The organism is Streptomyces tuirus (assembly GCF_014701095.1).
Taxonomy (GTDB): Bacteria; Actinomycetota; Actinomycetes; order Streptomycetales; family Streptomycetaceae; genus Streptomyces; species Streptomyces tuirus.
The window spans coordinates 4,961,628-5,017,806 of record NZ_AP023439.1; the positions used below are offsets into that span (position 1 = coordinate 4,961,628).

The 56,179-nt window shown below is 72.4% G+C and carries 53 protein-coding genes and 1 pseudogene (2 of these 54 only partly in view); 32 read left to right on the top strand and 22 right to left on the bottom strand.

Annotated elements, in window-relative coordinates; translation table 11 throughout:
- Together IGS69_RS22945 and IGS69_RS22950 are read left to right on the top strand one after the other, a co-directional pair.
- Positions 1-912: the 3' portion of an ABC transporter ATP-binding protein gene (locus IGS69_RS22945; protein WP_190902420.1), read on the top strand. The gene continues 147 nt to the left of window position 1, outside the view; 912 of the gene's 1,059 nt are visible here — the last part of the coding sequence; the start codon falls outside the window, past its left edge; it ends in the stop codon at positions 910-912.
- A complete protein-coding gene (locus IGS69_RS22950; RefSeq protein WP_190902421.1) occupies positions 905-2,053 on the top strand; it encodes an ABC transporter ATP-binding protein in 1,149 nt (382 codons plus the stop codon). The genes IGS69_RS22945 and IGS69_RS22950 overlap by 8 nt, the downstream gene beginning before the upstream one ends.
- A 174-nt stretch (positions 2,054-2,227) precedes the next feature.
- Here the strand turns inward: IGS69_RS22950 and IGS69_RS22955 are convergent, their stop codons facing one another.
- On the bottom strand, positions 2,228-4,354 hold the full coding sequence (locus IGS69_RS22955) for a S9 family peptidase (protein ID WP_190902422.1): 2,127 nt from the start codon (positions 4,352-4,354) through the stop codon (positions 2,228-2,230).
- Between the two features lie 177 nt (positions 4,355-4,531).
- Here IGS69_RS22955 and IGS69_RS22960 point away from each other — a divergent pair, with 177 nt between their 5' ends.
- The 4 genes from IGS69_RS22960 to IGS69_RS22975 all read left to right on the top strand — a co-directional run bounded on the left by IGS69_RS22960 (position 4,532) and on the right by IGS69_RS22975 (position 8,770).
- A complete protein-coding gene (locus tag IGS69_RS22960; protein ID WP_030842840.1) occupies positions 4,532-4,726 on the top strand; it encodes a hypothetical protein in 195 nt (64 codons plus the stop codon).
- 28 nt (positions 4,727-4,754) lie between these two features.
- Positions 4,755-5,657 (top strand): N-acetyl-1-D-myo-inositol-2-amino-2-deoxy-alpha-D-glucopyranoside deacetylase, encoded by a 903-nt coding sequence (gene mshB, locus IGS69_RS22965; protein ID WP_190902423.1) that lies wholly within the window; start codon positions 4,755-4,757, stop codon positions 5,655-5,657.
- Positions 5,654-6,064, top strand: coding sequence for a DUF6113 family protein (locus tag IGS69_RS22970; RefSeq protein WP_190902424.1), 411 nt, complete (start codon positions 5,654-5,656; stop codon positions 6,062-6,064). The genes mshB and IGS69_RS22970 overlap by 4 nt, the downstream gene beginning before the upstream one ends.
- 156 nt (positions 6,065-6,220) lie before the next feature.
- Positions 6,221-8,770, top strand: a complete 2,550-nt coding sequence (locus tag IGS69_RS22975; protein WP_190902425.1) for a hypothetical protein — start codon at positions 6,221-6,223, stop codon at positions 8,768-8,770.
- 121 nt (positions 8,771-8,891) lie between these two features.
- Here IGS69_RS22975 and IGS69_RS22980 read toward each other — a convergent pair whose 3' ends face one another.
- Together IGS69_RS22980 and IGS69_RS22985 are read right to left on the bottom strand one after the other, a co-directional pair.
- Positions 8,892-9,743, bottom strand: a complete 852-nt coding sequence (locus IGS69_RS22980) for a transglutaminase family protein (RefSeq protein ID WP_190902426.1) — start codon at positions 9,741-9,743, stop codon at positions 8,892-8,894.
- A 17-nt stretch (positions 9,744-9,760) separates the two neighbouring features.
- Entirely contained in the window at positions 9,761-10,789 is a 1,029-nt protein-coding gene (locus IGS69_RS22985) for a GNAT family N-acetyltransferase (protein ID WP_190902427.1), read from the bottom strand.
- A 140-nt stretch (positions 10,790-10,929) separates the two neighbouring features.
- On the opposite strand from IGS69_RS22985, the gene fdxA reads away from it, so the two are divergent.
- Entirely contained in the window at positions 10,930-11,250 is a 321-nt protein-coding gene (gene fdxA, locus IGS69_RS22990; RefSeq protein WP_030669097.1) for a ferredoxin, read from the top strand.
- A 121-nt stretch (positions 11,251-11,371) separates the two neighbouring features.
- Entirely contained in the window at positions 11,372-12,463 is a 1,092-nt protein-coding gene (locus IGS69_RS22995) for a bifunctional succinyldiaminopimelate transaminase/glutamate-prephenate aminotransferase (RefSeq protein ID WP_190902428.1), read from the top strand.
- 70 nt (positions 12,464-12,533) lie between these two features.
- Here the strand turns inward: IGS69_RS22995 and IGS69_RS23000 are convergent, their stop codons facing one another.
- Both IGS69_RS23000 and IGS69_RS23005 read right to left on the bottom strand, forming a co-directional pair.
- Positions 12,534-12,980 carry an ATP-binding protein gene (locus IGS69_RS23000; RefSeq protein WP_190902429.1) on the bottom strand — a complete coding sequence of 149 codons (447 nt, stop codon included), beginning with the start codon at positions 12,978-12,980 and terminating at the stop codon, positions 12,534-12,536.
- A gap of 533 nt (positions 12,981-13,513) precedes the next feature.
- Positions 13,514-14,497, bottom strand: a complete 984-nt coding sequence (locus IGS69_RS23005; protein WP_190902430.1) for a heavy metal transporter — start codon at positions 14,495-14,497, stop codon at positions 13,514-13,516.
- Positions 14,498-14,582: 85 nt separating this feature from the next.
- Here IGS69_RS23005 and dapE point away from each other — a divergent pair, with 85 nt between their 5' ends.
- Positions 14,583-15,662 (top strand): succinyl-diaminopimelate desuccinylase, encoded by a 1,080-nt coding sequence (dapE, locus tag IGS69_RS23010; protein WP_190902431.1) that lies wholly within the window; start codon positions 14,583-14,585, stop codon positions 15,660-15,662.
- Between the two features lie 119 nt (positions 15,663-15,781).
- Entirely contained in the window at positions 15,782-16,540 is a 759-nt protein-coding gene (locus IGS69_RS23015; RefSeq protein ID WP_190902432.1) for an LOG family protein, read from the top strand.
- Between the two features lie 97 nt (positions 16,541-16,637).
- Here the strand turns inward: IGS69_RS23015 and folP are convergent, their stop codons facing one another.
- On the bottom strand, positions 16,638-17,498 hold the full coding sequence (gene folP / locus IGS69_RS23020) for a dihydropteroate synthase (RefSeq protein WP_190902433.1): 861 nt from the start codon (positions 17,496-17,498) through the stop codon (positions 16,638-16,640).
- Between the two features lie 144 nt (positions 17,499-17,642).
- Here folP and IGS69_RS23025 point away from each other — a divergent pair, with 144 nt between their 5' ends.
- Positions 17,643-18,023 carry a DivIVA domain-containing protein gene (locus tag IGS69_RS23025; protein WP_232543620.1) on the top strand — a complete coding sequence of 127 codons (381 nt, stop codon included), beginning with the start codon at positions 17,643-17,645 and terminating at the stop codon, positions 18,021-18,023.
- Complete coding sequence (locus IGS69_RS23030) at positions 18,020-18,682, top strand: DNA-3-methyladenine glycosylase I (RefSeq protein WP_269783180.1); 663 nt, start codon at positions 18,020-18,022, stop codon at positions 18,680-18,682. Before IGS69_RS23025 ends, IGS69_RS23030 begins: the two co-directional genes overlap by 4 nt.
- A 19-nt stretch (positions 18,683-18,701) precedes the next feature.
- Here the strand turns inward: IGS69_RS23030 and chcB are convergent, their stop codons facing one another.
- Positions 18,702-19,505, bottom strand: coding sequence for a 2-cyclohexenylcarbonyl CoA isomerase (chcB, locus tag IGS69_RS23035; protein ID WP_190902434.1), 804 nt, complete (start codon positions 19,503-19,505; stop codon positions 18,702-18,704).
- A 67-nt stretch (positions 19,506-19,572) separates the two neighbouring features.
- Here chcB and IGS69_RS23040 point away from each other — a divergent pair, with 67 nt between their 5' ends.
- Positions 19,573-19,737, top strand: a complete 165-nt coding sequence (locus IGS69_RS23040; protein WP_190902435.1) for a hypothetical protein — start codon at positions 19,573-19,575, stop codon at positions 19,735-19,737.
- A 153-nt stretch (positions 19,738-19,890) separates the two neighbouring features.
- Complete coding sequence (locus IGS69_RS23045) at positions 19,891-20,058, top strand: DUF3117 domain-containing protein (protein WP_003966491.1); 168 nt, start codon at positions 19,891-19,893, stop codon at positions 20,056-20,058.
- Between the two features lie 118 nt (positions 20,059-20,176).
- On the opposite strand, the gene IGS69_RS23050 is transcribed toward IGS69_RS23045, so the two are convergent.
- Positions 20,177-20,875, bottom strand: a complete 699-nt coding sequence (locus IGS69_RS23050) for an O-methyltransferase (RefSeq protein ID WP_269783204.1) — start codon at positions 20,873-20,875, stop codon at positions 20,177-20,179.
- Positions 20,876-21,037: 162 nt separating this feature from the next.
- Between IGS69_RS23050 and sigE the strand changes: the two genes are divergently transcribed.
- From sigE to IGS69_RS23075, 5 genes are all read left to right on the top strand, one after another.
- Positions 21,038-21,811, top strand: coding sequence for an RNA polymerase sigma factor SigE (sigE, locus tag IGS69_RS23055; protein ID WP_190902436.1), 774 nt, complete (start codon positions 21,038-21,040; stop codon positions 21,809-21,811).
- On the top strand, positions 21,808-22,845 hold the full coding sequence (locus IGS69_RS23060) for an anti-sigma factor family protein (RefSeq protein WP_190902437.1): 1,038 nt from the start codon (positions 21,808-21,810) through the stop codon (positions 22,843-22,845). Before sigE ends, IGS69_RS23060 begins: the two co-directional genes overlap by 4 nt.
- Positions 22,846-22,979: 134 nt before the next feature.
- Entirely contained in the window at positions 22,980-24,893 is a 1,914-nt protein-coding gene (locus IGS69_RS23065) for a S1C family serine protease (protein WP_190902438.1), read from the top strand.
- A 140-nt stretch (positions 24,894-25,033) separates the two neighbouring features.
- Entirely contained in the window at positions 25,034-25,474 is a 441-nt protein-coding gene (locus tag IGS69_RS23070; protein ID WP_190902439.1) for a sec-independent translocase, read from the top strand.
- Between the two features lie 227 nt (positions 25,475-25,701).
- The gene (locus IGS69_RS23075; RefSeq protein ID WP_190902440.1) at positions 25,702-26,373 is read left to right on the top strand and encodes a hypothetical protein; all 672 of its coding nucleotides are present in this window, start codon (positions 25,702-25,704) and stop codon (positions 26,371-26,373) included.
- A 135-nt stretch (positions 26,374-26,508) separates the two neighbouring features.
- On the opposite strand, the gene IGS69_RS23080 is transcribed toward IGS69_RS23075, so the two are convergent.
- Genes IGS69_RS23080 through IGS69_RS23090 form a run of 3 tightly spaced genes read right to left on the bottom strand, consistent with a single transcriptional unit; the run spans position 26,509 to position 29,558 of the window.
- The gene (locus IGS69_RS23080) at positions 26,509-27,642 is read right to left on the bottom strand and encodes an Mrp/NBP35 family ATP-binding protein (protein WP_142159862.1); all 1,134 of its coding nucleotides are present in this window, start codon (positions 27,640-27,642) and stop codon (positions 26,509-26,511) included.
- Positions 27,643-27,685: 43 nt separating this feature from the next.
- A complete protein-coding gene (locus IGS69_RS23085) occupies positions 27,686-28,285 on the bottom strand; it encodes a DUF1003 domain-containing protein (RefSeq protein ID WP_190902441.1) in 600 nt (199 codons plus the stop codon).
- Positions 28,275-29,558: a magnesium transporter MgtE N-terminal domain-containing protein gene (locus IGS69_RS23090; protein ID WP_190902442.1), complete on the bottom strand. Its 1,284-nt coding sequence runs from the start codon at positions 29,556-29,558 to the stop codon at positions 28,275-28,277. Before IGS69_RS23090 ends, IGS69_RS23085 begins: the two co-directional genes overlap by 11 nt.
- A gap of 225 nt (positions 29,559-29,783) precedes the next feature.
- Between IGS69_RS23090 and IGS69_RS23095 the strand changes: the two genes are divergently transcribed.
- On the top strand, positions 29,784-30,539 hold the full coding sequence (locus IGS69_RS23095; RefSeq protein ID WP_385863487.1) for a hypothetical protein: 756 nt from the start codon (positions 29,784-29,786) through the stop codon (positions 30,537-30,539).
- A gap of 4 nt (positions 30,540-30,543) precedes the next feature.
- Here the strand turns inward: IGS69_RS23095 and IGS69_RS23100 are convergent, their stop codons facing one another.
- Both IGS69_RS23100 and IGS69_RS23105 read right to left on the bottom strand, forming a co-directional pair.
- Positions 30,544-31,053 (bottom strand): hypothetical protein, encoded by a 510-nt coding sequence (locus tag IGS69_RS23100; RefSeq protein ID WP_190902443.1) that lies wholly within the window; start codon positions 31,051-31,053, stop codon positions 30,544-30,546.
- A gap of 23 nt (positions 31,054-31,076) precedes the next feature.
- A complete protein-coding gene (locus IGS69_RS23105; RefSeq protein WP_190902444.1) occupies positions 31,077-32,195 on the bottom strand; it encodes a magnesium and cobalt transport protein CorA in 1,119 nt (372 codons plus the stop codon).
- A gap of 455 nt (positions 32,196-32,650) precedes the next feature.
- Here IGS69_RS23105 and IGS69_RS23110 point away from each other — a divergent pair, with 455 nt between their 5' ends.
- Positions 32,651-33,235: a suppressor of fused domain protein gene (locus IGS69_RS23110; protein WP_190902445.1), complete on the top strand. Its 585-nt coding sequence runs from the start codon at positions 32,651-32,653 to the stop codon at positions 33,233-33,235.
- A gap of 30 nt (positions 33,236-33,265) precedes the next feature.
- Here IGS69_RS23110 and IGS69_RS23115 read toward each other — a convergent pair whose 3' ends face one another.
- Entirely contained in the window at positions 33,266-34,489 is a 1,224-nt protein-coding gene (locus IGS69_RS23115; RefSeq protein WP_190902446.1) for an MFS transporter, read from the bottom strand.
- A gap of 159 nt (positions 34,490-34,648) precedes the next feature.
- Here IGS69_RS23115 and IGS69_RS23120 point away from each other — a divergent pair, with 159 nt between their 5' ends.
- The 3 genes from IGS69_RS23120 (at position 34,649) to IGS69_RS23130 (ending at position 37,091) form a co-directional block, all read left to right on the top strand.
- Positions 34,649-35,290 carry a DUF6758 family protein gene (locus IGS69_RS23120; RefSeq protein ID WP_190902447.1) on the top strand — a complete coding sequence of 214 codons (642 nt, stop codon included), beginning with the start codon at positions 34,649-34,651 and terminating at the stop codon, positions 35,288-35,290.
- Between the two features lie 192 nt (positions 35,291-35,482).
- Positions 35,483-36,343 carry a PHP domain-containing protein gene (locus tag IGS69_RS23125; protein ID WP_190902448.1) on the top strand — a complete coding sequence of 287 codons (861 nt, stop codon included), beginning with the start codon at positions 35,483-35,485 and terminating at the stop codon, positions 36,341-36,343.
- Positions 36,344-36,485: 142 nt separating this feature from the next.
- A complete protein-coding gene (locus tag IGS69_RS23130; protein WP_086562955.1) occupies positions 36,486-37,091 on the top strand; it encodes a MarC family protein in 606 nt (201 codons plus the stop codon).
- Positions 37,092-37,100: 9 nt separating this feature from the next.
- Here the strand turns inward: IGS69_RS23130 and IGS69_RS23135 are convergent, their stop codons facing one another.
- Positions 37,101-39,218, bottom strand: a complete 2,118-nt coding sequence (locus IGS69_RS23135) for a trypsin-like serine peptidase (protein WP_190902449.1) — start codon at positions 39,216-39,218, stop codon at positions 37,101-37,103.
- A 152-nt stretch (positions 39,219-39,370) separates the two neighbouring features.
- Positions 39,371-39,523 carry a hypothetical protein gene (locus IGS69_RS23140; protein ID WP_190902450.1) on the bottom strand — a complete coding sequence of 51 codons (153 nt, stop codon included), beginning with the start codon at positions 39,521-39,523 and terminating at the stop codon, positions 39,371-39,373.
- Positions 39,524-39,747: 224 nt separating this feature from the next.
- Between IGS69_RS23140 and IGS69_RS23145 the strand changes: the two genes are divergently transcribed.
- Positions 39,748-40,641, top strand: coding sequence for an NYN domain-containing protein (locus IGS69_RS23145; protein WP_190902451.1), 894 nt, complete (start codon positions 39,748-39,750; stop codon positions 40,639-40,641).
- A gap of 127 nt (positions 40,642-40,768) precedes the next feature.
- On the opposite strand, the gene IGS69_RS23150 is transcribed toward IGS69_RS23145, so the two are convergent.
- Together IGS69_RS23150 and IGS69_RS23155 are read right to left on the bottom strand one after the other, a co-directional pair.
- Entirely contained in the window at positions 40,769-41,653 is an 885-nt protein-coding gene (locus IGS69_RS23150) for an alpha/beta fold hydrolase (protein ID WP_190902452.1), read from the bottom strand.
- Positions 41,654-42,006: 353 nt separating this feature from the next.
- A complete protein-coding gene (locus IGS69_RS23155) occupies positions 42,007-44,694 on the bottom strand; it encodes a DEAD/DEAH box helicase (RefSeq protein ID WP_190904609.1) in 2,688 nt (895 codons plus the stop codon).
- A 475-nt stretch (positions 44,695-45,169) separates the two neighbouring features.
- On the opposite strand from IGS69_RS23155, the gene IGS69_RS23160 reads away from it, so the two are divergent.
- A complete protein-coding gene (locus IGS69_RS23160; protein WP_190902453.1) occupies positions 45,170-45,919 on the top strand; it encodes a ferritin-like fold-containing protein in 750 nt (249 codons plus the stop codon).
- A gap of 54 nt (positions 45,920-45,973) precedes the next feature.
- On the opposite strand, the gene IGS69_RS23165 is transcribed toward IGS69_RS23160, so the two are convergent.
- The 4 genes from IGS69_RS23165 to IGS69_RS23180 form a co-directional block, all read right to left on the bottom strand.
- Entirely contained in the window at positions 45,974-46,243 is a 270-nt protein-coding gene (locus IGS69_RS23165; RefSeq protein WP_185014108.1) for a hypothetical protein, read from the bottom strand.
- Between the two features lie 317 nt (positions 46,244-46,560).
- Positions 46,561-46,788, bottom strand: a complete 228-nt coding sequence (locus IGS69_RS23170; protein WP_030854792.1) for a DUF3107 domain-containing protein — start codon at positions 46,786-46,788, stop codon at positions 46,561-46,563.
- A gap of 153 nt (positions 46,789-46,941) precedes the next feature.
- Positions 46,942-47,589, bottom strand: a complete 648-nt coding sequence (locus tag IGS69_RS23175; RefSeq protein WP_190902454.1) for a TetR/AcrR family transcriptional regulator — start codon at positions 47,587-47,589, stop codon at positions 46,942-46,944.
- A gap of 207 nt (positions 47,590-47,796) precedes the next feature.
- Positions 47,797-48,021: a hypothetical protein gene (locus tag IGS69_RS23180; protein WP_190902455.1), complete on the bottom strand. Its 225-nt coding sequence runs from the start codon at positions 48,019-48,021 to the stop codon at positions 47,797-47,799.
- A gap of 255 nt (positions 48,022-48,276) precedes the next feature.
- On the opposite strand from IGS69_RS23180, the gene IGS69_RS23185 reads away from it, so the two are divergent.
- The 6 genes and pseudogenes from IGS69_RS23185 to IGS69_RS23205 form a co-directional block, all read left to right on the top strand.
- A complete protein-coding gene (locus IGS69_RS23185) occupies positions 48,277-49,323 on the top strand; it encodes an alpha/beta fold hydrolase (protein WP_190902456.1) in 1,047 nt (348 codons plus the stop codon).
- Positions 49,324-49,331: 8 nt separating this feature from the next.
- Entirely contained in the window at positions 49,332-51,092 is a 1,761-nt protein-coding gene (locus IGS69_RS23190; protein WP_190902457.1) for a DUF3152 domain-containing protein, read from the top strand.
- Between the two features lie 68 nt (positions 51,093-51,160).
- Positions 51,161-51,253 (top strand): Ms4533A family Cys-rich leader peptide, encoded by a 93-nt coding sequence (locus IGS69_RS35075; RefSeq protein ID WP_332836563.1) that lies wholly within the window; start codon positions 51,161-51,163, stop codon positions 51,251-51,253.
- 246 nt (positions 51,254-51,499) lie between these two features.
- Positions 51,500-52,811 (top strand): annotated as a pseudogene (locus IGS69_RS23195) (dipeptide ABC transporter ATP-binding protein); the annotation flags it as partial.
- A 369-nt stretch (positions 52,812-53,180) separates the two neighbouring features.
- A complete protein-coding gene (locus IGS69_RS23200) occupies positions 53,181-54,902 on the top strand; it encodes a DUF3492 domain-containing protein (protein ID WP_190902458.1) in 1,722 nt (573 codons plus the stop codon).
- On the top strand, positions 54,899-56,179 hold the 5' portion of the coding sequence (locus tag IGS69_RS23205; RefSeq protein ID WP_190902459.1) for a hypothetical protein. 114 nt of this gene lie beyond the right edge of the window; the window shows 1,281 of its 1,395 coding nt (coding positions 1-1,281); its start codon is at positions 54,899-54,901; the stop codon falls past the right edge of the window. Before IGS69_RS23200 ends, IGS69_RS23205 begins: the two co-directional genes overlap by 4 nt.

A 56,179-nucleotide genomic window follows, 5' to 3' on the forward strand; every position in this document is an offset into this window, starting at 1 on the left:
GTGTCCGCGGGTGAGACGCTCGCCGTGCTCGGCGAATCCGGCTCCGGCAAGTCCGTCACCGCGCAGGCCATCATGGGCATCCTCGACATGCCGCCCGGCCGTATCCCCCAGGGTGAGATCCTCTTCCGCGGCCAGGACATGCTGAAGATGTCCGCCGAGGAGCGCCGCAAGATCCGCGGCCGGCGCATCGCCATGATCTTCCAGGACGCGCTGTCCTCACTGAACCCGGTACTGACCGTCGGCTACCAGCTCGCCGAGATGTTCCGCGTCCACCAGGGCATGTCCAAGAAGGACGCCAAGGTCAAGGCGATCGAGCTGATGGACCGGGTGAAGATCCCGGCCGCCGCGGCCCGGGTGAACGACTACCCGCACCAGTTCTCGGGCGGTATGCGCCAGCGCATCATGATCGCGATGGCGCTCGCCCTGGAGCCGGACCTGATCATCGCCGACGAGCCGACGACGGCCCTCGACGTGACGGTCCAGGCTCAGGTCATGGACCTGCTCGCGGACTTGCAGCGCGAGTACAACATGGGTCTGATCCTGATCACCCACGACCTCGGCGTGGTCGCCGACGTCGCGGACAAGATCGCCGTGATGTACGCGGGCCGCATCGTGGAGCGCGCTCCGGTCCGCGAGCTGTACAAGCGCCCCGCGCACCCGTACACCAAGGGTCTGCTGGACTCGATCCCGCGTCTGGACCAGAAGGGCCAGGAGCTGTACGCGATCAAGGGCCTGCCGCCCAACCTGACGCGTATCCCGTCCGGCTGCGCCTTCAACCCGCGCTGCCCCAAGGCCCAGGACGTCTGCCGTACGGACGTCCCGGCGCTGTTCCCCGTCACCGAGCGGGACGGCGGCGAGCTCGTCGGCCGCGGCAGCGCGTGCCACTTCTGGAAGGAGACGATCCATGGCTGAGCTCGGCAAGACCGACGAGCCCCAGGACGCCACGCCGAACGTCTCCGAGGTCGAGGTCGTCGACGCCTCCTCCGAGACGGAGGCGGTCGCCGCTATCGAGGCGCCGGTGCAGCGGGGCGAGCCGATCCTGCAGGTGCGCAACCTGGTGAAGCACTTCCCGCTCACCCAGGGCATCCTGTTCAAGAAGCAGGTCGGCGCGGTCAAGGCGGTCGACGGCATCTCCTTCGACCTCTACCAGGGCGAGACGCTCGGCATCGTGGGCGAGTCCGGCTGTGGCAAGTCCACGGTCGCCAAGCTGCTGATGCTGCTGGAGAAGCCGACCGCGGGCGAGATCTTCTACAAGGGCCAGGACATCACCAAGCTGTCCGGGCGTGCGCTGAAGGCGGTCCGCCGGAACATCCAGATGGTGTTCCAGGACCCGTACACCTCGCTCAACCCCCGTATGACGGTGGGCGACATCATCGGGGAGACCTTCGAGATCCACCCCGAGGTGGCACCGAAGGGCGACCGCCGCCGCAAGGTCCAGGAGCTCCTGGACGTCGTCGGCCTCAACCCCGAGTACATCAACCGCTATCCGCACCAGTTCTCGGGCGGTCAGCGCCAGCGCATCGGCATCGCCCGCGGCCTGGCCCTGAACCCCGAGATCATCATCTGCGACGAGCCGGTCTCCGCGCTGGACGTGTCCGTCCAGGCGCAGGTCATCAACCTGATGGAGAAGCTGCAGAACGAGTTCAACCTCTCGTATCTCTTCATCGCGCACGACCTGTCGATCGTCCGGCACATCTCGGACCGCGTGGGTGTGATGTACCTCGGCAAGATGGCCGAGATCGGGACGGACGAGCAGATCTACGACCACCCGACGCATCCGTACACCCAGGCGCTGCTCTCCGCGGTCCCGGTGCCGGATCCGGAGGCCCGTGAAGGCCGCGAGCGGATCATCCTGACCGGCGACGTCCCGTCCCCGGCCAACCCGCCCTCCGGCTGCCGCTTCCGTACCCGCTGCTGGAAGGCGGAGGACAGGTGCGCGGAGGAGGTGCCCCTGCTGGCGGTACCTGCGCGTTTCGAGGGCGTGGACACGCCGGCGGCGCACGAGTCGGCGTGCCACTTCGCCGAGGAGAAGGACGTCGTCCACGCGGTGTGAGCCGCCGTCGGACCGGCAGCAGGTACCGGTCGAACCCCCGCCAACTGCGTTAACACGCAGGCAACTTCGCCGACCCGGTTCCGATATACGGACGCGTCACGCTGGTGGGCGTACGGCCGTGCGGGTGCCGTAGCGGGCCGGAGCGCTGTGAGGCGTTCCGGCCCGTCGCCGTGTTCAGGCGGTGGTGATGCCCAGGGAGCGCTTCAGGAAGTCGACCTGGAGGAGGAGCAGGTTCTCGGCGACCTGTTCCTGCGGGGTCATGTGTGTGACACCGGACAGCGGCAGCACCTCGTGCGGGCGGCCGGCGGCCAGCAGTGCTGAGGACAGGCGCAGGGCGTGGGCGACCACCACGTTGTCGTCGGCGAGGCCGTGCACGATCATCAGGGGGCGGTGCGGCTCGGCGGGGGACGACAGCCCCTCGGCGGTGACCAGGGAGCTCTTCGCGTACGACTCCGGGTGCTCGGCCGGCGTGCCCAGGTAGCGCTCCGTGTAGTGGGTGTCGTACAGGCTCCAGTCGGTCACCGGCGCGCCCGCGATGCCCGCGTGGAAGACGTCGGGGCGGCGCAGCACCGCCAGGCCCGCCAGCCAGCCGCCGTAGGACCAGCCGCGGATCGCCACCCGGGACAGGTCCAGGGGGTGGCGCTGCGCGAGGTCCTCGAGCGCGTCCACCTGGTCGTCCAGCGACAGCGTGAAGTCGTGGTGGATCGCCTTCTCCCAGGCGGGGGAGCGGCCCGGGGTGCCGCGGCCGTCCGCGACCACGACCGCGAAGCCCTGGTCCGCGAACCACTGCGACGTGAGGTGTGCGTTGTGCGCGGCGACCACCCGCTGGCCGTGGGGACCCCCATAGGGGTCCATGAGCACCGGCAGGGGGGTGTCACCGTCGTAGTCCCGAGGCATAAGCACGGCGCACGGGACACGGCGTGCGCCCCCCTCCGTGAGCGTCACGCGGGGGGACATACCAGGATCTTCGGCGTACGAAGGGACAGTCGTGGTCGGTTTTCCGTCGCGCAGGATCCGCACCAGTGAACCTGGCCGGTTCAGTGTCGCCGAGACCAGAACCGTCACCTCCCCGGCCCGCACCGCGGCGTGCACGCCCGGCTCCTGCGACACCCGCTCCACGCCCAGTTCGTTCACCCGGTACACGTGCACCTGGCCCGTCTCCGCCTCCCCGGTGGCCTCCGCGCCCGCCGACGCCGAGACCAGCACGTCGTGCGCGGAGACGTCCAGCACGGCCCGGACGTGCAACTGCGCTCCGGTGAGCGGCCGGTCCCCGACCGCCAGCACCCGTGCACCGCCCTCGTCCGCGATCCGCACCAGCTGCCCCGAGGGGCTCCAGCACGGCACCCCGGGGAAAAGATCCAGCCATGTTGGATCTTCGTCGGCGTGCACCATCCGCGTCGCGCCGGTGTCCGGATCCACGGCCAGGATCAGCTGACTGCGCTGGTCGCGCGCCTGTACGAGCAGCAGCGGCGCGCCCGCCGCTGACCAGTGGACATGCGCCAGATACGGGTAGCGCGCCCGGTCCCAGGCGACCTCCGTGCGCGGCCCGTCCAGCCCGATCACGAACAGCCGCACCTCCGCGTTGTCCGTGCCCGCCGCCGGATACGGCACCCGCTGCGGCTTCCGCTCCGGATGCGCGGGGTCGGCGATCCACCACCGCTGCACCGGCGTGTCGTCCACCCGCGCCATGAGCAGCCGGTCCGACTCCGGAGCCCACCAGAACCCCCGGGACCGCCCCATCTCCTCGGCCGCGATGAACTCGGCCAGCCCGTATGAGACATTCTCCGACTCGGGCTCGGCGAGCGCCCGGTCACCCTCCCCCTCGGCGCCCACCACCCGCAGGGCCCCCTGCGCGACGTACGCGACGTGCCGTCCGTCGGGTGAGGGACGGGGGTCGATCACCGGCCCCGGCGTGGGCAGTTCACGCGCCGTCCCGGCCCGCAGTTCGGCCGCGAAAAGCCGCCCTGACAAGGCGAAAGAGGCCAGTTCGACCGCTGTGTCGGTGGCGTACCCGACGATGCCGGCCCCGCCCTCACGGCTGCGCTCGCGCCGGGCCCGCTCCTCGGGCGAGAGGTCCTCCGAGGTACCGCCCAGCAGGGTGCGCGGGTCGGCGGCCAGGCGCTCCCCGCCCTCCTCCGTGTCGAGGACCCAGAGCGAATTCGCCCGGTCCGTACCGGAAGCGGAGCGCAGGAACACGACACGCGAACCGTCGGGCGCCACGGTGAACGAACGGGGCGCGCCGAGGGTGAAGCGCTGGGTACGGGCGTGCCGTCGGGGGAAGGAGTGAGGCTCGGTCGTCATGCCCTGACCATATTGGCCATGCGCCCCCTTGTGCGGCCGTGCGCCGATCGATGCGCGCAGAGGGATAGTTATGATCAATGTCGCATAGTGGGTATGAACCTGCTGGCTGCTGTACGGATTTGATGCCCCCATAGTCCGACCCCCCGCGCCCTCGTGGATCTTTGGAGGTGAGCCGCCGTGGCACTCTCGATTTCGGCGGTGGTGCTGCTGGCGATCATCGTCTTCCTGCTCATCAAGAAGTCGGGGCTGAAGGCGGGGCATGCGATCGTCTGCATGCTGCTCGGCTTCTACCTCGCCTCCTCGACCGTCGCTCCCACGATCAACGAGCTGACGACGAACATCGCGGGCATGATCGGCAGCATCAAGTTCTGACCGGCGTGGGACCTCGTAGGCTGGTCCCATGACGGAACTGCCCTCCCCCAAGCTCTCCGAGCAGGGGGGACCCCCACCTCGCTCCGCGAGGCGTCTGCTGCTGGTGCACGCGCACCCGGACGACGAGTCGATCAACAACGGCGCGACCATGGCCAGGTACGCGGCCGAGGGTGCCCACGTCACCCTGGTCACCTGCACCCTCGGCGAGCGCGGCGAGGTCATCCCGCCCGAGCTCGCGCACCTGACGGGCGCCGCCCTGGGCCAGTACCGCCGCCGTGAGCTCACCGCCGCCATGGCCGAGCTCGGCGTGACGGACTTCCGCCTGCTCGGCGGCGCCGGCCGCTACAGCGACTCCGGGATGATGGGCCTGCCCGACAACGACGACCCCGGCTGCTTCTGGCAGGCCGACGTCGACGAGGCCGCCGCACACCTCGTCGAGGTGATCCGCGAGGTACGCCCCCAGGTCCTCGTCACCTACGACGACCACGGCGGCTACGGCCACCCCGACCACATCCAGGCCCACCGGGTCGCCATGCGCGCCGCGGAACTGTCCGCCGACGCCGGCGTCCCCATCCCCAAGGTCTACTGGAACCGGGTCCCCCGGCCCGTTGTGGAGGCGTCCTTCGCGCGCCTGAGGGAGGACCTGCCCGGCACGCCCTTCGCCAAGGCCGCCGACGTCGACGACGTCCCGGGTGTGGTGCCCGAGGAGCGGATCACCACCGTGGTCGACGGCACCGCCCACGCCGCCGCCAAGGCCGCCGCGATGCGCGCCCACGCCACCCAGATCACCGTGGCCGAGCCGTACTTCGCGCTGTCCAACGAACTCGCCCAGCCGATCCTCACCACCGAGTACTACGAGCTGGTGCGGGGCGAGCGGGGCTCCGCCGAACCGGAGACGGACCTCTTCGCCGGTCTCGGGGAGGCCTCATGAGCGACCGGACGCCGATGCTCGCCCAGCCGATGCGCCCGCCCACCGCCGGACGCGTCGGTGCCTGCCTCGGGTTCTTCGTGCTCGGCGTCCTGGTGGGCGTGGCCGGGGCCCTGGTGCAGCCCGGATGGTTCCCGGGCGGGCTGCTGCTCGCCCTGGCCGGTGAGGCCGGAGCCGTCCTGGGCGCCAGTCGTGTCCTGCGCGGCCGGGCCGGGGGCGTCTCGGTCGCGGCCGGCTGGATGCTCTCGGTCGTGCTGCTGACCGCCAGCCGCCCCGAGGGCGACTTCCTCTTCGCCGCGGGGAGCGGCTCCTATCTCTTCCTCCTCGGGGGCATCGCCGTGGCTGTGATCTGCGCCACCATCGCCCCGGGGCGGCAACCGGACGGCGGCCCCGTCCGACTTGCCAAGTGACGTACCACTTCGCCAGGACGTGGCCGTGGGGGTCCGGTGTGAGTTTCCACGGCGGTCACGGGATACGGGCGAGAAGTGGCCAGTATGGTGGTGCGCGCCGCCGAGCTGCCCGCGTGAGGTTGTGTCGGGCGGCGGAGCCAACCGGGAGAACCTGCCTTGAGCCGTGAAACTGACACTCCGTCCTCCGGGCCCAACGGGCGCGGTGGAGCCGCCTACCCGTCGGGTACGCCGCCGTACGGGACCCCGACGGTCTCCGACGCCGGTACGGACGCGGGCCGTTCCGCCACGCGGCCGGAGGAACGCAAGACCGAGACCACGCTGACGACCCGGATCCGGATCAACATCCCCGGGTCGCGGCCCATTCCGCCCGTGGTGGTGCGCAAGCCCGTCGCGGAGGCGGAGAGCCCGGCCCGCACCGACACGCACGGTGAGGCGTCGACGGCGCCGGACACCGCCCCCTCCACGGGCGCGGGCCCGGTCGAGCCTCCCGCCGAGCCCGTGCAGCAGGGCGACGACAAGCCGGCCAGCGACTGGTTCGCCCCCCGCAAGTCGGGCGGCGGCAAGGGCGGTCCGGGCGGCGGCTCCACCAACGGGGGCGGGCTGCCGGGCGGTTCGCGTCCGGCGCCGGGCGGCTCCGGAGCGGGCGCTCCCGCCGCCGGTGCGTCCGGAGGGGCGCGGCCGGGTGCCGGGCGGCCCGGAGGCGTGGTCGGCTCCATGGGCGCGCCGGGTGGCTCCCGCTCCGGCGGTACGAACGGTGCCGGGCTCCCGGGCGGCGCGACCGGCGGCCCCGTCGCGCCCGGGCACGGCGGTGGCACCGGCTCCTTCGACGTCACCGAGGCCCTGGCGGCGGGCCCGCTGGGCAACGGCTCGCGTTCCACCCCCGGCGGCGGCGAACCGCGCCGCGACGACCTGCCGTACTTCTCGGAGAACGGCCGCGACGGGCAGAGCGGGCAGAACGGACAGGCCGGTTACGGCGGTCAGCCCGGTGGCCCGAGCGCCGCGGACGGCTTCGGCACGCCCGGCGGCCCCGGCTCCCGCCCTGCCGGCCCGACGGGCGGACCGGTCACCGGTGACGGCCCGATGGTGCCGCCGGCCGGAGCGGGCTTCGACGAGCAGGTCGGTCCCGGGCGGACGAGCGGCTTCACCGCGCAGGGAGGCCCGGGCGCACCCGGCAGCTTCGACGCACCCGGCGGCCCTGGCGGCCCCGGCGGCTTCGGTATCGAGCCGGGCGGCCCGGCAGGCCCCGGCGCCTTCGACGCCCCTGGCGGGCGCAGCGGCCCTGACGGCTTCGGCGACCCGGCCCGGCCCGGTGCCCCCGAGGCCTTCAACGACCCCGGCGGCCCCGGCGCCTTCAACGCCCCCGGCCGGTCCGGAGGCCCCGGAGCCATAGGCGGCGGCCCCGGTGGCCCCGGCTCCCCCGCCGGTGGGGGCGTACCCGGCGCTCCTGGTGGCCCGGCGGGCCCGGGCGGCACTCCCGCTCCCGGCGCCGCGGGCACCGGCCCCGGCGGTGGCATGAGCGACGACACCGCCATCCTGACCCCGCAGAAGCCGGCCCCCGAACCACCGGACGGCCAGGGCTACGGCCCCCGGCACGACAACGTCTCGGGGCACACGGTCACCAGCGGCATCCCCGTCGTACCGTCCGGTGCCGCCTCGCCGTTCGGCCCGGGCGCGCCCGGTGACGGCCCGGTGCCCCACACGGCACCGAAGCTGCCCGAGCCGGTGTCGCCGCCCCCCGCGAGCTCCTCCAAGGCGCCGAAGAAGAAGGGCCGCAACAAGCTCGTGCTGCTGGCCGTCGGCGCGGTCGTCCTCGCCGGTGGCGTCTACGGCGCCGGGCTGCTGATGAACCGCACCGACGTGCCCAAGGGCACCACCGTGCTCGGCGTCGACATCGGCGGCACCACGCGCGACGGCGCGGTCAGGAAGCTCGACGAGGCCTTCGACAAGAACGCCGGCAAGGAGCTGAAGCTGTCCCTGGGCGGCAAGACCGTCGCCCTCGACCCGGACAACGCGGGCCTGCAGTTCGACATGGACGCCACGGCCGACGCGGCGGCCAAGAGCGACTACAACCCGGTCTCCGTGATCGCCTCGCTGTTCGGCAACCACCGTGTGGTCACTCCCGTCATGCCCATCGACGAGGAGAAGCTGCACGCCTCCCTGGAGACCGCCGCCGGAGGCTCCGGCGCGACGACCGACGGCACGATCGAGTTCAAGGGCGGCAAGGCCGTCCCCGTGTACGGCAAGGCCGGCAAGGGCGTCGACCTCGCCAAGTCGACGGCCGCGGTGGAGGAGGCATACCGCACCCAGGTGGAGACCGGCACGGCCGGCACGGTCAGCCTCCCGACCACCACCCGGCAGCCGACGGTCTCCAACGCCGAGGTCGACCGGATGCTCAAGGAGTTCGCGCAGCCGGCGATGTCCGACCTCGTCACCATCCGGACCGACGCGGCGCACAGCATCGACTTCGGCCCGGTGTCCCTGCCGAAGATCCTCAGCTTCAAGGCCGTCGACGGCAAGCTCGTGGACACCTACAACCTGAAGGCGCTCCAGGAGGCCTACGGCAAGACCTTCGAGGGCGTGCAGATCGAGGGTGCCGGCGGCAAGCGGGACGTCCTCCCGCAGGACGTCGTCACGGCGCTGCGCAAGGCCCTGCGCGGCAAGACGTCCGCGGAGCGCGTCGGAGTCATCGACACCAAGCCGAACTGACCTCCGGCCACCCGCCGTACGAGAGCCCCCGCCCGACGAGGACGGGGGCTCTCCCCGTCACCCCGCGGACATCACAACCGGCCTGCGGCACTCCGCCCGCCCGACACGGACCCCGCCCACGTCAGTTGAGCATCGCCCTGGCCGCAAAGGCCTCCCCCCGCACCCGCTCGGCAGCCCCCTCGTCCACCGCCGAGACAACCTCCGCATAGGCCTCCAACTCCGAGGCCCCGCCCAGGAACTCCCCCCGCCGCACCAGCAACTGCGCCCGCTCGTACCGCAGCCGAGCCGGATGCGAGGGCAGCAGCAGCGACAACTCCACCGCCCACAGCGAGACGTCCGACCGCTCGGGCCGGGCCGCCGCCCACGCCCGCACGTTGTTCAGGATCCGCAGCACCACATCCAGCGGATCCGCCGGCCGCAGCATCGACGGATCGATCCCCGACCCCGTCGCCCCGGCCACCAGCACCTCCGCGTCCGCCCCCGTCAGCACCCGCCCGCCGTCGAACGGATCCGCCAGCACCTGCCCCTCGTCGGGCCCGAACCCGACCACGAAGTGCCCCGGCAGGGCCACCCCGTACACCGGCGCTCCGGCCCGCCGGGCCACCTCCAGCCACACCACCGACAGCAGGATCGGGAGCCCCCTGCGCCGCACCAGCACCTCGTGCAGCAGCGAGGACTCCAGCCGCCGGTAGTCGGCGGGGGTGCCGTGGAACCCCATCCGCTCACCGAGCAGCTCCCGCAGGGCCAGCGCCCACGCCCGCGGCCCGCCGGGCCGGTACGGCAGCAGCCCGGCCAGCCGGTCCAGCTCGACCTGCGCGGCGTCCAGGCCGGCCTCGTCCAGCTCCCCGTCCGCCACCGCGCCCACCAGCAGGCACAGCGTCGACAGATCGGGCCGCTCGGACCGGGCCTCTTCGGCGAACCGCCGCCGCAGCTCGGCGGAGCGCTCGGGGGAGGGGGGAAACGGGGGACGCATGACTGGCTCGTGCCCTCTCACAACGATCGGTTACCGGCCGCTGCGGCGCCGTCCGGCGCCCGGTAGTGGTGGTAGGCGTGGTGCGCCGAGAAGCCCATCCCGGCGTACAGCGCCCGCGCTGCCGCGTTGCCGGCCTCGACCTGGAGCCACGCGGCCGACGCGCCCTCGTCGAGCGCCTGACGGGCCAGTGCGGCCATCACGGCCGTGCCGAGCCCCCGCCGCCGCAGCGCAGGGTCGACCTCGACGGCGGCGAACCCGGCCCACCGCCCGTCGACGACACACCGCCCGATGGCGGCGGGAGGCGCCTGCGCGCTGTCCCCGGGCACGGTCGCGAACCACACGGAGGGCCCGCTCTCCAGCACGCGCAGCGCCACCTCGCTCACGCCCTTGCGCTGGTACCGGGCCAGCCACCCCTCACCGGCCTGCCGGGACAGCACGACCCCCGCCGGATCACCCCGGTCGGCGATCGGCGCCAGCGGCCCGGCCCACAGCTCGGCCGTCACCTCCCGCACCCAGCCCCGCCGCTCCAGCTCGGCGCAGAGCAGCTCCTGCGTGCCCTCGGCCCCCGTCGCGGTCTGGACGTAGGCGGGCAGTCCGCGCTCGCCGTACCACCGCCGCACGGCGTCCAGGGCCTCGTCGAGCGGCCTGTCCGGCGCGCCCAGCGGCAGCACCGAGTTGGCCCGCCGCGTGAACCCGGACGCGGCCCGCAGCTCCCACCCGCCGAGCCGCTCGCTCTCGACGGGCGGCCAGGCCCGCGCGGCGACCCGCGCCAGCTCCTCGTAGGAGGCGGCGGGACCGCGGCGACGCGCCGGTGCGGCGGGCACGGTCTTGCCCGCGACCAGCGCCGATTCCGCGATGCGGACGCTCTCGCCACTCTTGCGTGTGATCAGCAGCACACCGTTGTCCCATGATGTGAGAACACCGACCGTGTCGGTGAACTTCTCACCCGGAGCCTCATGTTCGATCAAGCTCCGCACGGAGACCCGTTTGCCCACGTCAGCAGCGGTGATGCGGACCTCGAGTCGCCCGGCGGCAGAGATTTCCACAGGTCAGTTCACCCCTCCTGTTCGGATCATGCCCAGGAACGGAGATACTAGGGGCGGGCATCGACGACGCCGCGCTCCCGCGCGCCAGGCGGCGGAGCCTGAGGAGGCCCGCCAGCGCCCTATCGAGGAGGAACGACAGCGTGACCTACGTCATCGCGCAGCCTTGTGTCGACGTGAAGGACAAGGCGTGCATCGAGGAGTGCCCGGTCGACTGCATCTACGAGGGCCAGCGGTCCTTGTACATCCACCCGGACGAATGCGTCGACTGCGGCGCCTGTGAACCGGTCTGCCCGGTCGAGGCCATCTTCTACGAGGACGACACTCCCGAGGAGTGGAAGGACTACTACAAGGCGAACGTCGAGTTCTTCGACGAGCTCGGTTCGCCCGGCGGAGCCAGCAAGCTGGGGCTGATCGAGCGCGACCACCCCTTCATCGCCGCGCTGCCGCCGCAGAACCAGTAAGAGCGGCCCGCACTCCGTGCCGCCTCGGTCCCGTACGGCCCGATCAGCCCCCTGATCGCCGTACGGGGCCGAGGCGTTTGCCGTGACCGGCTCGTACGTGCCAGAAAGTGAGCCCGAACCCGTGTCCGCAGTCTCCGACCGCCTCCCCACCTTCCCCTGGGACAAGCTGGCCCCGTACAAGGCCACGGCCGCCGCCCATCCGGACGGCATCGTCGACCTGTCCGTCGGCACCCCGGTCGACCCGGTGCCCGAGCTGATCCAGAAAGCGCTGGTGGCCGCGGCCGACTCGCCGGGCTATCCGACCGTCTGGGGCACCCCCGAGCTGCGCGACGCGATCACCGGCTGGGCCGAGCGCCGCCTCGGCGCCCGGGAGCTCACCCACCGCCACGTGCTGCCGGTCGTCGGCTCCAAGGAGCTCGTCGCCTGGCTGCCCACCCAGCTGGGCCTCGGCCCCGGCGACCGGGTGGCCTACCCGCGCCTGGCCTACCCGACGTACGAGGTCGGCGCCCGCCTGGCACGCGCCGGCCACGAGGCCTACGACGACCCGACGGAGCTGGACCCCGAGGGCCTGAAGCTCCTCTGGCTGAACTCCCCGTCGAACCCCACGGGCAAGGTCCTCTCCCAGGAGGAGCTGACCCGGATCGTCGCCTGGGCCCGCGCGCACGGCATCCTGCTCTTCTCCGACGAGTGCTACCTGGAGCTGGGCTGGGAGGCCGACCCGGTCTCGGTGCTGCACCCGGACGTCAACGGCGGCTCGTACGACGGCATCGTCGCCGTCCACTCCCTCTCCAAGCGCTCGAACCTCGCCGGCTACCGCGCGGCCTTCCTGGCCGGTGACCCGGCGGTCCTCGGCCCGCTCCTGGAGATCCGCAAGCACGGCGGCATGATGACGTCGGCTCCGACGCAGGCGGCGGTGATCGCGGCCCTCGGCGACGACGGCCACGTGCGCGTCCAGCGCGAGCGCTACGCGTCCCGCCGTGAGCTGCTGCGCGAGGCCCTGGTCACCCACGGCTTCCGCATCGAGCACAGCGAGGCCAGCCTCTACCTGTGGGCCACCCGGGGCGAATCCTGCTGGGACACGGTCGACCACCTCGCCAAGCGCGGCATCCTCGTGGCCCCCGGCGACTTCTACGGCCCGGCGGGCGCGCAGTTCGTGCGCGTGGCGCTGACGGCCACGGACGAGAGGGTGGCGGCGGCCGTACAGCGGCTGTGACCGCGGCCGAGCACACCGAAGGGGTCCGGGGAGCTTCCCCGGACCCCTTCGCCGTCACGACGCCGTGGCGTCAGCCGACCGGCAGGCTCTTCACCGGCAGGGAGTCCGCGGACGGCACGCCGCCCTTGGTGAGGGAGTCCGTCGGCAGGCCGCCCTTGGCCGAACCGGCGGTGTCGCCGACGAGCTGCCCGGCGGAGCCCGCCGCGTCACCGGCCGCCTTCTGCGCCACGGGCGTGGTCTTCTTGACCGCCTTGCCACCGGTCTTGCCCGCGGCCGGCACCGCCTTCTTGACGGTCTTGCCGCCGGTGTCACCCGCGGACTCGGTGACCTTCTGCGCCGCGCCGTCGACGGTGTTGCCGACGTTGGCCCCGTCCAGGGCGGTCAGGCCACCGAGGTTCGGGGCGGCGGGCAGCTCGGGGGCCGCGCTGGCGGAGCCGGCCGCACCGACCCCGGCAGCCGCTCCCGCAGCGACGATCAGCGCGGCACGGGCGATACGGCGGGTCAGAGGCAGGGACATGGTGCTCCTTCGACGGGAGAGAACTGTGAGCTTCGTGAAGTGTCCGACCGGGTCCGGCAGTTGATCGACTGGCTGTGGATCACCCCGGCTCGGACGCAGTGACTACCGCTCGAAGCCCGCGAAGGTTGCGGCGCCGCAACGTAAAGAGTTGGTAATGCGTCGCATTATCGGCTGCGGATAAAAACGGTCAAAGAGGCTTCCGGGGGAAACGCTGCCGAAACCTTCCAGCCCTGTCCTCCCAAGGGATTTCGCGGCTTCCCGGCTGAGGGCGCGCCATCCTGCGCACACCGTCGCCGAAGCACCCCTCGGGTAACCCTCCCGTGTGAGGCCCCGCACCCGTGCGCGATCTGGGGCCTGTCGTTTGGATCAGGTCGCAGACGCGGGGCCTGGCACGCGCATCTGCCGCGTTGTCGTCAGTCCTCGACGCTCCGCGTCGACTCCCTCCTCCGCCTTGCAGCTACACGCACCAGGCCCCGCTCACCGGCATCGAGACGCACCGCCGATTCCCTGCGACCTGATCCAAACGACAGGCCCTAACCCATCGTGACGACACGGACCGCGTCCGCGTCCCGTTCCGCGCCCGCGGTGCCCTTCGCAGCGGGCTCCCGCCACTGGCCGGCGGTGGTCCCGGCGACCCATTCCCGCCCCGCGTAGGTGACGCGTGCGATGTGCAGCTCGGAGGCGTTGGCCACGGCCCAGTGCGCCAGCTGCCAGCCCCGCTGGTCCAGGCTCCGCCCGGTCGCCGTGCTGGTGTCCGCGGTCACCGGCAGGGTCACGGTCCGCCCCCCGGCCCCGTCCCCGGCGCTCGGGGACGGCGCGGGCGTGGCCGTCGACGCACCGCCGCCGACCTCGGCACCGGCCGGCTCCAGCACATCCCGCCCGAAGTCCCGCACGAGCGCGGCCCGCACCCCGTCCGGGCCCGAGGCCCGGGTCGCGGCCGGGCGGCCCTCGCAGGTCAGCGTGGCCGCCGACTGCCCGGTGAGGGCCGCGGCGAGCAGCGCGGCGTCCGGCTCGTGCTTGGCGTAGGCCTGCGGGAAACCGCTGCGCTGCACGCGCTGCGCGGCGACGGTGAGCGGCAGCCGGGTGTAGCCGGTCACCTTGACCAGGTGGTCGTAGAACTCACCGGCCGAGTACGTCGGGTCCATGATCTCCTTCGGCGTTCCCCAGCCCTGCGAGGGCCGCTGCTGGAACAGGCCGAGGGAGTCCCGGTCGCCGTGCTTGATGTTGCGCAGGGCGGATTCCTGAAGCGCTGTCGCCAGCGCGATGGTCACGGCCCGCTCGGGCAGGCCGCGCGCGGTCCCCACGGCGGTGATCGTCGCCGCGTTCACCGCCTGCTCGGGCGTGAACTCGTACGACGCTCCGTCGCCCTTGCCGGAGACCACCTTGCAGCCCGGTCCACCCGAGCCCCCGGTGACGTACTGCACGACGAGGTAACCGGCGACCGCGAGCAGGGCCATGAAGGCGGCTCCGCATCGGAAGAGGCGGCCACGACGCTTGGGAGAGGACGGCTCTGGCACGCCGTACAAGGTACTGGAGAGTACGGAGTGGCATGAGCCGGGTGTGGACAGTGAGGCCGTGGTCTGGCGCGTTAGGGTCGACGGCATGGCCGACACCTCGCTTGACCTCACGCTGGACGCCGCGGAGCTCACCGCCCGGCTCGTCGACTTCCGCTCCGAGAGCGGTGGCGAGAAGCCGCTCGCGGACGCGATCGAGACCGCGCTGCGCGCGCTGCCGCACCTGACGGTCGACCGGTACGGCAACAACGTCGTGGCCCGCACGAACCTCGGCCGCGCGGAGCGGGTGATCCTGGCCGGCCACATCGACACCGTCCCCGTGGCGGACAACGTCCCCTCCCGCCTCGACGAGGACGGCGTCCTGTGGGGCTGCGGCACCTGCGACATGAAGTCCGGCGTCGCGGTCCAGCTGCGCATCGCGGCCACGGTCCCCGCCCCCAACCGCGACCTGACCTTCGTCTTCTACGACAACGAGGAGGTCGCCGCGGAGCTGAACGGCCTCAAGCACGTCTCCGAGACGCACCCCGAGTGGCTGGAGGGCGATTTCGCGGTGCTCCTGGAGCCGTCGGACGGCCAGGTCGAGGGCGGCTGCCAGGGCACCCTGCGGGTGCTGCTGAAGACCACGGGGGAGCGGGCCCACTCGGCACGCGGCTGGATGGGCTCCAACGCGATCCACGCCGCGGCCCCGATCCTCGCCCGTCTGGCCTCCTACGAACCCCGCTGGCCGGTCATCGACGGCCTGGAGTACCGCGAGGGCCTGAACGCGGTCGGCATCACCGGGGGAGTGGCCGGCAACGTGATCCCCGACGAGTGCGTCGTCACCGTCAATTTCCGCTACGCACCCGACCGCACGCCGGAGGAGGCGATCGCCCACGTCCGTGAGGTCTTCGCGGACTGCGGGGTGGAGGAGTTCGAGGTCGTCGACCACAGCGGCGCGGCGATGCCCGGTCTGTCCCATCCGGCGGCCAAGGCGTTCATCGAAGCGGTCGGCGGCACCCCGATGCCGAAGTACGGCTGGACGGACGTCTCCCGCTTCTCCGCGCTCGGCGTCCCCGCGGTCAACTACGGCCCCGGCAACCCCCACTTGGCGCACAAGCGGGACGAGCGCGTGGAGACTGCCAAGATCCTCGCGGGCGAGGAGCGCCTGCGGAACTGGCTGACCGCCTGACCCCGCCGGCCCGCCGGCGGGTTTACGGCGCTTCATCGCGGACATGCTCACGTCCCTCGTTCGTAACCCGCGTAGATCTACGCTGAGGTGGAAAGACAGGCACGACGGAGGGAGCGCACATGGCGACCGGCAACCCCGAGGGGAAGAAGCAGCCGCCGGAGGAAAAGCGCCTGGGCCCGGTCCTCCAGAGGCGGGACCAGGTGCAGCCCAGCACCACCGACCAACGGCTGCTCGACGAGCGGGCCCCCTCCGACTGGGTCCACACCGACCCCTGGCGGGTGCTGCGCATCCAGTCGGAGTTCATCGAGGGTTTCGGCACGCTCGCCGAACTCCCGCCCGCGATCAGCGTGTTCGGCTCGGCCCGGACCCCGGCGGACTCGCCCGAGTACGAGGCGGGCGTCCGGCTGGGGCAGGGCCTGGTCGACGCGGGCTTCGCCGTCATCACCGGCGGCGGCCCGGGCGCGATGGAGGCGGCCAACAAGGGCGCCCTGGAGGCGAAGGGCATCTCGGTCGGCCTCGGCATCGAGCTGCCGTTCGAGCAGGGCCTGAATCCGTACGTCGACATCGGTCTGAACTTCCGCTACTTCTTCGTGCGGAAGATGATGTTCGTGAAGTACGCGCAGGGCTTCGTGGTGCTCCCCGGGGGCCTCGGCACCCTCGACGAGCTCTTCGAGGCCCTCACACTGGTCCAGACGCAGAAGGTCACGCGCTTCCCGATCGTCCTCTTCGGCAGCGACTACTGGGGCGGCCTGGTCGACTGGCTCCGCGACACGGTGATCGCCCAGGGCAAGGCGTCGGAGAAGGACCTGCTGCTCTTCCACGTGACGGACGACGTGGACGAGGCGGTGGCACTGGTGTCGAAGGAGGCGGGGCGCTGAGGGGCTTTTCGAGCTCGGCCTTCTGCCCGACCGATTCAGGCTCCGGGCGGGCGTAGGTTCCGGAGGTCCAGGGGGCGGAGCCCCCTGGTACCCGGGGCTACGCCAGCCCCCGCCGGGCAACGGCAGGTGCCCGATGCCCCGCGATCGCCGAGACCATCTCCAGCACCTGCCGCGTCTCGGCGACCTCGTGCACCCGGTACACCTGCGCCCCGAGCCACGCCGACACCGCCGTCGTCGCCAGCGTCCCGACGACCCGTTCCTTCACGGGCCGGTCCAGCGTCTCCCCGACGAAGTCCTTGTTGGACAGCGACACCAGCACCGGCCACCCCGTGGCGACCATCTCGTCCAGCCGCCGCGTCGCCTCCAGGCTGTGCCGCGTGTTCTTCCCGAAGTCATGGCCCGGGTCGATCAGGATCGACTCCCGTGGCACGCCCAGCGCGAGCGCCCGCTCGGCCAGCCCGACCGTCACGTCCAGGATGTCCGCCATGACGTCGTCGTACTCGATCCGGTGCGGCCGCGTCCGCGGCTGCGCCCCGCCGGCGTGGGTGCACACCAGCCCCACCCCGTAGCGTGCGGCGACCTCTGCCAGCCCGGGATCGACACCGCCCCACGCGTCGTTCAGCAGATCGGCCCCGGCCTCGCACACGGCCTCGCCGACCTCGGCCCGCCAGGTGTCCACGCTGATGATCACGTCCGGGAAGCGCCGACGCACCTCGGCGACGAACCCGACCGTCCGCCGGGCCTCCTCCTCGGCCGTGACCTCCTCGCCCGGCCCGGCCTTGACCCCGCCGATGTCGATGATCGCGGCGCCCTCGGCCACAGCCTGCTCCACGCGCGCGAGGGCCGGCTCGTCGCGGAAGGTGGCGCCCTGGTCGTAGAAGGAGTCCGGGGTGCGGTTCACGATCGCCATGATCACCGGCTCATGCGTCCCGAATTCCCGCCTGCCCAGCCTGAGCATCCCCTGTGACCTTTCCTGGTACGAGCCGTCTTCCGCCGCCTGCGACCCTAACTGTCGGACTCGCATGGCACGATCGGAGCCTGACAACATCCGACTCGGTGGACTCCCGGGGAGTCCGATCCATCCGACCGTGGGGGCCCCGCGATGGTTATGTTCCTGTTCCTGGTCGTCGCGCTGGCCGTCGTGGTCGGCGCGGTGACGCTCGCCGTGGTGGGCGGCGGTGAGAACGGCCCGCTGCCCGAGGCCGCCCCCGAGCGGCTGCGGGACCCGCTGCCCCCGGACCGCCCGGTCGACCGCGCCGATGTGGAGGGCCTGCGCTTCCCGCTCGCCGCCCGCGGCTACCGCATGGCGGACGTGGACGACGCCCTCGGCCGCCTGGGCGCCGAGCTCGCCGAGCGTGACGCCCGGATCGCCGACCTGGAGTCGGCCCTGGCCGGCGCCCGGTCGGCCGCCGCCCACGGGCCGGTGCACCCTTCCGGGGACAACCACGTCTCCATGGACAAGCGGCAGGAGGACCGGCCGTGAGCGACGGCACCGCCCTGGCCGGCCCGGACGGCGGGCTGCGCTGCCCCTGGGCCCTGTCCGCCCCGGAGTACGTGGCGTACCACGACGAGGAGTGGGGCCGTCCGGTCCACGGCGACGACGCGCTGTTCGAGCGGCTCAGCCTGGAGGCTTTCCAGTCCGGCCTGTCCTGGATCACGATCCTGCGCCGCCGCCCCGGCTTCCGCGCCGCCTTCGCCGATTTCAAGATCGCCTCGGTGGCCGCCTTCACCGACGAGGACCGCGAGCGGCTGCTCGCCGACGCCGGCATCATCCGCAACCGCGCCAAGATCGACGCGACCCTCGCCAACGCGCGTGCGCTGACCGCATGGTCCCCGGGCGAACTGGACGAGCTGATCTGGTCCCACGCCCCCGACCCGGCCGGCCGCCCGGTCCCGAAGACCCTCTCCGACGTCCCGCCGGTCACCCCCGAGTCGACAGCGCTGTCCAAGGCGCTGAAGAAGCGGGGCCTGCGGTTCGTCGGGCCGACGACGGCGTACGCGCTGATGCAGGCGTGCGGGCTGGTCGACGATCACTTGGAAACCTGCGTGGCCAGGCGCGCCCCGTCAGAGGCGCGGGCCCATGCCGACCAGCGGCTTCGCCGGGTGAGGGCGACCGGCGACATGGGTCCCGCGGCTCCCTGACGGCGCCGGAGCGCCGGGCTCAGCGGCCCAGATACTTCGGCTTCTCCTTGTTGACGAAGGCCTGGACCGCGATCGCGTGGTCCTCGGAGGAGCCCGCCCGGGTCTGGAGCTCGTCCTCCTTCTCCAGGGTCTCCTCCAGGGAGTGCGTCAGCCCGTACGCCACCGACTCCTTCAGCGCGGCCAGCGCCACCGTCGGCCCCTCGGCCAGCGCCCGCGCCACCTTCTCGGCCTCCGCCCGCAGCTCACCGGCGGGCACCAGCCGGTTCGCGACGCCCAGCTCGTACGCCTCCTGCGCGCTGATGGTCCGCGGGAAGAGCAGCAGGTCGGTGGCGCGCCCGGGGCCGACGACCCTCGGCAGGGTCCAGGAGATCCCCGAGTCCGCGGTCAGGGCGACACCGGCGAACGAGGTGTTGAACGACGCCGTGTCCGCCACGATCCGGTAGTCCGCGGCGAGCGCGAAGCCGAAGCCCGCCCCGGCCGCGACCCCGTTCACCGCCGCGACGACCGGCTTCGCCGCCCCGGCCAGCGCCCGCACGATCGGGTTGTAGTGCTCCCGCACCGTGCTCATGGTCTGCCCCGACCCGGCCTCCCGGTCCGCCGCCAGCAGGCCGATGTGTTCCTTGAGGTCCTGCCCGACGCAGAACGCCCGGTCACCCGCGGCGGTCAGCAGCACCGCCCGCACGGCCGGGTCCTCGGCCGCGGACCGGACCGCCTCCCGCAGGGCGACCTTGGCCTCCACGTTCAGCGCGTTCATCGCCTCCGGGCGGTTCAGCGTGATCGTCGCGAGTCCGTCGCTCACCTCGTAGAGCACGGTGTCGGTCATGGCGTATCCCCTCCGAGTCGCGGATCGGGGGCCTACCGGCCGGTACGCCCCGGGTCTGCAGGACAGCATGACGGAGATCATCGACGCGGAACCGGACCGGACGTGTGACCTGCGTCAAAGAATTCTCGCCCGGATTGGTTCGGCGGACGTGTGTGCGGTGGCGGAGTATCGCAGTCTCATCGCCGAATTGAGTGGTTTTGCTCGCGTGCGTTGCCCAAGCGATGCCTACTGATGTTGGTCATCGGGTCCTGAGATGCGGGATAATGGCTTGGAAGCAATGTGTTCGATGCCGGTGTCGCGTGTCCTGCCACAAGGACCGCACGTGTCCCCATCTCAGGGGCCGTCGGCTTTGACGATGAGCTGGGTTTCAGGAAGGGGAACGAGCATGGCGGCCATGAAGCCGCGAACGGGTGATGGCCCGCTCGAGGTGACCAAGGAGGGGCGGGGCATCGTCATGCGCGTTCCGCTCGAAGGCGGCGGTCGGCTCGTCGTCGAGCTGACCCCGGACGAGGCCGACGCGCTCGGCGACGCCCTCAAGAAGGTCGTCGGCTGACGCGCAAGCGACCATACCCTTTCAGTCGCCCCGGCATCACATGTGGTGCCGGGGCGGCTGTTTTCTCACCGACGACACTCGCGTGCTGCCCCGGCTCCCGCCCGGCCGGCGTGCGGCCCTAGCGTTTCACCGCGCACAGCAGCCCGTCGCCCACCGGCAGCAGGGACGGCACCAGCTCCTGGCTCTCGCGCACCGCGCGCAGCAGCTCCCGCAGCCGCAGCACCTCGGTCGGCTGCGGCCCGGAGTCGACCGTCCGGCCGTTGGCGAAGGCGCCCTCGAAGACGACCAGCCCGCCGGTGCGCAGCAGACGCAACGATTCAGCGAGGTAGTCCATGACCTCCAGGCGGTCACCGTCGCAGAAGACCAGGTCGTAGCCGGCGTCCGCGAGGCGCGGCAGCACGTCCAGGGCGCGGCCCGGGATGAAGCGGGCCCGGTTGCTGGCGAAGCCGGAGGCGCGGAAGGCCTGCCGGGCGAACTGCTGGTGCTCGGGCTCGGGGTCGACGGTCGTCAGGACGCCGTCGGGCCGCATACCGTGCAGGAGGTGGATCCCGGAGACGCCGCAGCCCGTCCCGATCTCCGCGACGGCCTTCGCGTCGACCGACGCGGCCAGCAACCGCAGCGCGGCGCCCGTGCCGGGCGTCACCGAGCGCAGCCCTGCCTCACGGGCGCGGTCCCGGGCCCAGTGCAGCGCTTCGTCCTCGGCGACATAGGCGTCGGCGAACGCCCAGCTCGTCTGCCGGTTGCCGGTAATGACCCTCTCCTGTCCCCGTGAATGCCTGGGCGTGACTGTATCCGTTGGGCACGGGAACCCGCAGATGGGACCGGTCGTTTAAAGGGATGAGCAAGTGGCGCGGGCCGGGACGGGGGGCGGGCGGTGGATCGGATCGGCGAGCAAGTGCCAACGCAGCAGTACGAGGGGTATCCACCCACATCAAATTCTCGTAAAACCGCTTATCCGGTCCTAACGGGCGAGGTGGCTATGGTAGGGGCTCCACTGGACACCACCAGAGCTGACAGGGGAGGTGCGGCTGCGCCTGTGGATCGCGGAGGAGTGCTCCGGCGCTTCCTCGGACCGGCGGGCAGGCCGACATCCGTGAACGACACCGCTGCTGACCACAGTCACGCCGCTGACTTCGCCCAGACCGCGACCTTCACCACCGACGCGGACGGGCAGGCGTGGACTCCGCCCACGTGGGAGGAGATCGTCAGCACGCACAGCGGCCGGGTCTACCGGCTCGCCTACCGTCTGACCGGCAACCAGCACGACGCGGAGGACCTCACGCAGGAGGTCTTCGTCCGCGTCTTCCGCTCCCTGTCGACCTACACGCCCGGCACCTTCGAGGGCTGGCTGCACCGCATCACCACGAACCTGTTCCTGGACATGGTCCGCCGCAAGCAGCGCATCCGCTTCGACGCGCTCGGCGAGGACGCGGCCGAGCGCCTGCCCAGCAAGGAGCCCACGCCGCAGCAGGTCTTCAACGACGCGCACTTCGACGCGGACGTCCAGCAGGCCCTCGACACCCTCGCCCCCGAATTCCGCGCCGCGGTCGTCCTGTGCGACATCGAAGGACTGTCGTACGAGGAGATCGCCGCGACCCTCGGGGTCAAGCTCGGCACGGTCCGCTCGCGGATCCACCGTGGGCGCTCGCAGCTGCGCAAGGCACTCGCGCACCGCTCCCCGGAGGCGCGTGCCGAGCGCCGCTCCTTCGTGCCCCGTGTTCCGGCCCTGGGAGGAGGGGGCGCGAGCGCGTGAGCGGATCTCGGCCGAAAGCCTCCGAGGGTCACCTCGCAGAGCAGCATCTGGGAGACCGACTCTCCGCCCTGGTGGACGGAGAGCTCGGTCATGACGCGCGTGAGCGCGTACTGGCGCATGTGGCCACCTGCCCGAAGTGCAAGGCGGAAGTGGACGCACAGCGCCGGCTGAAGAACGTCTTCGCGGAGGCGGCCCCGCCGCCCCCGTCCGAGAGCTTCCTGGCCCGCCTGCAGGGACTACCCGCGGGCGGCGGCCCGGACGGTGATGCCACACCGCCGGGCGGAGGAGGGCTGCCCGGAGGCCTGTCCGGACGGTTCGGATCGTCCGGCGCCTTCGGCGTGAAGCGCGCTGAGCGGTTCGACTTCGGGTACGCGCCGTCCCGGCCGCACCTGCCGGTGTCCGCCTCCCCGGGAGACCGGAGTCTCCCCTCCGGCTCCGGCGGTCTGCCCTCCGGCCACCGCGGCCCAGCCCCGGGGAGGGGTTTCCGCATCCACGACGTCGGCCGGCCCGACGGCGACCGGTCCTCCTCGCGGCTGCGGTTCGCGTTCGCGGCCGCCGGTGCCGTCTCCCTGGCCGCGATCGCGCTGGGCGGCGTCACCACGATCACCCCGGCCGACACGGAGGCCCGCGGCGGCCAGGGCACGGGGAGCAACGTCACACCGATGCGCACCCAGGGCACCGGTGCCGCGACCCCGCCCGAATCCCAGCGCCGCCGGACCGCGCCGCTGCTCGGACAGGTGCACGGCCAGAACATGCTCGGCCCCGCCCCGGTCGCCCCGACCGAGGTGTCCGCTCCGCTCCTGCCCGGGGTGCCGTCCGCCACCCGGCACCAGGCGCTGCACGCGCTGACCGCCCCGGTGATGGCCGGTGCCGCGGTCATGTCCCCGCTGATACGACCGCTCGAAGCGGCGACACCGGCCGCCCTGACCTCATGGTCGTCGGTTCCCGAGATGGCGGCTCCCCTGTTCGCCGCGCCCCCGCCCGACCCGACCTCGTCCCCCTCGTCCTCCGCCTCCTCAGGCACGGCTCACTGACCGGCCTCTGCGCAGCGGCCCGCGAACCTGATTGAATCCGGGGGTTGTCGCCCGCCGCCGAGGTGTGTTGGCCGGGCGCCGATTCGACGAACCGCGGCCACCGCGACGAGCCGTGCCGCGGCTGTGGGGAGAGCATGAACGAGGGGAAGCCCACGAAGGCGAAGTGGTGGAGCCGTCCACGGCCGCAGGACCCTTCGGGGGGCCCGGACGGTACGGGCGGGGCGCAGGAGCCGACGTCGGCCCCTGCGCACCTGACCGACGGTGACGGCGATTTCGAGCTGGCCCGTCCCACGGCTCCGACCGACGGGGACGGTGACTACGAGCTGAGGCGTCCCGAGGCGGCGCCTGCCGCCGCCTCGACCGCCTCGACCGCCTCGACCGCCTCGACCGTCCCCGGCGAGGCACCTGCGGAGGCCGCTGCCTCGGTACCCGCTGCCCGGGAGGCCGAACAGGATGCCCCGGTCGTCTCCGCGGCACCCGCCGGGGGAGCTCCCAAGCCGCTGCACGACCCCGACCCGTACAGCACCCCGCCCTACGGCGAACCGGGCCCCTGGGCACCGGCGCCACCCGTCCAGCACCCGGCGACCGCGGCAACCGCGGCGACCGCGGTGACTCCGGCGGCTCCGGTGCAGGGCGTGGCGATACCGGGGCAGCCGCCGCTGCTGGGCAACCCGCCCCTGCCGGGCAGCCCAGCCATGCCGGGCAGCCCGACCGTGTCCGCCGAGATGCCGCCGCCCGCTGTCCCCACTGTCCCCGCTGCCCCCGGCGCCCCCGCGCCCCTCCCGGCCGCTCCGCTCCACGCCGAGCCCCCGGCACCCGCCCCCGCCCCCGCCCCCGACCCCTGGCAGCGCTACGACCCCTGGGCGGCTCCCGCTGCCGCAGGGGGGCACGGCCCTCTCCAGCAGACCGGCGCCGCCGTGCTCAGCACGGAACAGCGGCGCAAGCGCGGCAAGAAGTCCCTGGTGCTCGGAGCCGTGCTGCTCGCGCTCGTGTCCGGGGGCTTCGGCGGCGCCGTAGGGACGTATCTGGAGCGGAACGGGGGTGTGGGGACGGTCGAGCTGCCGCAGGCCGGGAAAGAGGCCTCCGCGCGGGACGCGGACAGTGTGGCCGGGATCGCCGCGCGGGCGCTGCCCAGCGTGGTCACCCTGCATGTCAGCGGCTCCGGCGAGCAGGGCACGGGCACCGGCTTCGTGCTCGACACCCGCGGGCACATCCTGACCAACAACCACGTCGTGCAGCCCGGCGGCTCGGGCGGCGAGATCACCGTGACCTTCAACGGCGGGCAGACCGCCCAGGCCGAGGTCGTCGGCCGGGACAGCGGCTACGACCTCGCCGTCGTGAAGGTGAAGGGCGTCGGCGGACTCACCCCGCTGCCCCTCGGCAACTCGGACAACGTGCAGGTCGGCGACCCGGTCGTGGCCATCGGCGCCCCCTTCGACCTGGCCGGTACGGTCACCTCCGGCATCATCAGCGCCAAGCAGCGGCCCATCACGGCCGGCGGCGAGAAGGGCGACGGCAGCGACGTGTCGTACGTCGACGCGCTGCAGACCGACGCGCCCATCAACCCCGGCAACTCCGGCGGTCCCCTGCTGGACGCCCGGGCCCGGGTCATCGGCATCAACTCGGCCATCCGCTCGGCGGACAGCGGCTCCACACAGGACAGCAGCCGGTCGGGTTCGATAGGCCTCGGCTTCGCCATACCCATCAATCAGGGCAAGCGCGTCGCGGAAGAGCTGATCAACACCGGAAGGGCCACCCACCCGGTCATCGGCATCACCCTGGACATGGACTACTCGGGCGACGGCGCGCGCGTCGCGACCGAGGGCAGCGAGGGCGGAGCACCGGTCACCGCGGGCGGTCCGGGCGCCAAGGCCGGGATCACATCGGGCGACGTCATCACGGAGGTCGACGGCCGGCGGGTGCACTCCGGTGAGGAACTGATCGTCAAGACCCGTGCGCACCGCCCCGGCGACCGGCTGGAGCTGACCGTCGAGCGCGGCGGCAAGGAGCGGAAGGTCTCGCTGGTCCTCGGATCGTCGGGTGGCTGAATCATGACGCCCGCCCCCGGACGTCCCGGGGCAGTACCGGTCGGACGGGATCGCCGGGTACCGTGGATCCGGCCCGGACCACGGCAAGACCCGCACCGACCACGAGGGCCGAGGACCGAGGACATCGCGAGGAGCTTCAGGTGTTCAATGACATAGGACCACTCGAGCTGGTGACGCTCATCGTCCTCGCCGTGCTCGTCTTCGGTCCGGACAAGCTCCCCAAGGTCATCCAGGACGTGACGCGCACGATCCGGAAGATCCGTGAGTTCTCGGATAGTGCCAAGCACGACATCCGGGAGGAACTCGGCCCGGAGTTCAAGGACTTCGAGTTCGAGGACCTCAACCCCAAGACGTTCATCCGCAAGCAGCTGGACAACGAGGACCTGGGGCTCAAGGAGATCCGCAACGGCTTCGACCTGAAGAAGGAGATGGCCGAGGTCACCGACGCCGTCCACAGCCGTGAGTCCGACGCGTCGCCCGCCGGTGCCGCCGGGTCGTCAGGCGGCCGCATCGACATGACGAAGAAGCCGGAGGCGCCCGGCCCGGACGACCGGCCGCCTTTCGACGCGGACGCCACCTGAGCGACACGCCCAGGGGCGTACGCCCCCGCGCGCGTGACGCGTTTCATACTCCGGTCGGGCTGTGTACGGCCTGAACCGGGCGCCCGTGCGGCCCACGCGCCGGGCGGTTTCCCTGCTGCTCGCAGCGGTGTGGCTATGCTGCCGAGTTGTTGTGCGGACCGTGACGAGTACGCCCGAAGGGGGGCGGGCCGTTCCGGTCCGACTAGAGCGAGGAGGCGTCCGGGCACATGGAGACGACGAGTCAGGCAGTCGCGCAGACGCCGGCCGCGGAGGGTGGACAACAGTTCTCCTCCGCCCGGCGTACGGTCGACGGCTACCTGCGTGCGGCCTTCCCCTGGTACGGCCTCGACGAGGCCTTCACGGGACCGCGCTGGCTGATGCAGGTCGGTACGACGGCCGACGGCGCCGTGGAACACGGGTCGATCGGTCACGGGGACGAACCCACGGTGCGCAACGAGCACGCCGCCGGGGGCGACCAGGACGCCAAGGAGAAGTTCGCGGTCGTCGTGACCGTGGCGGCGAACCCCTCACGGCGCACGGCGGACGGCACGGGGCTCCTGGAAGCCACGTCGGTGTCCTCCGCGGCGTGGCTCGCGGGGGTGGGGCTGCTGTCCTTCACCTGGCCGGGGCAGATGGACCACACGCTGCGGGACGACTGGCTGGAGCAGCAGACCGAGACGGCGTGGGTGCTGGCGGACGACCTCGACGGGGACGACTGGTCGACGCTGTCGCTGCCCGTGGACGGGGTGCCGACGGCGTTCCACTACCGGGAGTCCGAGTTCGGCTGGGTGCTGGCCGGGTCCACCTCGTCGGGGGTCCACGTCGGGGCGTACGGCAGGGGCATGAGTGCGTACGGGCTCGGCTTCGCCGTGGTGAAGGACATCGCCGCGTACGCGTGAGCTCCCTGGGGCGCCGGGTTTCGGCGCCCCTTCGCCGTGGTGCCACGGCCCCGTGGGCGACCGCGGGTGCGTCGTGGCCCGTCGCGCAGTTCCCCGCGGCCCCCAGGAAGGGCGCTCGCGGCCACCCGCGTCAGATCAGAACTTGTTCCTCGGAGTGATCCCCAGCGACAGGCCCGACAGGCCCCGCTGCCGTCCGCCCAGCTTGCCCGCGATCGCGCGCAGGGCCGAGCCCGCCGGGGAGTCCGGGTCGGACAGGACGACCGGCTTGCCGTCGTCGCCGCCCTCGCGCAGACGGACGTCGATGGGGATGCTGCCGAGGACCGGGACGTTCGCGCCGGTCGTGCGGGTGAGGCCGTCGGCGACCGTCTGACCGCCGCCCGTGCCGAAGACGTCGACCATCTCGTCGCAGTGCGGGCAGGGCAGGCCGGACATGTTCTCGACCACGCCGACGATCTTCTGGTGGGTCTGGACGGCGATGGAGCCCGCGCGCTCGGCGACCTCGGCCGCCGCCTGCTGCGGAGTCGTCACGACCAGGATCTCGGCGTTCGGGACCAGCTGGGCCACGGAGATCGCGATGTCGCCGGTGCCGGGCGGCAGGTCCAGCAGCAGCACGTCCAGGTCGCCCCAGTAGACGTCCGCGAGGAACTGCTGCAGGGCGCGGTGGAGCATCGGGCCGCGCCAGACGACCGGGGCGTTGCCCGGCGTGAACATGCCGATCGAGATGACCTTCACGCCGTTCGCCGACGGCGGCATGATCATGTTCTCGACCTGGGTGGGACGGCCGTCGGCGCCCAGCATGCGCGGCACGGAGTGGCCGTAGATGTCGGCGTCGACGACACCGACCTTGAGGCCGTCGGCGGCCATCGCGGCCGCCAGGTTGACCGTCACCGAGGACTTGCCGACGCCGCCCTTGCCGGAGGCGACCGCGTAGACGCGGGTCAGGCTGCCCGGCTTGGCGAAGGGGACCTCGCGCTCGGTCTGGCCGCCGCGCAGGGCGGACGCCAGCTCCTTGCGCTGCTCGTCGCTCATCACATCGAGCGTGACGTCGACGCGGGTGACGCCCTCGACGGCGGACACCGCGTCGGTCACGCGCTGCGTGATCGTGTCCCGCATCGGGCAGCCCGAGACCGTGAGGTACACGGTGACCGCGACCGCCCCGTCCGCGCCGATCTCCACCGACTTGACCATCCCGAGTTCGGTGATGGGCTTGTGGATCTCGGGGTCGTTCACCGTCGCCAGTGCCTCGCGCACCGCGTCTTCCGTAGCCATAAGGACGATGGTACGGCGCTGTACCGGTGCGTAGGAAAGCGTCTCAGCGGTCGTCTGCGTCACGTCCCCGTGACCGTTCCGCCGGGAATACGACGGGGTCGTGCCGGTGGCCGTTGTGCCGTTCCTCCATCTCCTTGACCATGTCCTGCAGCTCCGAGCGGATCCAGTCGCGGGTGGCGACCTCGCCCAGGCCGATGCGCAGGGCGGCGATCTCGCGGGTCAGGTACTCGGTGTCCGCGATCGACCGCTCGTTCTGCTTGCGGTCCTGCTCCAGGTTGACCCGGTCGCGGTCGTCCTGCCGGTTCTGCGCGAGCAGGATCAGCGGGGCGGCATAGGAGGCCTGGAGGGACAGCATCAGGGTCAGGAAGATGAACGGGTACTCGTCGAAGCGCAGGCCGCTCGGCGCGAAGACGTTCCACACCACCCACAGGATGATGGCGACCGTCATCCAGACGATGAACCGCCCGGTGCCCAGGAAGCGCGCGATGCGCTCCGACAGGCGCCCGAAGGCTTCCGGGTCGTACTCGGGCAGGAACCGGCGCCGACGCGGGAGCGGCTGGTCGAGACGGGTGGTGCGGGGCCGGGAGGCGGCCGTGGCGCCCGTCGGCGTGCGGTCGCGCAGGCTCTCGCGCTCAGGAGCCATCGGTGGCCACCTCCTCGTCCAGGTGGAACTCCGTCTCCCGCCAGTCCTCCGGGAGCATGTGGTCGAGCACGTCGTCCACGGTCACCGCGCCCAGCAGCGAGCCGGCCTCGTCGACGACGGGCGCAGCGACCATGTCGTACGTGGCGAAGAAGCCGGCGATGGCAGGAAGGTCCGCCTCCGGGTCGAGCGGCTGGAGGTCGTTGTCCAGGATGGAGCTGACCAGGGAGGGCGGTGGTTCGCGCAGCAGGCGCTGGAAGTGGACCGTGCCCAGGTACTTGCCGGTCGGCGTCTCGTCCGGGGGCCGGCAGACGTAGACCTGGGCGGCCAGGGCGGGGGAGAGGTCGGCGTTGCGGACGCGGGCCAGGGCGTCGGCGACGGTGGCGTCCGGGCGCAGCACGATCGGCTCGGTGGTCATCAGACCGCCCGCCGTGCGGTCCTCGTACGACATCAGGCGCCGCATGTCGGCCGCGTCGCCGGGCTGCATCAGGCTCAGCAGCCGCTCCTGCTCGTCCGTCGGCAGCTCGCCCAGCAGGTCGGCCGCGTCGTCCGGGTCCATGGCCTCCAGGACGTCGGCGGCGCGCTCCTCCTTCAGCTTGCCGAGGATCTCGATCTGGTCGTCCTCGGGCAGCTCCTCCAGCACGTCGGCGAGCCGGTCGTCGTCGAGGGCGGCGGCGACCTCGGCCCGGCGCTTGGGGGAGAGGTGGTGCAGGACGTTGGCCAGGTCGGCGGGGCGCAGCTGCTCGAACGTGGCGAGCAGGTTCTCGGCGCCCTGGCCCTGCTCCTCCAGGGAGAACCCGGTGACGGCGGTCCACTCGACGGTCAGCGCCTCGCCCTTGGCGCGCCGGAAGGCACCGCCCTTCTTGCCCTTGCGGACGAAGACCCGGTCGATCTCCCACTCCCGGCGGGCCGGCAGCTGATGCACCGACAGGTCGAGGACGGTGACCTCCTCGCCGGTCTCGGTGAGCGTCACACGCCGGTCCAGCAGCTCCCCGAAGACCAGCCGCTCGGTGGGCCGCTGCTCGAAGCGCCGCACGTTGAGCACGCCGGTGGTGATGATCTGGCCGGACTGGATGGCGGTGACCCGGGTCATCGGCAGGAAGATCCGGCGGCGGTTGGCGAGTTCGACGACGAGGCCGAGCAGCCTCGGGGGGCGCTGCCCCACCCGCAGCATGACGACCAGATCGCGCACCCGCCCCACCTGGTCGCCGGCTGGGTCGAAGACGGCGACACCTTGGAGGTGCGATACGAAGATCCGGGGGGCGCCCGCTGCCATGGCCGCGGCTCCTTTTCGTGCGGGGTGGTTCGTGGTGGCTGTGTGGATGGCTTTCTTTGTGCCTGTGTCTTCCGAATTGCCCGCTCGGGTGGGCTTCAGGCTAGCCCGTCCCGATCGGTGACGCGTCGGCGGGCGGTCCGGACGGACTGGCTCCGAACTGCCTGTACGAGCCCGGTACCCTGCGGTACGCCGTTCAGGTCTCCCGTCAGAGAGGCAGCCCCACCTGTGACTCCGATTCGCCAGAACTGTGGCCGCGGTGCCGCTCTCGCCGGCGCGATGTGCGCGCTGCTCGTGACGGGAACGGTGCTCACCGGCTGCGCGGAGGATCCGAACGAGGGCACCAACGGGGTCGGCAGACTCCCCGCCGCCAAGATCCAGGGCAAGACCCGCTCGGCCGCCGAATCCGCCGGGGCGGTCCGGTTGCACGGCAACGTCGTCAGCGGCGGGCGGACCTACGCGCTCGACGTGCGGCTGAAGGACGACGGCGGCGACGGTTCGGTCACCTCCGAGGGCGCGACCTTCAAGCTGCTGCGCATCGGCGAGCAGCTCTACGTCAAGGCGGACGCCGAGTTCTGGGCTCATGGCGACGGCAAGGGCGACAGCGGCAAGGGGGACGCGGCGGCGGCCTCCAAGCTCGGCGGCAAGTACGTGAAGGTGCCGCAGGGCGACCCCTCGTACAAGAAGTTCAGCGGATTCACGGACAAGGGTCTCCTCCTCGACAGTCTGCTGACCCTGCACGGGACGCTCGCGACGGACGGCCACGACGAGGAGGCGGGCGTGCGCACCATCCGCGTCACCGGTGACAAGGGCTCCGGCGGCACCCTGGAGGTCTCCCTCGAGGGCAAGCCGTACCCGCTGCGCCTGGAGCGGGCCGGCGGGGCGGGCACCCTCACGTTCTCCGGCTGGGGCGAGGACTTCTCCCTCAGGGAGCCGGAGAAGAACGAGACGGTGGACTACGGCAAGCAGCTGCCGGCGTCGTAGGCCGTCAGGCCCGTTTGCGCTTCTTCAGCAGGCGGGGCAGACCGGCCGGGACCGGTCGGCGGGTGAGCGCCGGGGACGGCAGGGGAGGCTCGGACAGGGAGCCGTCGGGCAGCGGCGCCGTCGCCCCGGTCGGTTCCAGGCGCAGCACCCGGCACTCGCGGGCCCAGCGTCCGGGCATGGCCTCGCCGTCGGGGGCGTTCAGCCGTTTGCCCTTGAGCTCGGCGACCGCCGCGTCCCACGCCTCGGAGCCCGGCGCGAGCTCGGCGACCCGCGCCGTCCAGGTGACCAGCCGGCCGCCCTTGTCCTTGCTGCGGACCGTCACCTTCGCCTCGGCGCCGTCGGCAAGACCCGGCAGCGGCTGCTCGCCCGGCCCGTCGCCGACCAGGCACGCGGCACCCTCGTGCCACACGTGCCACAGGGCACGCGCCGGGCCGTCGGGGCCCTGGACCCAGACGAGGCCGGACTTCTTCGTGGCCTCCTCGACGAGGGCCTGGTCGAGCAGCTCGCTTGTCATGGGGCTCAGCCTAACCAGGCCGCTCACAGCCAGCCGTTCCGCTTCAGCGTGCGGTGGATGCCGAGACAGACGACGACCGTGAAGCCCAGGATCACCGGGTAGCCGTACCGCCAGTGCAGCTCCGGCATGTGGTCGAAGTTCATGCCGTACACGCCGCACACCATGGTCGGCACGGCGATGATCGCGGCCCAGGAGGTGATCTTGCGCATGTCCTCGTTCTGGGCGACGGAGGCCTGCGCGAGGTTGGCCTGGAGGATGGAGTTGAGCAGCTCGTCGAAGCCGAGGACCTGCTCCTGGACGCGGGCCAGGTGGTCGGCGACGTCCCGGAAGTACTTCTGGATGTCGGGGTCGACCAGCCGCATCGGCCGCTCGCTCAGCAGCTGCATGGGCCGCAGCAGGGGCGACACGGCCCGCTTGAACTCCAGCACCTCGCGCTTGAGTTGGTAGATCCGGCCGGCGTCCGAACCGCGCGGGGAGCCCTTGCGGCCGGGGGAGAACACCTCGGTCTCCACCTCGTCGATGTCGTCCTGCACCGCGTCGGCGACGGCGATGTACCCGTCGACGACGTGGTCCGCGATGGCGTGCAGCACGGCCGAGGGGCCCTTGGCGAGCAGCTCGGGGTCGTCCTGGAGGCGGTGCCTGAGGGCCCGCAGGGAGCCCTGTCCGCCGTGCCGGACGGTGATGAAGAAGTCCCGTCCGGTGAAGCACATGACCTCGCCGGACTCGACGACCTCGCTGTTGGCGTCGAGCTGGTCGTGCTCGACGTAGTGGATGGTCTTGAAGACCGTGAAGAGGGAGTCGTCGTAGCGCTCCAGCTTGGGCCGCTGGTGGGCCTGGACGGCGTCCTCCACGGCCAGCGGGTGCAGTCCGAACTCACTGGCGATGCCGGAGAATTCGGCCTCCGTCGGCTCGTGCAGGCCGATCCACACGAATCCCCCGTCGCGGCGCACCAGGCGCACCGCCTCGTGCGGGGTCAGGGCGGTCTCGGTCTCGATGCGGCGGCCGTCCCGGTAGACGGCGCAGTCGACGACGGCCGAGGCGGCCGCGGGGCTGCGGGTGGTGTCGTACGTCCCGCCGTCCTTGCGCAGCGACACGCGGGACGGACGGACGACTGCGGCGCGCAGGTCGCGGATCATCGACATGGCGGGCTCCTTCGCGGGCGTGCGACGAACGGCGCCGGCGACGGGTGGAACCACCCGGAATGAGGACGTAGTGACTACGGATGTTTGGCACGTCCACAAAGCGGGGAGCACCGCACCGTCGCGGTGGCCGGTTTCGTCACTGATTCAGCTACTGAGGCAGATCAGGCAAAGCGAAACGAAGCGCTCTTCCGCGGTGAAGCGAGTGCGAGAGGTGGCAGCCAGAGACAGAAGCAGCTACATCGGCGGCGCGAAGAGCGTGGTGCTACTGCACGGTCGACTTCGATCCATTGCAGCCCCACCTCCTCCGGCCGGTCCCTCGTAAGGGAGTTCCTTCGGCGTCGGGGCTTGATCGCGACGCTTCTGCGTGCTGCCCCGAACCACCGGGCAAGAGTAGCAGCCGACACAACTGTCAAGGTGCTGCTTTGCCCGCTACTGGCGAGTTCTATGCTCGCCGCATGGCAGATGTTCTTCCTCTGGTCGAAGCCCGGTTGCGCACCGCACTGGGCGAACCGGACGCGCGGGCGGCGGTCACCTTCCTCGGCACGGACCGTATCGAGGTGCTCCGCTTCCAGGAGGGCGGCATCGCCCGCTACGCCTCGCTCGGCATGTCCGCGCACCCCATGACGGACCCCACGTCGGTGGTCGCCGACCCGGTCAAGGGCCCGCGCGCCGAGCTGGTGCTCTCGGTCCGCACCGGGATCGCCGACACCGACAAGGTGCTCCGGCCGCTCGCCGTGCTCGCCGCGTCTCCGCAGGTGGAGGGGTTGGTCGTGGCCCCCGGTGCCTCCCTCGACGTCGGTGAGCCGCTGTGGCCCGGCGCCCCGTTCACCTCGGTCCTGGTCGCCGAGCCGGGCGGTCTGGTGGAGGACCTGGAGCTCGACGAACCCCTCGACCCGGTGCGCTTCCTGCCGCTGCTGCCGATGACCCCGAACGAGGCCGCCTGGAAGCGGGTGCACGGCGCGCAGGCACTTCAGGAGCGGTGGCTGAACCAGGGGACGGACCTGCGGGATCCGTCCCGGAGGTCCGTCCCGCTGGAGTGAGCAAGGTCACCAACACCAGCCCACGGGGCGTCAGTTGGCGAACACGGTGACGCCGTCCTCGGTCGCGTGCTTCGGCTCCAGCTCCTCGGCCTCGTCGGTGAGGGCCTTGCGCCGTACGACGACCACGGCCGCGCCCGCGACCGCGGTGAGCGCCGCCACCACGAACGGGATGTGGAGGTCGGTCCACTCCTCGATCTTCGGCGCGAAGTACGGAGCGGCCGCCGCCGCGAACCAGCGCACGAAGTTGTAGCCCGCGCTCGCCACCGGCCGGGGCGCGTCCGAGACGCCGAGGGCCAGCTCGGTGTAGACGGTGTTGTTCACACCGATGAAGGCACCGGACAGGATCGTGCAGACGACGGCGGTCGTGTGGGAGCCGTAGCCGAGCACCAGCACGTCGGCCGCGAGCAGCACCAGCGAGCCGCCGAGCACCTTCAGCGATCCGAACCGCTTCTGGAGCCGGGGTGCCACGATCACCGAGAAGACGGCGAGCAGCACACCCCAGGCGAAGAACACCGCACCCGACCGGTACGGGCTCATGTCCAGTACGAACGGCGTGAAGGCCAGCACGGTGAAGAACGTGTAGTTGTAGAAGAACGCCGAGACCGCCGCGGAGGCGAGCCCGCCGTGGCCGAGGGCCTTGAGGGGGTCCAGCAGCGAGGTCTTGCGGGCCGGCTTCGGCTGCTCCTTCAGGAACACCGTGATGCACAGGAAGCCGACGGCCATCAGGAACGCCGTGCCGAAGAACGGATAGCGCCAGCTGGCGTCGCCGAGCAGGGCGCCCAGCAGCGGGCCGCAGGCCATGCCGAGGCCGAGGGCCGACTCGTACAGCAGGATCGCCGCGGCGCTGCCGCCGGCCGCCGCGCCGACGATGACGGCGAGCGCCGTCGAGACGAACAGCGCGTTGCCGAGGCCCCATCCGGCCCGGAAACCCACCAGTTCGCCGACGGATCCGGAGGTGCCCGCGAGCCCGGCGAACACCACGACGAACGCGAGGCCGAGCAGCAGCGTCTTCTTCCCGCCGATCCGGCTGGAGACGAAGCCGGTGACCAGCATCGCGACGGCGGTGATGAGGAAGTACGAGGTGAAGAGCAGGGAGACCTGGCTCGCCGTGGCGTTCAGGCCCTGGGCGATGGACGGCAGGATCGGGTCGACGAGCCCGATGCCCATGAAGGCGACGACCGCTGCCCCGGCGGTGGCCCACACGGACGTGGGCTGCTTCAGGAGGCCGCCCGATCCGGCGTCGAAGGGGTCCATTGCGTGCCCTTTCCCGAGACATAGATAGTTGGTGTATACACGCATTAAGTTAGCCGAGCTAATTAATGCAAGATGCATCTAGTGTGGGTGGTGAGGGGTTCCCTCCGGATGGGTGATCGTCCTTGACGCGGCGGGGCGGGGGTAGGACCGTGGGGCCCTATGAGGGGCGAACCCAGTTGCCCGAAGTGCGGTGGCCGGGTCAGGGCTCCCGGCCTCTTCTCCGATTCCTGGCAGTGCGATGTGCACGGCACCGTTCACCCGGTGCAGCCGGTGATACCGCCCAGCGTCGATGCCCTCAATGTCGTGGTGCACCGCACCCAGGTGCCGCTGTGGATGCCGTGGCCGCTGCCCGTGGGATGGCTCTTCACGGGGGTGGCCTGCGCCGGGGACGACCGCACGGGCGGCCGTGCGACCGCCGTCGCCTGCACGGGACCCGGGCCGCTCGGCGGCATGGGTGAGCTGATCCTGGTGGCCGAGGAGCTCGGGGTCGGGCTCGGGGCGCGCTACGCCGGCATGGACGGTCCCGACCCGGGGCCGCACATGAACGTCGAGAAGCCGCCCCAGGCGAAGGTGCTGGCCGCCGGGCGTCCCACGCCGCTGTGGCATGTGGCCGGGGCGCCCGAGGACCGGGCGGTGTTCGCGGGTGAGGCACTCGGGATGTGGCTGTGGGCCGTGGTGTGGCCCGAGCAGTCCGGGCTGCTGATGTACGACGAGCTGGTCCTGGCGGATCTGCGGGAGGCGGGGGCCGAGGTGGAGCTGGTGCCCTGCGGGGCGTTGTCGCCGCGCTTGCTTCAGCCGTAATGCCTACCGGGGTGGCGGTCCGGGGGCATCGGCGGCTGCGGATTCGCCGTGGCCGGTCGCGCAGTTCCCCGCGCCCCTTCGGGGCCGCAGGTGTAGGGGGCGCTGGTCTGTTTCAGGTGTGACATCGGGCGTTGAAAGTGTGGTTATCCTTGAGCAGCCCTGTTCGTGCCGTCCGTGTCTGGAGCTCGTGTCGTGCGTATCGACCTGCACACCCACTCCACCGCTTCCGACGGTACGGACTCGCCCGCCGAGCTGGTGCGCAAGGCCGCCGCGACCGGGCTGGACGTCATCGCACTCACCGACCACGACACCACCCGCGGGCACGCCGAGGCGATCGCCGCGCTGCCCGAGGGCGTCACGCTGGTCACCGGGGCCGAGCTCTCCTGCCGGATCGACGGCATCAGCATGCACATGCTGGCCTACCTCTTCGACGCCGAGGAGCCGCAGCTGCTCGCCGAGCGGGAGCTGGTCCGGGACGACCGGGTGCCGCGCGCCCAGGGGATGATCGCCAAGCTCCAGGAGCTGGGTGTGCCGGTGACGTGGGAGCAGGTGGCGCGGATCGCCGGTGACGGGTCCGTCGGACGCCCGCACGTGGCGAGCGCGCTGGTCGAGCTGGGTGTCGTGCCCACCGTGAACGACGCCTTCACACAGGACTGGCTCGCCGACGGAGGCCGGGTCTTCGTGGAGAAGCACGAGACCGACCCCCTCGAGGCCATCCGGCTGATCAAGGGCGCCGGCGGAGTAGCGGTGTTCGCGCACCCCGGGGCGAGCAAGCGGGGGCTCACGGTGCCGGAGGACGCCATCGCCGAGATGGCCGCGGCCGGACTGGACGGCCTCGAGGTCGACCACATGGACCACGACGCGGACACCCGGGCGCGGCTGCGGGGGCTGGCCAAGGAGCTGGGGCTCCTCGTGACCGGGTCGTCGGACTACCACGGCAGCCGCAAGACGTGCGTGCTCGGTGAGTACACGACCGATCCCGAGGTGTACGGGGAGATCACCCGGCGGGCCTTCGGGGCGTTTCCCGTGCCGGGAGCCGGCGGGGCTCACTGAGCTTTCTCTCGCCCGGATCTCTTTTCAGGCACCCGGTGTCGCCGGCTGTGCCCATCCGTTCCGCCGTGCGGAACGCCCGCCCACAGCGGTCGCGGCTCGCTGCTGCCCACCGCGCGTTTCAGCAATCCCGCAAGGCTCACTCATGTTCGACCTCGCCGTCTTCGGCTCCCTGTTCCTGACCCTCTTCGTCATCATGGATCCCCCCGGGATCACGCCGATCTTCCTCGCGCTCACCGCCGGCCGCCCCGGCAAGGTGCAGAAGCGGATGGCCTTCCAGGCCGTCTGTGTCGCCGGTGGTGTGATCACCGTGTTCGGGCTCCTCGGGCACCAGATCCTGAACTATCTGCACGTGTCCGTGCCCGCGCTGATGATCGCGGGCGGTCTGCTGCTTCTGCTGATCGCGCTGGATCTGCTCACCGGGAAGACCGACGAGCCGAAGCAGACCAAGGACGTGAACGTCGCCCTCGTGCCGCTGGGCATGCCGCTGCTGGCCGGGCCCGGCGCGATCGTGTCGGTCATCCTCGCCGTGCAGAAGGCCCACAGCGTCGCCACCCAGGTGTCCGTGTGGACCGCGATCCTCGCCATCCACGTCGTGCTGTGGCTGGTGATGCGCTACTCGCTGGTGATCATCCGGATCATCAAGGACGGCGGTGTGGTCCTGGTGACCCGTCTGGCCGGCATGATGCTCTCCGCGATCGCCGTGCAGCAGATCATCAACGGCGTCACACAGGTGATCCAGGGGAGCTGACGATCCCCGTCAGGGCCTCAGGATGCCGCCGATCTCCTGGGCCGCCTCGGGGTGGCCGAGGTACTCCTCGATGTCGTGCGCGCGGTCGCGGCCGTTGGTGACGGGCGGCTGGGTGAGCTTCCCCCACCGTTCGTCCTCCAGGGGGCAGCCGATGGCCACCGCGTCGGTGGGGCACCAGACGTTCACCCAGTCACGCACCCGGGGCGGCTGGTGCGGGCCCCGGGTCAGAAGCCGCTCGTTGACACCGTCCAGGCCGAGCGGGCTGCCCGCGGTGACCAGCAGGACGGGGTCGAGGCCCTCCGGGAGCCGGTTCAGGAGGTCCATGCCCACGACCGTGCCCAGGCTGTGCGTGACCAGCACCAGCTCGCCGCTGGTCGGCATCGTCTCCATGACGCAGTCCAGCACCGCCTGCCGCACGGCGCTGTCGCCGAGGTACAGGTCGACGTCCCGCAGGAACGTGGCGATGGTCCACTCGTCCAGGTCGGACCGGGCGGCCAGCCAGCTCAGCGGCCGGTGCAGCGCCCCGACCAGACCCGAACCAAAGCCCTCGGTGGAGGCCGGACCGTTCTGGGGCATGCCGGCCCGGGCGGCCGCCTCGTAGAGCAGCTGCTCGTAGGAACCCGTGGGGGACTCCGCGGCGAACACCTCGGCGGCAGCGGCGGCGCTCACCCGGTCGAGGCCGATGGGCTCCGCCGTGCTCTCCCTGCCGCTCACGAGGCCGTGCAGTCTCGTGCCGTAGAACGGGAACCACACGTCCTGCGGGTCGAGCGTGGGCATCGACGCGAGGGTGAGCCCGCGGTTCAGGCCGGCCGTCCAGGACCGGCGGCGTTCGTCGGGGCATTTCTCCTGCTGGGCCCGGCCGTGCAGGAAGACCAGGTGCCGACGGCCGCCGAAGGCGGTGCTGCGGGCCCGGAGCCCGACCCTGGGCCGCTGGGCCCCGGTCTCGCTCTCGGTGATCGGGACCGTCACCGGCACCCCGGGGACCGGCGGGGTCGTGACGCCCGGTACCGCGCCCGCTACCGCGCTCGGCCGCTCGGGCCGGGCCCCGGGGGCCGCAGCGGGGACGGCCGGTGCGGTGGCCATGGTCTGGTCCAGGCCGGCGTCCGGGCCCATCTCGGCCAGCAGGGCACGCCGAGCCGGGTCGAGGCCCAGCCCGGCCAGGTGCTTCAGGATCGAGCTGATCCGGATGCCCTCGTTGGCGACCCACTCGATGGCGTCGTCGCCGTCGCCCTGCTGCCAGGGCCGGCCGTCCTTGCGCAGGACGCGGCCCTGGTCGTCCTTCTTCGGCACGCCGCTGTGGTGCAGCGCCACGACCTCCCACTGGTCGTTGAAGACGGGGGAGCCGGAGTTCCCCGGTTCGGTGTCGGTCGTGTAGTGGACGAAGTCGTCCAGCCGGACCAGCACCGCGTTGTCACGCAGCGCGATCTCCTTCAGCCGCCCCGAGGGGTGGCCGATGATGTTCACCTTCTCGCCGAGCACCAGCTTGCCGGTCTGCACGCTCAGCCGGTTCCAGCCGAAGATCTCGCCCGGGGCGGGGCCGTCCTGGGCGGGCTTCACCGCGACCAGGGCGAAGTCGAGCCGCCGGTCCGCGGCGAAGAACGTCCCGGGGTCGAGCTCCATCCGGACGACGGTGTCGGGCAGGTTGTCGGCCGTGACCTGGGCGTTGAACTCGGCGAAGCAGGTGCGGGCGAAGGCTTCGTCGGGCAGGACGTGGTGGTTGGTCATCAGCAGCCGCGGCGAGACCAGGAAGCCGGTGCCGTGCGGCAGCTCCCGGCCGTTGCGCCGCAGGGTGATCCGGGCGACCGTGGCTCCGGCACGGACCCCGCGCGGCAGGAAGCTCCAGGCCTGGAGCTCGTTGGACAGGTCGATGATCCGCTCGTTGGCGTCCGGCAGGTCCATGGCCTCGCGGTGGATGTCCGCCACCACCGCCGAGGGCGACAGACCACCCCGGCCGAGGATCCGGTCGGCGCGCACCGCCAGCGCGTCCGGGGAGTCCGGGAACCGCACGCCGGCCGCCATCCGGTCCTCGACCCGTTCGCGTTCCGTGGCCGAGTCCTCGTAGCGCCGCGCGGCCGCGTCGGCGGCCTGCTGGTGCAGTTCCTCGTGCGGCCGGTCCGTCACCGACATGCTCCACCGTCCTGTTCCGTTCGCGCCTTGCCCCCTACGGCCAGTACGCCCCCGACCAGGGACGTCCGCAACATCACAAGCCCCCGCACGGCCGATGCCGGGCGGGGGCTTGCGAAGTCTGGGAGATGCGAAGTCCGGGAGAGCTGCGCGCGTTATGAGGCCGTGGTCTCGGCCGGGCGGATCCAGAGGCGCTGCCCTACGGCGGCCGCCTGCTGGACGATGCGGTTGACGGAGGCGGCGTCCACAACGGTCGAGTCCACGGGTGTGCCGTCGACGTCGTCGAGTCGCATGATTTCGAAGCGCAAGGGCTTCTCCCTTCGTCTGGTCATCCTCCTGAGGAGAACTACTTGTGTGCGGCCACCAGGCCCGTGCCAGGTGTTCCGTATGGGTCAACAGAGATGTGGGGGTCAAACATTCCCTACGCTAAGGAAATTTTTCGAACGGCTAATTACTGACTCGTAAGAGTGTCGTTACGGGACCGACGGGGACCGGTTGTGTTCGCAGCGTGACCACCGGGACAATGGGGGTGATGAACGACGACCTCGCGGCCCTCCACACCCGCATCGACCACACCAACGAGCTGCTCCAGCGCATGCTCGCCGAGGTGGCGAAGACGCCCTCGACCCACGCGATCTTCGTCGATGCCGGGTATCTGTACGCGGCCGCGGGACGCCTCGTCGCCGGCACGGAGGACCGCCGCGCCTTCGACCTCGACGCCGAAGGCCTGATCGACGCGCTCATCGACAGGGCCCGCACGATCTTCGCGGACAGCCGGCTGCTGCGCGTCTACTGGTACGACGGTGCCCGGCGCCGCATCCACACGGCCGAGCAGCAGACCATCGCGGAACTGCCGGACGTCAAGGTGCGCCTCGGCAACCTCAACGCCAACAACCAGCAGAAGGGCGTCGACTCGCTCATCCGCTCCGACCTGGAGTCCCTCGCCCGGCACCGCGCCATCAGCGACGCGGCCCTGCTCGGCGGCGACGAGGACCTGGTCTCGGCGGTGGAGGCGGCGCAGGGGTACGGCGCCCGGGTCCACCTCTGGGGCATCGAGGCGCCGGAGGGCCGCAACCAGGCCGAGCCCCTCCTGTGGGAGGTCGACAGCCAGCGCACCTTCGACCTCGACTTCTTCAAGCCGTACGTCTCCCGCCGCACCGCCCCCGGCCATGAGACGACCGCGAACCGGCCCACCCGCGAGGACGTGCGGTTCGTGGGCGCGCAGATCGCCGCGAAGTGGCTGGCGGCACGCGGCCGGGACACGCTGATGGAGCTGCTGCCCGGGCATCCGTACCTGCCCGGGTCGGTGGACCAGGACCTGCTCGTGGAGGCGGAGGGCCTCCTGCAGTACTCGCTGCGCGGCCAGGCGGACCTCAGACGGGCGCTGCGCGACGGCTTCTGGGAGCATCTGCGAACGCAGTACTAGGCGGGGAGCGGGCCGGAGTCGTCGGGAGCGGGGAGCGGGCCGGAGTAGTCGGGAGCGGGGAGTGGTCTGTAGTCGTCGGGATCGGTCTGACGCCGTCGGGATCGGTCTGACGTCGTCGGCCAGGTGACTACATCCGACCCAGGCCGTCCCAGAAGTCGGCGAGGGCGTGGGCCGTGGGGAGCGGCTGGTCGGCGTTGGGGGAGTGCTCGGCTCCGGTGATGACCGTGCGATGCGCGTCCAGCCGCAGGGCCATGTCGTCCAGGATCGCCACCGGCCAGGTGTCGTCGTGCGCGCCCGACAGCACGTGGAACGGCAGCGGGACCGCGGCGAGTTCGGCCACGCGGTCCGGCTCGGTGCACAACTGGCGTCCGGTCGCGAGGAGTTGGGCAGGGCTGTGGCCCAGCCAGCGGCGGCGCAACTGGTCCTGGTCGCCGGGGCCGCGGGCGGGCCCGCCGACCTCCTCCGGCGGTCCCATGGCCTGGATGGCCTCCCACACCTGCGCCATCGACAGCACGGCGAGCGCGTCCCGCAGCAGCTTCACGCGCTGCTGCTGGGAGACGGAGATCTCCGCGGGGCCGGACGAGACCAGGGTGAACGAGATGAACGGGGAGTGGTCGAGCAGCACGGCCGCACGGGCGATCTGCCCGCCGAGCGAATGCCCCACGAGGTGCACGGGCCCACCCAGCGCCTCGGCCTGCGCGAGCACGTCCCGCGCGAGTTCCCGCTGGGCGTAGGCGGACTCGTCGTCCAGGGGGCCGACCGACTCGTGCTGCCCCCGCCCGTCCACGGCGACGACCCGGTACCCGCGCTGTGCGAGCGGCTCGTGGAGCAGCCTGAAGTCCTCCTTGCTGCCGGTGAATCCGGGCAGCATCAGGACGACTCCCCGCGCCTGCGCACCCGCTTCCGGCGACGCCGCCGAGTCGACGACGGCGAACTCGCCGCGTGTGGTGCGCAAGGGGTAGGCGCGGGCGCCCGGGGGCGGGGGGAAGGCGGGCTGGGGGTGGGTGGTCACGGGGCGAGGGTAGCGGGTGGGGGTGGGCGGGGAGGGGTGTTGTGCGTCGGGGGGGCGGTGGGGGTCGGTGGAAGGCTGGAGCTGTGCCCGGGCGGATTGGCGGGGTCGGGGCCTGTGTGCGGGGTGGGGATCAAAGGGGTCGGGCCCTGTGTCCCGGGTGGGGGGCGACGGGGAGCGGCGCTGTGCGGCGGGCGGGATCGGCGGGGCGCGCTGCGCGTGGGTGGGGATCGGCGGGGATCGGCGCCGTGCCCTGGTGGCTGGGCGGGGTCGGGCCCTGTGTGCGGGGTGAACTGTGAACGCCGACGGCCCGGCTCCCCGTGAGGGGGCCGGGCCGTCGCAGAGGGGTGAGTGGGTCAGCCCTCCGTGGGCTCCGCGGTGGCGGCGGCCTTGCGGGTGCGCCGAGCCTTGGGCTTCGCCTCCGCCGCGTCCTCCGAAGCGGCAGCCGTGGCTGCCGTAGCAGCCGTGGTCGCCTTGCGCGTGCGACGCGGCTTGGCGGCGGCCTCCGGCTCCTGATCCGCCTGTGCGGGGATCTCGGTGGGCTCGGCGGCCTTGCGGGTGCGGCGGCGCGGCTTGGCCTCCGTGCCCTCGGCCGTGTCGACGACGGCCTCCGCCGCCGCAGCGGCGGTCTTGCGCGTCCGGCGCGGCTTGGCCTCGGCGGCCTCCGCGTCCGGGGCGGCGGCGGCCGTCTTGCGCGTCCGCCGCGGCTTGGCCTCGGCGGCCTCCGGCTCATGAACCGTCTGGGCCGGGATCTCGGCGACTGCCACAGCGGCCTCGGCGGCCTCGGCGGCCTCGGCGGCCTTGCGGGTGCGGCGGCGCGGCTTGGCCTCCGTGCCCTCGGCCGTGTCGACGGCGGCCTCCGCCGGGGCGGCGGCCTTGCGCGTCCGGCGCGGCTTGGCCTCCACGGCCTCCGCGTCCGGGGCGGCGGTGGCCGTGCCCGTGGCGTCGGTGCTCTCGACGGCCTTGCGGGTGCGGCGGCGCGGCTTGGCCTCGGTGGCCTCCGCCGTGTCGAGTGCGGTCTCGGCCGCCGCCGTCGCCTTGCGCGTACGCCGGGGCTTCGCCTCGGCCGTCTCGGCCGGCTCGGCGGCGGTGTCCTCCACCGCGACCGCGGCCTTGCGGGCGCGGCGCGGCTTGGCCTCGGTCGCCTCCGCCGTGTCGACGCCCGTCTCGGCCTTCGCGGCCGTCTTGCGGGTGCGACGCGGCTTCGTCTCCGCCGGCTCCGGCGAGGACGCGACGGTCCCCTCGGCTGTGTCGACAGCCGCCTCGGCCGTGGACGCGGCGGCCTTGCGGGTGCGGCGGCGCGGCGTGGCGGCTGCCTCGGGCAGTGCCGTCTCCGCGGCGGCCGGGGCTTCGGCGACGATCGCCGGCTCCACGGCCGACGGCGTCACCGCTGACGCCTCGGTCTGCTCCGCAGGCGTCACCGCGGCCTCGGTCGCCACCGCCGGCGTCTCCGACGACCGGCGGGTGCGGCGCCGGCGCGGCTTCGAGGCCGCCTCGGCGGCTTCCGCGGCCGTGCCCTCCGCCGTGGCGACAGCGGTCTCCGCCTGCTCGGAGGCGGGGGACTCGACCGCCGCGACCTGAGCCTGCTCGGACTGCGCCCCACCGCGGGTGCGGCGACGGCGACGCGGAGTGCGCGGACCGGTCACGGCGTCGGCCTCGGCGGCACCGCCGGTGGCCGTGGTGCCCGGCGCGGTGCTGCCGGTGGACTCCGGCGCACCGTCCACCGTGGCCCCGCCACGGGTGCGGCGGCGACGACGCGGCGTACGCGACGACGGCTCGCGGTCGGCCGAACGGGACTCGTCCCGGTCGCCGCGGCCACCCCGGCCGCCGCGCCCGCGCGGCCCGCGGCCGCCCGGCTCGCCCAGGTCCTCCAGCTGCTCCGCGTCCAGCCCGGCGCGCGTGCGCTCCGAGCGCGGCAGGACGCCCTTCGTGCCCTCGGGGATGCCGAGGTCGGAGTAGAGGTGCGGGGAGGTGGAGTACGTCTCCGGCGGGTCGTTGAAGTCCAGCTCCAGCGCCTTGTTGATCAGCTGCCAGCGCGGGATGTCGTCCCAGTCGACCAGCGTGATCGCCGTACCCTTCGCGCCCGCGCGGCCCGTACGGCCGATGCGGTGCAGGTACGTCTTCTCCTCTTCGGGCGACTGGTAGTTGATGACGTGCGTCACGCCCTCGACGTCGATGCCGCGTGCGGCGACGTCGGTGCAGACGAGCACGTCGACCTTGCCGTTGCGGAAGGCCCGCAGCGCCTGCTCACGGGCGCCCTGGCCGAGGTCGCCGTGGACCGCGCCGGAGGCGAAACCGCGCTGCTTCAGCTGGTCCGCGAGATCGGCCGCCGTGCGCTTGGTACGGCAGAAGACCATGGCCAGCCCCCGGCCCTCGGCCTGGAGGATGCGCGCGACCATCTCGGGCTTGTCCATGTTGTGCGCGCGGTAGACGTACTGCTTGGTGTTCGCGACCGTCGCGCCCGCGTCGTCCGGCGACGTGGCACTGATGTGCGTGGGCTGCGACATGTAGCGGCGGGCGAGGCCGATGACCGCGCCCGGCATGGTCGCCGAGAACAGCATGGTCTGACGCCGCACCGGCAGCATGTTGATGATCTTCTCGACGTCGGGCAGGAAGCCCAGGTCGAGCATCTCGTCGGCCTCGTCGAGGACGAGGGACTTGACGTGCTTCAGGTTCAGCTTCTTCTGCCCGGCGAGGTCCAGCAGCCGGCCCGGGGTGCCGACGACCACGTCGACGCCCTTCTTGAGGGCCTCGACCTGGGGCTCGTAGGCCCGGCCGCCGTAGATGGCGAGGACGCGGACGTTGCGCACCTTGCCCGCGGTCAGCAGGTCGTTGGTGACCTGCGTGCACAGCTCGCGCGTGGGGACGACGACGAGCGCCTGCGGGGCCTCGGTGAGAGCCTCGGGCTCGGCGCGCCCGGCCTCGACGTCGGCGGGGACGGTGACGCGCTCGAGGAGCGGGAGACCGAAGCCCAGCGTCTTGCCGGTGCCGGTCTTGGCCTGGCCGATGACGTCCTTGCCCGACAGGGCCACGGGGAGCGTCATCTCCTGGATGGGGAAGGGGGTCATGATGCCGACGGCCTCAAGGGCCTCGGCGGTCTCGGGAAGGATTCCGAGCTCTCGGAACGTAGTCAGGGTGCTGCCTCTTCTGTGTGGGCGGCGCGAGGCGAGCGCGGGGTCGTGTCAGACCGTGCCGGGGACGTCGGCTGCCTACGGGCGGGCCGTAGAGCACGGGACCGCGCCGACGCTCTAGCGCTCGTGCCGCTGAGGGTGTCCCCCTCCGGGTCTCGTACGCACTGTGGCGGACGGCCGGGGAGGGCTGTCGGGTCGGAGCCGATCGGGCCACCGACCGGGCATCCTCATACGTGCGGCCTGTCGAGGTACGTCGACGTACCAGCAGGCGCATTACCACCATACCCCGGATTCGCGCACATGCGATGGCCGATTCGGTCACGTAGTCGTCGTCACAGTGATTCACCAGGGCCTTACGCCTCCCGGCGGGCGGGCTATTGTGCGCTTCATGACGAGCTCTGACAAGCCTGAGAACGCCTCGGACACCGCCGCCGCCGAACCCACCTCAGTCGCCGCCCGGGACTGGGCGACGGCCTCCGCCGACCCGCAGTACCGCGCCGCTGTCGTGGACCTGCTCGGTGCGCTCGCCTACGGGGAGCTGGCGGCGTTCGAGCGGCTCGCGGAGGACGCCAAGCTGGCGCCGACGCTGGCGGACAAGGCGGAGCTGGCGAAGATGGCGTCGGCGGAGTTCCACCACTTCGAGAGGCTGCGCGACCGGCTCGCCGAGATCGGTGAGGAGCCGACGCGGGCGATGGAGCCGTTCGTCGCCGCGTACGACGGGTTCCACAAGCAGACGGCCCCCTCGGACTGGCTGGAGGGACTGGTCAAGGCCTACGTCGGCGACTCCATCGCCAGCGACTTCTACCGCGAGGTCGCCGCCCGGCTGGACTCCGACTCCCGCGATCTGGTGCTGGCCGTGCTCGACGACACGGGGCACGGCGGCTTCGCCGTGGAGAAGGTACGGGCCGCGATCGAGGCCGATCCGCGCGTCGGCGGGCGGCTCGCGCTGTGGGCGCGGCGGCTGATGGGCGAGGCCCTGTCGCAGTCCCAGCGGGTGGTCGCCGACCGGGACGCGCTGTCGACCATGCTGGTGGGCGGTGTCGCGGACGGCTTCGATCTCGCCGAGGTCGGCAAGATGTTCTCGCGGATCACCGAGGCCCACACCAAGCGGATGGCCGCACTGGGGCTGGCCGCCTAGGCCTGCGCCGTCCGGCCGGTCCACGAGGTCACAAGCGCCACCATCGGCGGCCCGTCACGCGGTCGCCGATCGGCGGCGCAGTCTTCCCGCGGGGCGCAGCAGCAGCGACAGCGAGGCCACGGAGACGATGGCCGCGCCGAGCAGGACCAGCAGCACATGCCCCGCGTCGAGCGCGCTGTGCATGACGAAGGCCCCGAAGAGGGCACCGGCGACGCCGGTCGACAGGACCATGGGGCGGGCCGGGAGACGGTGCGGCAGACGTTGCGTCGCCGCCCACGCCAGAGCGAGGCCGAGGATCGCGGAACTCAGCGCTTCCAGGAGCATGTCGGGGTCCCTCCCACATGGCCGGCCTGCCCAAATCGGTCGTAGCCCGTCTTACCCCTGACCTGCGGAATCCAATCCACCCCTGTGGGCGACTTGTGCTCCATCCGTGAAGGAACCGGTGCGCCGCAAGGGGAAGCCGAGGGCTACGCGGGAGGGGTGTCCGGGAGAGGGCGACGCAAACGGGGGGCGTGCAAACGGGGCGGGACCGGGGGCACGCGAACGGCGCGGGACGGACGGCACGCGAACGGGGCGGGACGGACGGCACGCGAACGGGGCGGGACGGCCGAAGCCGTCCCGCCCCGTTCGCGTGCCTGCGCCTACAGCGCGCCGAAGCCCACCTTGCGCGGGGCCGGCTCACCGATCTCGACGTACGCGAGACGGTCGGCCGGGACGAGGAGCTTGCGGCCGTGCTCGTCCACGAGGCTCAGCAGCTGAGACTTACCAGCCAGCGCCTCGGCGACCACGCGCTCGACCTCCTCGGCAGTCTGACCGCTCTCCAGAACGATCTCGCGGGGCGCGTGCTGCACGCCGATCTTGACCTCCACGGCTATGTCCCTCCGACGGTCAGTGATGTGCGCGGCCTTCCGCGCCGTACGCAGCACACATTAGCCCGGTGAGGGGACGTACATGCTCCGCCCGAGAACGCCACGAGCGAACATCGGGCGGGAACAAGAACATCGGGCGGGAACAAGAGGCCGTCAGTGGTTCGGCTGGTCCATGCCGTGCAGCGGGAAGCCCGCGATGCCGCGCCACGCCAGCGAGGTCAGCAGCTGCACGGCCTGGTCGCGCGGCACGCTGCGGTCGCTGTGCAGCCAGGACCGCGCCACCACCTGGGCGAGGCCGCCCATGCCCGAAGCGAGCAGCATCGACTCCGCGCGCGACAGGCCGGTGTCCTCGGCGATGACGTCGCAGATCGCCTCCGCGCACTCGTTCGTGACCTTGTCGACGCGCTCGCGCACGGCGGGCTCGTTCGTCAGGTCCGACTCGAAGACGAGGCGGAACGCGCCGCCGTCGTCCTCGACGTAGGCGAAGTAGGCGTCCATCGTCGCCCGGACGCGCTGCTTGTTGTCGGTCGTCGACGCGAGCGCGTTCCGTACGGACTGGATGAGCGACTCGCAGTGCTGGTCCAGCAGCGCGAGATAGAGGTCGAGCTTGCCCGGGAAGTGCTGGTAGAGCACCGGCTTGCTGACGCCCGCGCGCTCCGCGATGTCGTCCATCGCTGCCGCGTGGTAGCCCTGGGCCACGAAGACCTCCTGGGCGGCACCCAGGAGCTGGTTGCGTCGGGCACGGCGCGGCAGGCGTGTGCCCCGCGGGCGAACCGCCTCTGTCTGCTCGATGGCTGTCACGCCGCCTCCCATAGTCGTCCACGTGCGGATCTGGCCGCGTCGCCATCGTACTTTTCGGTAACCGTGGTGTGCGCGGTGAGAACGCAGAATTTCACGGACCGGACGGATACGAAAGCGGTTGCGAAAGTTTCAAACAGGGGCAGAGCGGGCAAAATGCTGCCTCTTTCCCGTTCGGTGAAGCTGTTCGTCGCCCGTCGGCGGCGAATCTCACCGGTAGTCGTCCTCGTCGAGCGAGACGATCCGGGCCTGCTCCACCAGATCGGCCTCGTTGGCGCGGAGCGGGTCGACGCCGGTCAGCGGGTCGTCGTGGTCCGGCGCGAGCTCCGCATGCTGCTCGGCCGCGTCGACCTCGGGGGCCTCGACGTCGAACTCCTGCGGCTCGGGCGCTTCCTCGGCCTCGAACGTCTCCGGGTCGGTGGGGTCTACGGCCATGCTGGGCTCCCTTCCTACGAACGTCCCTGGGAATGCAGGGGCCACACGCGGGTGCCCTCTCCATGAGCCTAGGAGACACCCGATCCGGACGCTATGCGATCCGCGTCCAGGACGTGACGCAGTGCTCGTCCCGTCGACTGCTACCCACGCACCCCCGGGTGCCTCCCTTTCCGGCACCTCAACTGGCCGATTCCTGTGACGGCGAACACAGGCGAACACATGAGTCACTGCGTGATCGTCTCGTAACATTGCCGCATGTCTTCGACCGAGCTGCCGTTCGTGCCGCCCGCCAATGTGCTGCCGAAGGTGGGGACCGTCCGGGTCGCGGAGGGCGAGCGCCTGCGGTCGGTCGAACTGCCCGGGGTCACCCTGACGGTCCGGTCGAGACCACCCGCGCGCGAGGGGCTGCCGCCCGCGCTGTACGTGCACGGGCTCGGCGGTTCCTCGCAGAACTGGTCGGCACTGATGGCGCTGCTGGACGGTGACGTCGACGGTGAGGCCCTCGACCTGCCGGGCTTCGGCGACTCCCCGCCACCGGACGACGGCAACTACTCCGTCACGGGGCACGCGCGCGCGGTGATCCGTTTCCTCGACGCCTCCGGCCGTGGTCCCGTGCACCTGTTCGGGAACTCCCTCGGTGGCGCCGTCACCACCCGTGTCGCCGCGGTTCGGCCCGATCTGGTCCGTACGCTCACGCTTGTGTCGCCCGCTCTGCCGGAAATCCGAGTGCAGCGCGCCGCCGTGCCCACGGGGCTGCTGGCGGTGCCGGGTGTCGCCCTGCTCTTCACGCGGCTCACCCGGGAGTGGACGGCGGAGCAGCGGGTCCGCGGCGTGATGGCGCTCTGTTACGGGGATCCCGGGCGGGTGACGCCGGAAGGATTCCGCAACGCCGTGCAGGAGATGGAGCGGCGGCTGCGGCTGCCGTACTTCTGGGACGCGATGGCGCGCTCCGCGCGCGGGATCGTCAACGCCTACACGCTGGGCGGCCAGCAGGGGCTGTGGCGTCAGGCCGAACGGGTTCTGGCGCCGACCCTCCTCGTCTACGGAGGCCGTGACCAGCTCGTCGGCTTCCGTATGGCCCAGAAGGCGGCCCGGGCCTTCCGTGACTCCCGGCTGGTGACGTTGCCCGATGCGGGTCACGTGGCGATGATGGAGTACCCGGAGACCGTGGCCATGGCGTTTCGCGAACTCCTCGAAGATGCGGGAGAGTTGGGCGCGCAGCGAGCGAAGCGGGCCGACCGGGCGAGAGCCGGGGGCGACGCCTTCGACGAAGAAGGCACCGACGAGAGCATGGGGGGCTGAGGCGCGACGTGGGACGCCACAGCCGCCGCGGGCCGGTCGCCAAGGGCGACAGCGCGGACACAGCAGCAGTACGGGCCGGCCGGACCGGTGCCGCGCAGGGGCAGAGGCCGGGCCAGGGCCAGGGCCAGCCACCCGAGGCCCGCCGGGAAGCCCGGACCGCACCACCGGGCGCGCCGCAGGGTGGCTGGCCGCCGCCAGGAGAGCGCCGCGTGCCGGGGCCGCGGCCCGCATCCATGGACGGCAGCCTGCCGCACGGCACGCCGCCGCACGGCATGCCGCGCCTGCCCGACGGCTGGCACCCTGACGGCACACCGGCGCAGGGCGTTCCGCGCCTGCCCGACGGGACTCCGGCACGCGGTGGGCCGAGGCTGCCTGACGGGACTCCGGCGCCGGGCGTTCCCCGGATGGCCGACGGGACTCCGGCGTGGGGCGTTCCGCGGTTCCCGGACGGAACTCCGGCACGGGGCGTTCCGAGGCCGGCCGACGGAAGTCCGCAACGCGGCGTTCCGCGCTTCCCGGACGGGACTCCCGCGCAGGGCGTTCCCCGGCTGCCGGACGGTACCCCCGCGCACGGCACGCCCCGGGTTCCCGGGGGCACGCCGCCGCACGGTGTGCCGAGGCTGCCCGACGGGACTCCCGCGCACGGCTTTCCGCACGCGCGTGGCGCCCATCCCGAGCAGCGGGAAGCCGGGGGCGGCTGGGGTGAGTTGAGGGGGAGTGGCGGGGGGCCCGCCGGTGTCGGTGTTCCCATACCGCGGCAGCGCCGGGCCTCCGTGCCCGGGCCGCGGCAGGACTACCTCGACGCCTTCCACGAGGAGGACGACGTCTTCGCGCCCCGTACGCCCGCCTCCGCGCACGCCGCGGACGCCTACGCCTCCGTCGCGGACTGGACCGTCGGCACCCCGGCCGACTCCGGGTCCGGCGGCCACGACGAGGCGGGGCCCACCGGTACGCCCGTTCCGGGCAGGGGCGGCAAGGGCCGCGCCTTCACCGGTATCGCGGCCGCGGCCGTCACCACCGTGCTGGCCGTCATCGTCGCCGGCCAGGTCGCCGACGACCCCGGCGGCGCCGGCGTGCAGTCCCAGTCCGCCCCCGACCGGGCCCGTGACCTCCCGGGCGGTGCGTCCCGCGCGGACGGCCGGGCGCCCGCTCCCGAGGTCAAGCCCCTGACGTACGACGAGAAGATGGGCCGGATCTACCCGCTCGGAGCCGAACTCACGGGATCCGGGAAGTTCGACGCCGTTCCCGGCATCGCCAAGGCACCGGGCGCCGGGCAGAAGTTCACCTACCGCGTGGACGTGGAGCAGGGGCTCGGGCTGGACGGCGCGCTGTTCGCCGAGGCCGTGCAGAAGACGCTCAACGACCAGCGCAGCTGGGCCCACAACGGCGCGCGCACCTTCGAGCGCATCCACTCCGGCGAGCCCGACTTCGTGATCACGCTCGCCAGCCCCGGCACGACCGCCGACTGGTGCGCCAAGTCGGGCCTGGACACCACCGAGGACAACGTCTCGTGCGACTCGGCCGCGACCGAGCGCGTGATGATCAACGCCTACCGGTGGGCGCAGGGCTCGGAGACCTACGACGACGCCGAGATCCACGCCTACCGGCAGATGCTGATCAACCACGAGGTCGGCCACCGCCTCGGCTACGGCCACGTCACCTGCGACAAGGACGGCGACCTCGCACCGGTCATGCAGCAGCAGACCAAGTTCCTCGACCACGACGGCATCCACTGCCGCGCCAACGCCTGGCCCTACCCCGGGAGTTGACAGGCGTCACCGCAGGTGTGGCGGCGCGCGCGTTGACATGCTCGGAAAGTTGGTTCATATTTCTGGGCATGTCGTCCCGTCACGTCTCCGTTCGCGCCGCCATCGAGCTGGCGCTCATCGGCGTGACCCCGCTCTGCGTGGCCGACATTCACTGTTGCTGACGCCCGCCCCAGGCGCGCGTCGCTGACCCTCCCCGTGACTCCGTCACGGCTCTTTCGACGACCCGGCGCCGGGCAGACGCCTGTCTTCATCCGTCTCACCCTTCGTCATCTCGTCTCGGTATCCGAGATCTGTGATCCGCGGTCCGTAGTCCGCGGTCCGTAGTCCGCGGTCCGTGATCCGCAGTCCGCGATCCGCGGTCCGTGATTCCTGATCCGTGTGTCCTGATCCGTGTGTCCTGATCCGTCTCCCTCGACCCGTACTACGCGATCGGCGACAGTTCGCCGAGGTGTACCGGTGCACGCGCGCGTGTCCCGGCGGGCGGCACGCGCGCGTGCCGTGGAGGTCCTGGACCGGGTGGGCATCCCGGACGCGGCCCGGCGGTCCCGGTCCCGGCCGCACGAGTTCAGCGGCGGCATGCGCCAGCGCGCCCTGATCGCCATGGCGCTCGCGTGCGAGCCCCGGCTGCTGATCGCCGACGAGCCGACGACCGCCCTGGACGTCACCGTCCAGGCCCAGGTCCTCGACCTGCTGCACACCCTGCGCGAGGAGACCGGCATGGGCCTGCTGTTCGTCACGCACGACGTGGGCGTCGCCGCCGAGAGCGTCGACGAGGTGCTGGTGATGCGGCACGGCCGGGCGGTCGAGCACGGCCCGGTCGCCGGCGTGCTGGGCGCACCGGCCGAGCCGTACACCCGGGAGCTGCTGGCCGCGGTCCCACGGCTGGACGCACCGCGGAAGGACTCGACGGCCCCCGGGGAGGTCGTCCTTCAGGCGACCGGCCTGCGGCGCGGGTTCGGGCGCGTCCGCCACGGGAAGGCGGCGGTCACGGCCGTGGACGACGTGTCGCTGACCCTGCGCCGCGGCGAGACCCTCGAGATCGTCGGCGAGAGCGGCAGCGGCAAGACGACCCTCGGGCGCATGCTCGTCGGGCTGCTGGCGCCGACGGCCGGATTGCTGGTCTTCGAGGGCCGCCCGCACACCGGGGTGAACCCGGCCGTGCAGATGGTCTTCCAGGACCCCGTCTCCTCCCTCAACCCCCGCCGCAGCGTGGGCGAGTCCATCGCCGACCCCCTGCGCGCCCGAGGTGAACGGCAGGAGGGGCGCATCCGGGAGCGCGTGGAGGAACTGCTGGAGCGCGTGGGGCTCGAAGCGGGGCATTACGAGCGCTACCCCCATGAGTTCAGCGGCGGGCAGCGCCAGCGCGTCGGCATCGCCCGGGCACTCGCGGCCGACCCGCGCGTCCTCGTCTGCGACGAGCCGGTCTCGGCCCTCGACGTCACCACCCAGGCGCATGTGGTCGCCCTGCTGGGGGAGTTGCAGCGCGAACTCGGGCTCGCGCTGGTCTTCGTCGCGCACGACCTGGCCGTCGTCCGCCAGGTCAGCAACCGGGTCGCCGTGATGCGGCGCGGCCGGATCGTCGAGGTGGGGCCCGCGGAGGACGTGTACGAGACGCCGCGCGACCCGTACACCAGGCAGCTGCTCGCCGCGGTACCGGCACTGGACCCGGAGGCAGCGGCACGACGGCGGGCTCGGCGACGGGAGTTGGCGGCGGCGTGACGCGGGGGCGCGGTGTCGGGGGTTGGCGGCGGCGTGACGTGGGGGCGCTGCGTAGGGGGTTTGCTGCGGGGAGGCTCGGCGCTCGCGTTGGGAGTCGGTCGCGGGGAGCGGCGGCGCTCGGCGTCGGGAGTCGGTTGAGGGGAGGCTTGGCGCTCGGCGTCGGGAGTTGGCGCGGCATGACGATCTGTGTCCGCTTGATCTCCTAGCGCGACAGAACGCGACCCGCACAGGAAAGTTACGACCGTTCACCCCTTTTGGTGGTGCGACGGACAACCGTCCATCGCACCACCGCCTTGTCCGCATACGTTCGTCCCGCTGCGAGCCGCCGGGCAACGGCGGCTCCCCATACGGGAGATCGGGGGTGCACTCGTGCGCATCGGACTGCTTACGGAAGGTGGCTATCCGTATGTGAGCGGTGACGCCAGGCTCTGGTGCGACCGGCTGGTACACGGACTCGCCCAGCACGAGTTCGACGTCTACGCGCTCAGCCGCAGCGAGCACCAGGAGGACGAGGGCTGGATCCCGCTGCCACCGAACGTCCGCCGGGTGCGCACCGCCCCGCTGTGGATGGCCGAGGACGACGAGGTGGTGCTCGGGCGCCGCGCACGCCGGCGGTTCACCGAGCACTTCGGGGAACTGGCCGCCGTGCTGTGCGGGGTCCCCGTGGGTGCCTCGGGAGCGGTCAGGAGCCTCTCCGAGGGTGCGCCGGCCTCTGAGGCGGACCGTTTCGCCAACGCCCTGTACGGGCTCGCCGAACTCGCCCGCGACGAGGGCGGGCTGGCGGGCGCCCTTCGCTCGGAGGCCGCCGTGCGCACCCTCGAACGCGCCTGTCGCGCGCCCGGCGCCCACCGCGCCGCGCGCGAGGCGCGCGTCCCGGATCTGCTCGCCGTCGCCGCCCATCTGGAACGCGCCCTGCGCCCCCTCTCCCTCGACTGGTACGAGGACGACGGACTCGGCGCGGTCGACCTCTGCCACGCCGCGTCCGGCGGCACGGCCGTCCTGCCCGGACTGCTGGCCCGGCACTTCACCGGCGTGCCCCTGATGGTCACCGAGTACGGCGTGCGCCTGCGGACGCACTACCTCACCACCCCGGACGCCCCACCCGCCGTACGGTCGCTGCTGGCCGCCTTCCAGGGGCGGCTCGCGGCCGAGGCCTACGGGCGGGCCGAGGTCGTCACCGCCGGCAACACCCACACCCGCCGCTGGCAGGAGCGCTGCGGCGCCGACCGCGAGAAGCTCCGCACGGTCTACCCCGGTATGGACGCACGGCCCTTCGCGGACGTGGGCGAATCCCCGGACTGCGCCGATCCGGGCACGCTCGTCTGGGTCGGCCGCGTCGAGCCAGCCAAGGATCTGGTCTCGCTCCTGCACGCCTTCGCGGAGGTCCGCAAGCAGCAGCCGAAGACCCGCCTGCGCATCGTCGGCGCTCCCGGCGGCCCCGAGGGCGCGGCCTACCTCGGGCACTGCAGGACACTGGCCGCCCAGCTCTTCCCCGACGAGGCCGCGGGCCCGCACGCCGCCGGCGACAACCCGGTGTCCTTCGAGGAGATCGGCGGCCCCGACCTCCCGGTCGCCGCCGACGCCTACGCCTCCGGTGCCGTGACCGTCCTCTCCAGCGTCGTCGAGGGCTTCCCTGTCGGCCTCGCCGAGGCCATGCTCTGCGGGCGCGCCACGGTGTCGACGGACGTCGGCGCGGTCGTGGAGGTCATCGGCGGCACCGGGCTCGTCGTGCCGGCGCGCAATCCGCGGGCGCTCGCCGAGGCGTGCGTGGCGCTGCTGCGTGACCCCGAGCGCCGTGCGCGCCTTGGGGCCGCCGCCCGCGCCCGTGCCCTCGAACTGTTCACGGTCGAGCAGAACATCGAGGCATTTCACGGCATTTACCTGGAGATCGTCTCGCGTGCGCCCGTCCGCCGGGTCGTTCTCGACGGAGCGGGGGAGCCGTTGCCGTTCTCGGTTCCCGCTGAGGCGCACGTGCCGGTCGGCTGGACCGCTGCCTCACCCCGCCTCGCCGCCCGCGGCGGCCCCGGCTGGGCGACGGGCAGGCCCGTACGCGCCACCACTCCCGTCCCGGCCCCGGAGGGAGCACGATGAGCGGCCTGGACGAACTGGACCGACCGGGCACCCCAACCGGCCCTGCCGGCGACGGCACGGGGTCGGGGGAGCGGGAGTCCGCTGTTGACCTCGCAGGGTCCGGGGAGCCGGAGTCGGCCGCCGACCGCGCAGGGTCTGGGGAGCCGGAGCCCGCCGCCCACCGCCCAGGGCCTGGGGAGCCGGAGTCCCCTGTTGACCGCGCAGGGTCTGGAAGGCGGGAGTCGGCCGCCGAGCACAGAGGGTCTGGAATGCCGGAGTCGGTCGCCGACCGCGCCGCCTCCACCCCTCGGCGCGGCGCCGTCGATCCGGTGAAAGCGCTGATGCACCGGCACCGGGAGCTCTGCGAGCGCGCGGTGGACCCCCTCGAGATCGCCGCCGGACTGGAGGCGCACGGCATCACCGACCGGACCGCCGCCCGCTTCCGGCACCGGGACGTCTTCTCCCTCGCCGAGGAGATGTACGCGCGCGTCTCCCGGGACGGAGACACGCCCCTGCCCGCCCCGCCCGCCGCTCCCCGCCTGCGCGCCGACTGGGTTCTGCTGACCCTCCTGCCCGGGGCGCTGTGCGCCGCCGCCATCACCGCCGTGCACCTCACCCACGGGCGGTCGCGTCTGTTCGCGGCGGCAGCCGGGGCCCTCGCCGTGGCCCTGGCCCTCCACGCGGCCTTGCGCCGGGGGCCTTTTAGCAGGACGGACCGGCCCGGGCCGCGGCCGGACGCAGCCTCCGGCAGGACCACCCCGTGGACCGTGTGGCTCGTCGCCTACTCCCTCCTCGGCAACGGCCTGCTCGACAACGCGCTCGCCGGAGGCCCCGACGCCCTGCCCACCGGCACGGCCGACGGTCCCTGGCCCCTCACCGCCGCCCCGGTCCTGGCCCTCGCCCTGGCCTGCGCACCCGCCGCCTGGGCCGCGCACCTCCTCACCGCCCGAGCCCGCCGCAAACTCGCTGCCAGCCGCGGCCTGGAAGACTTCGCCGCCGCCGTACGCCCCCTCCTGCTCGGCGTCTTCGCCCTGTTCCTGGGCGCCCTGGCAGTCCTGCTCGCCCTCAGCGGCGCGGCCCTCGGCGAGCCCGCGGCCTACAGCCAGGCCCTCACCCTGGGCGCCCTCCTCTTCCTGGCCCGCCTCCTCACCGCGCACGGCTTCCTCTACGCCCCCGCCGTGGTCCTCACCGCGGCGGCCACGGTCGAGGCGGCCGCCCTCGCCACGGTCTTCGCCTCCCGCCTCCCGGGTGCCGGCTTCCTGGCCACCCCCGTCCAAACCCTCGTCACCACCTGGGGC

Excerpts from the sequence above, each read along its gene's own strand:
- IGS69_RS23080 (WP_142159862.1), bottom strand. The coding sequence starts at position 27,642 with ATGGCTACGGAAGACGCGGTGCGCGAGGCACTGGCGACGGTGAACGAC.
- IGS69_RS22970 (WP_190902424.1), top strand. The coding sequence starts at position 5,654 with ATGAGCGACCGGACGCCGATGCTCGCCCAGCCGATGCGCCCGCCCACC.
- IGS69_RS23085 (WP_190902441.1), bottom strand. The coding sequence starts at position 28,285 with ATGGCTCCTGAGCGCGAGAGCCTGCGCGACCGCACGCCGACGGGCGCC.
- IGS69_RS23185 (WP_190902456.1), top strand. The coding sequence starts at position 48,277 with ATGTCTTCGACCGAGCTGCCGTTCGTGCCGCCCGCCAATGTGCTGCCG.
- IGS69_RS23100 (WP_190902443.1), bottom strand. The coding sequence starts at position 31,053 with ATGACAAGCGAGCTGCTCGACCAGGCCCTCGTCGAGGAGGCCACGAAG.
- chcB (WP_190902434.1), bottom strand. The coding sequence starts at position 19,505 with ATGACCGACACCGTGCTCTACGAGGTGAGCGACGGACTCGCGACGATC.
- IGS69_RS23145 (WP_190902451.1), top strand. The coding sequence starts at position 39,748 with ATGAACGACGACCTCGCGGCCCTCCACACCCGCATCGACCACACCAAC.
- IGS69_RS23065 (WP_190902438.1), top strand. The coding sequence starts at position 22,980 with ATGAACGAGGGGAAGCCCACGAAGGCGAAGTGGTGGAGCCGTCCACGG.
- IGS69_RS23110 (WP_190902445.1), top strand. The coding sequence starts at position 32,651 with ATGGCAGATGTTCTTCCTCTGGTCGAAGCCCGGTTGCGCACCGCACTG.
- IGS69_RS23090 (WP_190902442.1), bottom strand. The coding sequence starts at position 29,558 with ATGGCAGCGGGCGCCCCCCGGATCTTCGTATCGCACCTCCAAGGTGTC.
- IGS69_RS22950 (WP_190902421.1), top strand. The coding sequence starts at position 905 with ATGGCTGAGCTCGGCAAGACCGACGAGCCCCAGGACGCCACGCCGAAC.
- dapE (WP_190902431.1), top strand. The coding sequence starts at position 14,583 with ATGGCCGACACCTCGCTTGACCTCACGCTGGACGCCGCGGAGCTCACC.
- IGS69_RS23015 (WP_190902432.1), top strand. The coding sequence starts at position 15,782 with ATGGCGACCGGCAACCCCGAGGGGAAGAAGCAGCCGCCGGAGGAAAAG.
- IGS69_RS23115 (WP_190902446.1), bottom strand. The coding sequence starts at position 34,489 with ATGGACCCCTTCGACGCCGGATCGGGCGGCCTCCTGAAGCAGCCCACG.
- IGS69_RS22980 (WP_190902426.1), bottom strand. The coding sequence starts at position 9,743 with ATGCGTCCCCCGTTTCCCCCCTCCCCCGAGCGCTCCGCCGAGCTGCGG.
- IGS69_RS23130 (WP_086562955.1), top strand. The coding sequence starts at position 36,486 with ATGTTCGACCTCGCCGTCTTCGGCTCCCTGTTCCTGACCCTCTTCGTC.
- IGS69_RS23000 (WP_190902429.1), bottom strand. The coding sequence starts at position 12,980 with ATGTCCCTGCCTCTGACCCGCCGTATCGCCCGTGCCGCGCTGATCGTC.
- mshB (WP_190902423.1), top strand. The coding sequence starts at position 4,755 with ATGACGGAACTGCCCTCCCCCAAGCTCTCCGAGCAGGGGGGACCCCCA.
- IGS69_RS23075 (WP_190902440.1), top strand. The coding sequence starts at position 25,702 with ATGGAGACGACGAGTCAGGCAGTCGCGCAGACGCCGGCCGCGGAGGGT.
- IGS69_RS23135 (WP_190902449.1), bottom strand. The coding sequence starts at position 39,218 with ATGTCGGTGACGGACCGGCCGCACGAGGAACTGCACCAGCAGGCCGCC.
- folP (WP_190902433.1), bottom strand. The coding sequence starts at position 17,498 with ATGCTCAGGCTGGGCAGGCGGGAATTCGGGACGCATGAGCCGGTGATC.
- IGS69_RS23155 (WP_190904609.1), bottom strand. The coding sequence starts at position 44,694 with ATGACGCTCCCCGTGGCCCTGTCGGGCAAGGACGTCATCGGCCAGGCC.
- IGS69_RS23165 (WP_185014108.1), bottom strand. The coding sequence starts at position 46,243 with ATGCTCCTGGAAGCGCTGAGTTCCGCGATCCTCGGCCTCGCTCTGGCG.
- IGS69_RS23105 (WP_190902444.1), bottom strand. The coding sequence starts at position 32,195 with ATGTCGATGATCCGCGACCTGCGCGCCGCAGTCGTCCGTCCGTCCCGC.
- IGS69_RS23040 (WP_190902435.1), top strand. The coding sequence starts at position 19,573 with ATGACGGAGATCATCGACGCGGAACCGGACCGGACGTGTGACCTGCGT.
- IGS69_RS23045 (WP_003966491.1), top strand. The coding sequence starts at position 19,891 with ATGGCGGCCATGAAGCCGCGAACGGGTGATGGCCCGCTCGAGGTGACC.
- sigE (WP_190902436.1), top strand. The coding sequence starts at position 21,038 with ATGGTAGGGGCTCCACTGGACACCACCAGAGCTGACAGGGGAGGTGCG.
- IGS69_RS35075 (WP_332836563.1), top strand. The coding sequence starts at position 51,161 with ATGTCGTCCCGTCACGTCTCCGTTCGCGCCGCCATCGAGCTGGCGCTC.
- IGS69_RS22955 (WP_190902422.1), bottom strand. The coding sequence starts at position 4,354 with ATGACGACCGAGCCTCACTCCTTCCCCCGACGGCACGCCCGTACCCAG.
- IGS69_RS23160 (WP_190902453.1), top strand. The coding sequence starts at position 45,170 with ATGACGAGCTCTGACAAGCCTGAGAACGCCTCGGACACCGCCGCCGCC.
- IGS69_RS23120 (WP_190902447.1), top strand. The coding sequence starts at position 34,649 with ATGAGGGGCGAACCCAGTTGCCCGAAGTGCGGTGGCCGGGTCAGGGCT.
- IGS69_RS23180 (WP_190902455.1), bottom strand. The coding sequence starts at position 48,021 with ATGGCCGTAGACCCCACCGACCCGGAGACGTTCGAGGCCGAGGAAGCG.
- IGS69_RS23025 (WP_232543620.1), top strand. The coding sequence starts at position 17,643 with ATGGTTATGTTCCTGTTCCTGGTCGTCGCGCTGGCCGTCGTGGTCGGC.